The following is a 56,975-nucleotide window of genomic DNA, read 5'->3' as shown; positions in this document are numbered from 1 at the left end:
AGCGTGCCCTCGAAGATGTGGGTGTTGTGTGACGTCGGCCAGTAGTGGTAGGTCAGGTACCAGCCCTGACCCCAGAACAGCATCACGAAGTTGGGGAACAGCTGGAACGAATCCAGGCCCCACGGATCGCATTTCGCCGGATTGAGCCCGTCGGGCATGAGCCCGAGATCGGGTTTGTCCCACGGCCCGAACAGCCCGCTCTGGCAGATGTCCTCGATCGGCTTGCGCATCTCGTCGGCCATCTCCCAGGCGCGCACGCCCGAGGTGCTCACCAACCGGTGCGGACCCTCGATGCGATAGTGCGGCGCCTCGAAGCCGGCTTCCGCCGCAGCCTTGGAGTACGCCGTCGGCGACTGGTTCGCATGCAGGACGGGTGCGTGGTAGAACTCCTGGAACGCATCCATGTAGAGCTTCCAGTTGGCCTTCACCTCGGACCGGTAATGGAACCGCGAGGTCATCTTGTCGAAGGGATAGCCCTCCAGACCGGTGATCATCGGGCCGAGGAAATCGCGCAGCGTCTGCTCAGGTTCTTTCGCGAAGTTGACGAAGATGAAGCCCTCCCACACCTCGCAGTGCACCGGCACGAGTCCGTACCGGCTCTTGTCGAGGTCGAAGAACTCACCCTCCTGTTGCACGAAGGTCAGGTTGCCGTCCAGGTCGTAGCGCCACGCGTGGTACTTGCAGGTGAACTGACGGCACACGCCGCTGGTCTCCTCCAGCGGCATCTCGTTCCACACCAACTTGTTACCGCGGTGGCGGCAGATGTTGTGGTAGGCCTTGACCTCACCAGCGGTGGTGCGCACCACGATGATCGACGTGTTGACCACCTTGAGTTCCTTGGTGAAGTAACTGCCTTTTCGTGGAACCTGTTCCACCCGGCCCACATTCAGCCAGGCCCGCTTGAACACGGCGTTGCGCTCGACCTCATAGAACTGGGGGTCCACCGAATCCCGATAGGAGACCGGGCCCGTGCCCAGCTGCGGGTAGTGCTCGGTCCAGCTGCCTTCTGCCGGCTTCGGAAATCGGGCCATGTCGTCTCCTTGGGCTGCCGTCACTGCTTGCGTCGCCGCACGCGAACCGACCGGAGCAGTCCCGCAGGCGAACAACCAGGCACCGCAGCCTTTTCAGATCTCGCAGGAGACGACATGGCCGACGCTATATCCTCGGCCCATCAATCGCAAGTAGTTGATACTCACCGGTCCCCCTCCCGCCGCGAGCAGACACAAAGTCGCACGAAACAGGGTGAAATCGTGCGAGTTCATGTCTGCTCGCCGGGAAGCGACGACTCAGAACGTGATGTTGTGCTTCTCGAAATGCCGGGCCAGGGCCTGCATGTAGTCGTCTCCGCGGAACGGCCCGCGCGCCCCGATGGCCGCCTCCAGGAAGGGGCCGTACTCCTCGTCGTTGACGTAGGTGGACCAGTGCACGATCCGGCACTCCTCGTCGGTGTCGACGAAGCTGATCGAGTAGAAGCCCATCGTCTCGCCGGTGTTGACGTTGGTCCCTTCCCAGCGATAGCGCTGCACGAATCCGTTCTCGGCCGGCCAGACCTTGAAGTCGACGGGCTTCCAGTCGGGAAAGGTGATGCCGTAGGCCTTGGCCTCGATCGTCGCCGCCGTATCCCAGTGCGTCGCGACGTCCTTGAGCACGAGTTCCTGGTCCGCGACGAAGTACGGCGAGGTGTACACCGCGTTGTCGGCGAACTCCCACTCGTCGTAGCTCTCCCCCTCCTGCACCTTCTGGAGCACGTACTTGTCGCGGTAACTCTCGGCCATTCTCCGGTGCTTGGCGATGCGCTCAACGAGATCCATTACAGTGCAATTCCTTTCGCCTGCCATACGGCAGCGGGACGTCCACCGGCCGCCTTCGCGACTGAATATACATCTGTGTATCGGAGATACACGGGTGAACGACGAGACCGGCCCGAGATGGGCACCATGGTCGGCGAGCAGACGCAAAATCGCACGAAAAGGGCCCGAACAGTGCGATTTCGCGTCTGCTCGGCACCGGGACGGGGTCAGCTCGGCAGCTTGATCACCGAGGTGTACATCTCGATGACCGGTCGATAGAGGTCGACGTCGTCGAGCCGACTCCCCAAGATCACGGAGTCGCTGGTGGCCACCAACGTCTGGGCGAAGGTCAGCGCCGGGATCGTCAGCGTGGCACCCAACTTGTCCATGCTGTCGACGATGAATTCGGCAAGTTTCTCGACGACGTCGGAGCGCTTCTGCGCCACCCGCTCCCTGGCCTCGGGGTTGCGGAGCAGATACAGCGTGAACTCCAGTCCGAGCGCGGCGTGCTCGGCCCCGCGGTCGTTGCTGAGCTGGCGCCAGCGCTCGGCGATCGCGTCGAGTTCGTGTGCGCCGACCCTGCTCGCCGACGCCATCACCTCGGCGAAGCTGTCGAAATAGCGGCGCCAGTATCGGTCACTGACGGCCAGGAACAGGTCCTCTTTGGTGGCGAAGTGCTTGTAGATGGCACCTTTGGTGTAGCCGGCGGTATAGGCGATGTCGTCGAGAGTCGCGGCGGTAAAACCTTTTTCGCCGAACACGGTCTCGGCGGCATCCAGCAGCAGCGACCGGGTGTGTTCAAGTCGTCGCTCCCGGGTCCAGCGTTCCGCCATGACGAGAGTCTGCCACAGGATTCTTGGAAACCATTGAGTTCCGCAGATACCAGTCGGTATATTTCCCGGGATCGCGCGGTCGACGTGCGACGAGGAGGGGTACTAGTGAGCGAACTGTCGGACAAGAAACCCACGGCCACCGAATCCCTGAGCACGTTCGGGCGGCTGGACGCGCCCGCGGCGCCGTCGTCCCGGCGGGTGAAGATCTGGGCGACCGCCGGCGGCCTGATCCTGGTCTTCCAGATCTATGTCTGGATCCGCTGGATCACCGGCCCCTACTTCGAGCGGGTGGACCCCGGACCTACCGACCCGCCGACGTTCATGAAAGTGGCGTTGATGGTCTGGCAGATCGGCTCACCGGCACTGTTCCCGGTCGCGATCTGGTGGTTCATCATCCGGCCGTGGCGGCGGGAGCGCCGGATCACCCTGGACGGCATGATCATGGTGTCCACGGGATTGTTCTTCTTCCAGGACCCTCTGCTCAACTACATCAACACCTGGTGCACGTACAACGCCTGGGCGTTCAACATGGGGTCGTGGGCGCCCCATGTCCCCGGCTGGCTCTCCCCGGAGAAACCCGGCGCGCAGGTGGCCGAACCGTTGGGCATCAACGTCTCCGGCTACGCGTACGGCGTGCTGTTGTGCACCATCCTCGGCTGCTGGGTGATGCGCAAGGCCCAGCAGCGGTGGCCGAATCTCGGCACCGGGGGGCTGATCGGCGTGGCGTTCGCGTGGGCGTTCGTCTTCGACTTCGTGATGGAGGGCCTGATCCTCATGCCGTTGGGGATGTACACCTTCCCCGGCGCCATCCAGTCACTGTCGATCAACGCGGGCACCTACTACCAGTGGCCGATCTACGAGGGTCTGATGTGGGGTGGGGTGCAGGCCGCGCTGTGCTGCCTGCGGTTCTTCACCGACGATCGCGGCCGCACCGTGGTCGAGCGCGGACTGGACAACGTCCGGGGCGGCTTCGCCACCCAACAGCTGGTCCGCTTCCTGGCGATCTTCGCCGCCATCAGCGCGTCCTTCTTCACCTTCTACATCCTGCCTGCGCAGTTCATGGCGACGCACGCCGATCCGTGGCCCGAGGATGTGCAGAAGCGCTCGTACTTCACCTCAGGCCTGTGCGGCGACGGCACCGACCGGCCCTGCCCCGACCCGTCGTTACCCATCCCGACCAGGCATTCCGGGTACATCAACACCGACGGCGAGTTCGTGCTGCCCGACGGGGTGGACATGCCGGCCGTGGTGCCCCACGAACGGAGCGAATGAGGTGTCGCTCAACAGCGTCCACGCAGTCGAAACCCGCTCCGCGGCACCGTTCTACCGGCCGGTCGGCGACGAGGCGGAGGTGTTCCGCGCGGCGGCGCGCCGCGGATCTCCGGTGCTGCTGAAAGGCCCGACGGGGTGCGGTAAGACGAGGTTCGTCGAGGCGATGGCCCACGAGCTCGGCCGTGAGCTGATCACGGTCGCCGGGCACGAGGACATGACCTCGGCCGACCTGATCGGACGGTTCCTGCTCAAAGGCGGCGAGACGGTCTGGGTGGACGGACCGTTGACGCGGGCCGTGCGCTCGGGCGGGATCTGCTACCTCGACGAGATCGTCGAGGCGCGCCAGGACACCACCGTGGTGATCCACCCGCTTGCCGATCACCGCCGCGAGCTTCCGATCGACCGGCTCGGCACCACCCTGAAGGCCGCACCAGGTTTCCAGCTGGTCATCTCGTACAACCCCGGCTACCAAAGTGTGCTCAAGAGCATCAAGGAATCCACCCGCCAGCGGTTCATCGCCATCGAGCTGGGGTTCCCGCCGCCGGCGGTGGAGACCGAGATCGTCGCCTACGAAGCCGGTGTGGACGCCGACACCGCCCGCACACTCGTCACGATCGGTGACGCGATCCGCAACATCGACGGTTCACCGCTGCGGGAGGCGTCGTCCACCCGGATGCTCATCCTCGCCGGCGGGCTGGTCGCCGAGGGGTTGAGCCTGCGCAGAGCGGTGCAGTCCGCCGTCGTCGAGGCCCTCACCGACGACCACGACATCATCCGCGCGCTCGGCGAACTGGTCGACGCGCTCCTCCCCCGGCCGTGACCAAACCGGAACCCGCTGAGCCGCAGCATCTTCGACTGCTGGCCGGCTACCTCGCCGGATACGCGGTGGACATCGCCGAGGCCCCCGCCGGAGCGCCCGCGCACACCGACGGCCGCGTCGTCTACGTCTCGCGGGGCGGCACGCACGATGAGCAGCGGCGCGAAGTCCTGGTACAGAGCGCGCTGCTCGGCGCCGGCAGTCTCGATCCCGCGTTGATCCGCCCGCTGCGGGCCCGGGCATCGTGGTCGCGACGCTATCTGGCCGTCGAGGGCCGCCGGGTGCTCGCCGACCTGGCAGCCCGGCTCCCTCTCGCCGCCGCGGTGTCCACCTGGGGCGCACCGGAAACCGCGTCGTCCGCCGAGTCGCTCGAGCTGGCCCGCGGCCGCACGCGGGTGGCCGAGGCCCCGTCGTGGTTCGGTGCGCTCAAACCCGCTCGCGTGTCGATGATTCCGGACCGGCCCGGCACCCGCGCATCCGATGAGGACCTGCGCTTCCAGATCGTCACCACCGCCGGGGACGACGACGGCGATCCCGAGCAGGACGAGGAATCCGCGGGCGAGGACAGCAAGATCCTCAAACTTTTCGACAACCCGCTGTTCAACTCGCAGGCGGTGGGCGACTTCCTGCGCAAGCTGCTCGGCAGCTCCCCCGGATCGTCGGGAAACAGTTCGGGCGGAGCCGAGTTGCGGGTCGGGGGCGCCAGGCGCGCCCGAGCGGCCGGCCCGGATGCACGCCCGTTACCCACCCGCCTGGTGTTCGCCGACGAGGCCAACCCCGGTGCCGCCGTCGGTGTCGGCGGCGCACTGTATCCGGAATGGGACGTCTTCAACCACAGGTACCGGCCCGAATGGTGCCGGGTCATCGACTATCCGTTCACCGCCGCGGCCGACGTGTCGGCGGCGGCGGTGACGCCCGACGAAGTACTTCGCCGCCGGCTGTCCCGGGTAGGCCTGGGACCGAAAGTGTTGCGGCGCCGGGCCGACGGGGACGATCTGGACATCGAGGCGTTGGTCGACCTGACGATCGACCTGAGGTCGGGATTCTCGCCTCCGGAGCAGGTGTACACCGAGCACCGCAAGATCGCCCGCAACCTCGGTGTCCTGATCCTGCTCGACGCGTCCGGATCGGCGACCGACGCCGACCCGGAAGGTCTTGCCGTGCACGAACACCAGCGGCGCGCGGCGGCGACCGTCGCGGCGACGCTGGAGGACCTCGGGGACCGGGTCGCGGTGTACGCGTTCCGCTCCAAGGGCCGCAGGGCCGTACACCTGCCGGCGATCAAGACCTTCGAGCAGCGTTTCGGCGCGATCAGCCGGGCCCGGCTGACCCAGCTCCGGCCGGCGAACTACACCCGTCTCGGTGCGGCGGTACGGGGTGCCGGCGAAATCTTGAAGAGCCAGGCGGGCACCCCGAACCGGTTGCTGCTGGTCCTGTCCGACGGGCATCCCTACGACGACGGTTACGAAGGCCGCTACGCCGAGGCCGACGCACGCAAGGCACTGGAGGAACTACGCGCCGACGGTGTGGCCTGCCTGTGTCTGTCGATCGGTGCCGCCACCGACGCCGACGCACTCGGGCGCGTCTTCGGTTCGGCCAGCTACGCCGGTGCTGCCACCCTCGGCGACCTCAGTCCGCGGATGGACGAATTGTTCCTGGGCGCGTTGCGTGAACTCGCCGCTCCGCGAACGCCACCGGTATATGCTCGCGCAGCAATCACAAGTAGTTGATATAGCGCCTACCGGGGGTCAGAGAGTGCCCAACGATGTGGTGGCCACACCGAGCAACCCGAGCCGACACGAGCCGAACTTCGCGCAGCCGTGGGCACCGCACCGGTTGAAGATCTACACCTGGACCGGGATCTTCACGTTCGGGATGTTCCTGGCGGTGACCGTCGGGGTCAGCTTCGGGGTGATCCCACCCACGTTCACCACCGATGTCGTCGTGAACCTGATCTTCGGTATCCCGGTGATACTGCTGCCCTTCGTCATCTTCTGGAATGCGCCTGGAGAGCAGCGAACCCGGCTCGACAAAGCCGCGGAGCTGACGCTGTTCTACCTGCCCTACACCGCGGGCAGCCAGATCGGCTACGAGCTCATGTTCCTGATCGGCCATCCCCTCGGCTTGTGGGCACCGACGACCGATCCCGGCTGGAAGTGGCTGTGGTGGCAGTACGCACTGGCCGACACCCGTTACGTCAGCGGCAACCCGTGGATCTTCGCGCTGGAGATCGTCGGCGTGCTCACCGGCATCACCGTGTTCGCGATGTGGACCCGACTCATCCGTCCGACCCTGTCGGCAGAGTCGCGGATCCGGTGCCTGTGGATCACGTTCGCCGGCTGCGCGATCCTGATGAGCAGCACCGCCGTCTATTTTGTCGCCGAGGTCGGCGCGGGTTTCAGCAACATCGGGCAGGGCGGGTGGGGGCTCGGTTTCAAGTTCGTCGGCGAGAACATCCCGTTTATCGTGTTGCCGCCGCTGGTGCTCTACTCGATCCACCTGCAGATCGACTACCTGACCCGACGCGCAGGCCCGGTGGAACCGGGACTCTGAGGAGGCGACCCGCCGTGCTGCACGGTGAGAAGATCCTGATCACCGGGGTGACGGGCAAGATCGCGTTCCCCATCGCCCGTGCCCTGGCCGCCGACAACGAGGTCTGGGGCGCGGCGCGGCTGCGCGATCCCGCCGAGCGGGACAAGCTGGCAGCCATCGGTGTGCGGCCCGTGGCCCTGGATCTCAGTGGCGACGATTTCTCAGCTCTTGCCGACGATTTCACGTATGCGTTCCATGCCGCGGTCGACCCCGGGCAGGGCGACTGGACGCAGTGCGTCGAGACCAACGCGCTGCGCTCCGGCGACCTGCTCTATCACTGCCGCCGGGTCAAGGGTTTCGTGCTGTGCTCGACAGGGTCGATCTACGGCTATCAGGGCAGGCGCCCGCTCACCGAAGCCGACCCACCGGGAGTGCCGCTGCGCGCCAACTACTCCTTCTCCAAGGTCGCCGCCGAGGCGGTCTGCACATGGATCTCCCGACAGCACGGCATCCCGGTGACGATCATCCGGATCTGCTCGACCTACGGACCCGAGGGCGGTTCGGCCGCCGACCGTCTGGACGCGATACTGGCGCGCAAACCGATCCGCCTCCACCCCGACAAGCCCAACAACTACAACCCGATCTACGAAGACGACTACGTCGAACTCGGCATCCGCGCGATGGAGGTCGCGACATCGCCACCGCAGGTGGTGAACTGGGCGGGCAGCGAAACCGTCAGCGTCGAGGAGTACTGCAGGTATCTCGGCGAACTCGTCGGCGTGGAACCCGTCTTCGAGTACACCCCCGACGCGCACACTCCGCTGTGGCCGGACGTCACCCACATGCACGCCGTGCTGGGCAGGACGAAAGTGCCGTGGCGCGAAGGGTTCCGGAGGATGGCCGCCGCCCGCCACCCGGCGCTCGTACTCGACGGCCCGACTCGGTGAGGACATGATGCGGGAACTGCAAGGAACTCCGTCCGACGATGTCGCCGCGATCCTCGGCGCCGGCAGCGGTGACATCAGCACCCTGTTCGTGTCGATGGCCACCCGTCATCCCGACGGACTCGACGCCGAGTACCTGCGCTGGCACACCCTCGATCACCGTCCCGAACAGCACCGGCTGTCGGCGGTGCGGGCGTCACTGCGGCTGGTGTCGACGCCGGAGTGCCGCGCCGCGCGGCTGGCCGCGGACGCGAAGCTGGACGCCGTCGACCACATCATGACCTACTTCTTCAGCGACCGGTCCGGGCTGCGCGCGTTCAACGACCTGTCGACCGCGCTCGGAGATGCGGGCCGCAAGATCGCGTTGCTGCCACCGGTCGAGCGCGGTGTGTACGGGCTGGCCGGCAAGGTGGCCGCGCCGCGGGTCAAGGTCGGTGCCGACGTGCTGCCGTGGTGGCCCGTCCGGGGGGTGGTCCTGTGGGTGGAGCACGAACCCACCGATGTCACAGGGGTGCTCGACGTCGACGGGGTGATCGGCATCTGGTCGGCATCGGCGATCGGCGTCGACCGTGGGCCGGCCGGCGCGCATCCGGGTCAGCACCTCACTTACTGCTTCCTCGACGACGACCCCGTCGTCGTCGCCCGCCGGCTCGAACCGGTACTCGCACCGCGCTGGCAGGAGGCCGGGACGCGGCCGCTGCTTGCCGCACCGTTCTATCCCGTGGTCCCGCACGAATGGGACCGCCATGTCCCGTGACGAAGGGTGCACCATGCGCATCGGCATGATGGTCGGCTCGGACAAAGAACGCTCGCGCGCCGATCGGCTCGCCGGGGTGCTGGCCGACGGAAAAGCGGCTGAGTCCGCCGGGTTCCGATCGTTCTGGTTCCCGCAGGTGCCCGGCTATCTGGACGCGATGACGGCGATGGCGCTGCTCGGCGCGTCCACCACCGATATCGAGATCGGCACCGCGGTGGTCCCGATCCAGACCCGGCACCCGCTGATCCTCGCGCAGCAGGCGCTGACCACCAACACCGCGTGCGCCGGGCGTTTCAGCCTCGGCCTCGGCCTGTCTCACGAGTGGATCATCAACGGCCAGTTGGGTCTTGACTACCAGCGCCCGGTCCATGTGCTGCGCGACTACCTCGACGTGCTCGACGCGGCCTTCGCCGGCCCCGGCCAGGTCGACGTCGACAACGACAGCTTCCGGGTGCACAGCCCGGTGGATGTCGCCGACGCCGCGCCCGCGGTCCTGCTCGCCGCGCTGGGGCCGGCCATGCTGCGCCTCGCCGGCGAACGCGCCGACGGCACCGTGTTGTGGATGGCCGACGAACGCGCGATCGCCGAGCACGTCGCACCGAGGCTGTCGGATGCCGCGCACGCCGCCGGCCGTGCCCGGCCGCGCATCGTCGCGGGCGTGCCGGTGGCGCTGTGTCACCCGCGCGACGTCGACGCCGCACGCGGCTATGCCGGCGAGGTTCTCGGGCACGCCCACTTCTCACCGAACTATGTCGCGTTGCTCGAACACGGCGACGCCGAGGACGTCGGCGACACGATGGCCGCGGGCGACGAGTCCGCCGTGCTCGCCCGCCTGCGGTCCTATCGCGACGCCGGTGTCACCGATCTGGCTGCGCGCATCATCCCGCTGGGCGAGGACGCCGAACAGCGGCGCCGGTCCTGGCAGCGCACCGCAGAGTTCCTCGCCTCCGTCGTCCCCCAGTTCTGACGCGGGGACGGTTCAGCGCCGCGACCGCAGGATCGCCGCGATGGTGGCGGCCCCGACCGAGACGCCGACCACGCACGCGAACACCCCGACGATCAGATGCCGCAGCCAGCCGTTCGAGGCGTAGGCAGTGATCTGCAGAACCCCGGCGGTCAGCGCCAGCACGGCGAACGCGAGCGCCGCGACGCGAAGTGCAACCATGCCGACCATTGTGCCGAACAAAGACTTAGTTAGACCACGGTCAACTATTCCCTCGCGCGAATTGCTCTGTTACCGTCCCGAACGTGCCCACTACGGCCGAACAGCCTGCTGCTGACCGCGGTCAGCGCCGCGCCTCCTTCCAGCGCGCCCGTTCTCACGAGACCAAACGCATGCTGGTGCAGGCGGCGATGGCGCTGTGGCGGACCAAGGGCTACGCGGCCACCACCGTCGCCGACATCTGCACCGCCGCCGGTGTGTCGAAAGCCCTGTTCTACTTCTACTTTCCGCGCAAAGAGGATGTGCTCTTCGAAGTCGGCGTGCTGTCCACCCAAGCGGCACAACGACGGATCCATTCGCTGCTGCAGAAGCCGTACGAGATCGACGCCGTGGTCGCCGCCGCGTTGAGCGCCTTCGAACAATCGATGGCACGCAACCCCCGTGAGCTCGTGATCGAGACCATCCTCGAGGGTTACCGCCACGAACACCGGATACTCGCCGACGGCCGCTCGCCCGACACCGAGGCCGACATGTTCACCGAGTTGTTCACCCGCGCCCAGGCCGACGGCAAGCTACCCGCTGACGTCGACACCGCCCACGCCGCTTACCTCGCCCAGACGATGGTCAGCGAGGGCGCCCGGCACTGGGCCGCCGGCGCGTTCGGCACACGCTCGTTCGCGGAGGTGGTCACCTCCGACATCTGCACGCTGGTCCACGGATACAACGCACGCTGAAACGCCGGCAAGGAGGCCGTCATGTGGGACTTCGAAACCGACCCCGAGTACCAGAAGGTGCTCGACTGGGCCGACGAGTTCGTTCGGGAGGAGGTCGAGCCACTCGACCTGGCGTTTCCTCATCAGCAGTTCGTGCCGCTGGAGGGGAAGCGACGTGAGGCCATCGATCCGCTCAAGGAGGAGGTGCGCCGCCGCGGGCTGTGGGCCACCCACCTGGGGGCCGACCTCGGCGGGCAGGGGTACGGCCAGCTGAAGCTGGCCCTGCTCAACGAGATCCTCGGCCGCTCCCAGTGGGCGCCCATCATCTTCGGCTGTCAGGCACCCGATACCGGCAATGCCGAGATCATCGCCCACTACGGCACCGAGGAGCAGAAGCAGAGGTACCTACGCCCGCTGCTCGACGGCGAATTGTTCTCCTGCTATTCGATGACCGAACCGCACGCCGGCGCGGATCCGACGATGTTCACCACCCGCGCCGTGCGCGACGGCGACGATTGGGTCATCAATGGCTGGAAGTTCTTCTCCTCCAACGCCGCGACGGCCTCGTTCCTGATCGTCATGGTCGTCACCAACCCGGATGTCAGTGCCTATCAGGGCATGTCGATGTTCCTGGTGCCCACCGACACCCCCGGCGTCAAGATCGAACGCAACGTCGGCCTGTACGGCGAGCGCGCCGACCAGGGTTCGCACGCGCTGATCCACTACGACAACGTGCGGGTGCCCGCCGAGGCACTGCTCGGCGGTGAAGGCCAGGCGTTCGCCATCGCCCAGACCCGGCTCGGCGGCGGCCGGATCCACCACGCGATGCGCACCATCGGGCTCTCCCGCAAGGCGCTGGACATGATGTGCGAGCGGGCGCTGAGCCGGCAGACCCAGGGCAGCAGGCTGTCGGACAAGCAGTTCGTGCAGGGCTACATCGCCGACTCCTACGCGCAGCTGCTGCAGTTCCGGCTGATGGTGCTCTACACCGCGTGGGAGATCGACAAGTACAACGACTACAAGAAGGTCCGTAAGGACATCGCCGCGGTCAAGGTGGTGATGCCCACCGTGCTGCACGACATCGCCTGGCGGGCGATGCAGGTGCACGGCGCGCTCGGGGTGACCAACGAGGTGCCGTTCCTGGGCATGGTGACCGGCGCCGCGGTGATGGGGCTGGCCGACGGACCCACCGAGGTGCACAAGACGACCGTCGCCAAACAGGTGCTGCGCGATTACCGGCCCACCGACGGCATCTGGCCGTCGGAGTGGATTCCCGCCAAACGGGAAGCGGCACAGGCGAAGTACGCCGACTTCATCGAACATGAGGTGGGCAACCTGTGAGCGAGATCGACACCACGCGGCTCGCCGACTGGATGGATGCGGCTGCGCTGCCGGGCAAAGGCGAACCGCTGACCGCCCGGTTCCTGTCCGGCGGCACGCAGAACGTCATCTTCGAGATCACCCGCGGTGAGCACCGCTGCGTTCTGCGGATGCCACCACCGGGCGCCCCGCCCGACCGCGACAAGGGCATCCTGCGGGAGTGGCGGATCATCGAAGCCCTCGACGGCACCGACGTGCCCCACACCGCCGCTGTCGGTGTCTGCGACGACGCGTCGGTGTTGGGTCGCCCCTTCTATCTGATGGGCTTCGTCGACGGGTGGTCACCGATGGACACCCACGGCCGTTGGCCGGAGCCGTTCGACAGCGACGTGTCTGCCCGGCCCGGCCTGAGTTACCAACTGGCCGAGGGCATCGCGTTGCTGTCGAAGGTGGACTGGAAAGCCAAGGGCCTGCACGATCTGGGCCGACCGGACGGCTTCCACGAACGCCAGGTCGACCGCTGGATCGGCTTCCTGGACCGCATCAAGAGCCGCGAACTCCCGGGCCTGGAGGTTGCCACCGAATGGCTGAAGGGCCACAAGCCGCTCGACTTCATCCCGGGGTTGATGCACGGCGACTATCAGTTCGCCAACGTCATGTACCGCCACGGCGCGCCGGCGCAGATGGCCGCGATCGTCGACTGGGAGATGGGCACCGTCGGCGATCCGAAACTCGACCTGGGCTGGATGGTGCAGTCCTGGCCGTCCGGTGACGACGACGCGGCGGCGATGAGCTACGTCGACATGCGCGGGATGCCGTCGCGCGACGATGTCGTGGCGCACTACGCCGCCGTGTCCGGCCGCCAGGTCGACGATCTCGACTACTACCTGGTGCTGGCCAAGTGGAAGCTCGCGATCGTGCTGGAGCAGGGGTACCAACGCGCCGGTGACGATGAGAAGCTGCTGGCCTTCGGCCCGGTGGTCACCAGCCTGATGGCGTCGGCCGCAGAGCTCGCCGAGTCCACCGACTACCGGGGCTAACACGGCATGCACGCTGCGGTCTGCCCGGAGTACGGGCCGCCCGAGGTGGTCCGCGTCGAGGAGCGCGCCGCGCCCACGGCCGGACCCGGGCAGGTGGGGGTGCGCGTCGAGGCCGCCGCGGTCAACTATCCCGACGTGCTTCTGGTGGCCGGCACCTACCAGGTCAAGGTGGCGCCCCCGTTCGTGCCGGGCAGTGAGTTCGCCGGCGTGATCGACCAGATCGGTTTCGGTGTCTCGGACTTCGCGATCGGTGACCGGGTGAGCGGCACCGGCATGGTCGGCGCTTTCGCGCAGAACGTCGTGGTCGACCCGGCCTGCCTGGCGCTGGTGCCCGGCCGGATCGACGCGCGCACCGCGGCCGCGTTCGGCGTAGCCCACCGCACGGCCTACCATGCGCTGCGCTCGACGGCGCGGCTGCGCAGCGGCGAACGGTTGGTGGTGCTCGGCGCCGGGGGCGGTGTGGGACTGGCCGCGGTGCAACTGGGCGCTGCGCTCGGGGCCGACGTCACCGCCGTCGCGTCGTCCAACGAGAAGCTCGCTGCCGCAGCGCGATACGGGGCAACACAATTGGTCAATCACCGTGAGTGCGACGTGCGCGCCGCGCTGCGTGAGAGCGCACCCGGCGGGGCAGACGTCGTGATCGACCCCGTCGGCGGGAGCCTCAGCGAACCGGCCCTGCGGTCACTGGGCCGGGGTGGCCGCTTCGTGACCGTCGGGTTCGCCTCCGGAGAGATACCGCGCATCCCGCTGAATCTGGTGCTGATCAAGGGAGTTCACGTGCTGGGTTTCCAATTCCAGGACGTTCCGGTCGACGAGTTCGGCCGCAACGAGACCGAACTGCACGAACTGCTGGTCGCGGGCCGGGCCGCACCGCACATCGGCGCGGTCTACCGGCTCGACGAGGTCGCCGCGGCGTTGCACCACGTCGGCGACGGGCGTGCGATCGGCAAGGTCCTGATCGACCTGCGCTGAAATCAGCTGGCCGGGACCAGGTCCGCGGCCACCGAGACCATCATGCCGCTGCTGAACATCTCGGTCGGAGCGATCGCCTGACGTGCGCCGAACACCGCCGCGAGCGCCTGCGCCTTGAACGCCCGGGCGGCCGCGCTGAGCCGGTGCTCGACGGGGCCCACGCTGCTGTCCAGTTCGGCCGGAACCGGTGCACCCCACAGTGTCACCTCGGTCGCGCCCTGGTCGAGGGCGCCGAGCACGCCGAGGCGCACCCGGTCGTCGCGGCCGTAGAGGTCGGCGGCCACCGCGACGGTCTGCGGGTGCGGCCGATGCTCCCAGGAATCCAGCACCGACTCCAGGTCCAGGACCTCGGCCCCGAGGATCTCCAGGGGTCGCACGTCCTCATCGCAGCCCACCAGGACGGTGACGTCCCACCCGGCGGTCACCCGGTCGTAGATCCAGCCGCCGGCAAAGCACACCGCGTCGCACACCGTGGGAGACACGATGTCCAGTCGGTATCTCATGTCGGCGGTGCCGGTGCCGTCAGATCGCGCTCCAGCGACTCCGCGTACCCCTTGTACACCTCGGTCAGCGGGATTGAAGGATCGAGCAACCATTGGATCTCCATTCCGTTGATGAAGGCGAGAATCTCCGTGGCCTTGCTGGCCGCGTCGACGTCGGTGCGGTACAGCCCCTGCTGCTGACCACGGACGATGAGTTTCCTGATGATGTCCGCCGCGTCGCGGTACCGCTTGTGCAGGCGGTCGTGCAGCGGAGCGTCGGGGGCGATGTTCTCGGCGAGCAGCACCATGAACGTCCCCACCAGTTCCGGCGCGCGTTCGAAGCGCTTGGGCACCTGGCGCAGCGCGGCGATGAGATCCCCGGAGCGGTCGGCGTGTGCGTCGTCGTCGGTGTCACGCGCATCGAGCACGGCGTTGAGCAATTGCTCCTTGGACTCGAAGTGGTGCAGCAGCCCCGCCGGCGTGACCCCGGCCTCCCGGGCGATCTGAGCCAGCGACGTGGCGCGCCACCCGTTGCGGGCCAACAGACGTTCGGCCACCGCGAGGATCCGCTGTCTACGGTCCTCGCCCTTGGCGAACAACGTCGCGTACGGCCGCCTGGGCGATACCAGATCGGCCGCGGCGGACTCGGTGGCGGACAAACGTCTCCTTGGGGCTGAACCAACCTAGTGAACACACAGTAGGTAGGTTTCGCGGCTGTGACAAGGGTCTCACCATAATCAGGTTTAGGTGGCCGTCACAGCATAATCGGCGCCCCCGTCAATCCAACGGTAAAGCCTATGGTCAGACCGATTACCGCTACAGGCCGAGAGATTTGGCGATCATCACCTTCATGACTTCGCTCGTCCCCGCATAGATGCGGGCCACGCGCGCATCGGTGTAGAGACGCGCGATCGGATACTCCATCATGTAGCCGTAACCGCCGAAGAGCTGCAGGCAGCGGTCCACCACCCGCTGCTGCATCTCGGTGCAGAACAGCTTCGTCCTGGCCGCATCGGCTCCCGAGAGCTCTCCCTCGACGTGCAGCGACACGGCGCGATCCAGCATCGCCTGGGCGGCCTCCACCTCGGTCGAGCAGGCCGCCAGCTCGAACTTGGTGTTCTGGAACGACGCCACCGGCGTACCGAATGCCTTGCGGTTGCGGGTGTAGTCGATCGCCGCGGCGATCGCCGACCGCGCCTGTGCCACCGACCCCACCGCGACCGTCAGCCGCTCCTGGGCGAGGTTGTGGCCGAGATAGCCGAACGCCTCGTCCACCTCGCCGAGAACGTTCGCGGCCGGAACCCGGACGTCCACGAAGGACAGCTCCGCGGTGTCCTGGACCTTGCAGCCCATCTTCTCCAGCTCGCGGCCGCGGGTGAACCCCTCCATACCGTCCTCGACGACGAACAGGGTCAGCCCCTTGCGGCGGTTGTCCGGATCGGTGGATGTCCGCGCGACCACGATGACCAGGTCGGCCTGCATGCCGCCGGTGATGAACGTCTTGGCACCGTTGACGATGTAGTCGTCCCCGTCCCGGGCCGCGGTGGTGCGCATGCCCGCCAGATCCGAACCGGTGCCGGGTTCGGTCATCGCGATGGCCGTGAGCAGCCGGCCCGCCGCCAGCCCGGGGAACCAGCGCTGCCGTTGCTCGGCATTCGCGTAGTGCAGGAAGTAGGGCAGGATCACTTCGAGCTGGGTCCGCACCGTCGACAGGGTGACCAGCGCGCGGGCCGCCTCTTCCTGCAGGACCACGTTGTAGCGGTAGTCGGGTTGGCCGCCGCCGCCGAACTCCTCGGGGATCGCCACACCGAGGATCCCGAGCTCACCCATCTGCTCGAAGACCTCGCGCGGCATCCGGCCGCCCTTCTCCCATTGCGGATAGTGCGGCACGACCTCCTTCTCGACGAAGTCGCGAGCGAGCTCGCGGAAGGCCTCGTGGTCTTCGGTGAACAGATCTCTACGCACCCGGTGTCTCCTACTTGACGAGTTCGACGATCGTCGCGTTGGCGGTGCCGCCGCCTTCGCACATGGTCTGCAACCCGTAACGAATTCCGTTGTCCCGCATGTGGTGGATCATCCGCGTCATCAGCACCGCACCGGAGGCCCCGAGCGGATGGCCGAGCGCGATCGCGCCGCCGAGCGGGTTGAGCTTCGCCTCGTCGGCGCCGGTGTCGGCCAACCACGCCAGCGGCACCGGCGCGAACGCCTCGTTGACCTCGTACACGCCGATCTCGTCCAGCGTCAGGCCCGCCTTGTGCAACACCTTCTCGGTCGCGGGGATCGGGCCGGTCAGCATCAGTTTCGGGTCCGCGCCGGTGACCGCTCCGGCGCGGTAGCGCACCAGCGGGGTCAGTCCGAGGTTCACGGCGTTGTCCGCGGTGGTCACCAGCAGCGCCGCGGCGCCGTCGGAGATCTGCGACGAGTTACCGGCGTGGATGACGCCGTCCTCGGTGAACGCCGGCTTGAGACCGGCCAGCTTCTCCACCGTGGTCCCGCGACGGATGCCCTCGTCCTCGGTGACTATGCCGTCATCGGTGAAGACGGGCACGATCTGATCCTTGAACGCCCCGGCGTCCTGGGCCGCGGCCGCGAGTTCGTGGGACCGCGCGGAATACTCGTCGAGCCGGGTGCGGGAGAAACCCCACTGCTGCGAGATCAGCTCCGCCGAGATCCCCTGGTTGAACGCGAAATCGTCATAGCGGGCAAAGACTTTCGGCCCGTAGGGGGTGCCGGTGGCGCGCGCGGCTCCCAGCGGAACCCGGCTCATCACCTCCACTCCCCCGGCCACCACGATGTCTTGCTGTCCCGACATCACGGCCTGCACCGCGAAGTCCAGGGCCTGCTGACTCGATCCGCAGGCCCGGTTCACCGTGGTGCCCGGGATGTGTTCGGGCCAGCCGGCGGCGAGCACCGCGTAGCGCCCGATGTTGCTCGACTGATCCCCCACCTGCGACACGCAGCCCCAGATGACGTCGTCGATCAGCTCGGTGTCCACTCCGGTGCGCTGCACGAGTTCGTTGAGCACCTCCGCCGACAGGTCGGCGGCGTGTTGCCCGGACAGCCCGCCGTTGCGCTTGCCGACCGGAGTGCGCACCGCACCCACGATGACCGTCTCCCGCATTACCTTTGCTCCTCAGTTCGCTCGTTCAAAGTCCATGCCCCGGTGAACTCCGGGTCCCGCTTCGCAGCGAACGCAGCGTAGGCCTCGGCCGAGTCCGCGGTCGCGAAATTGCCGGGTTGGGCACGGGCCTCGTTGGCCAGCGCCTCCCGCAAGGTCACGTTGGCGCCGTCGTTGAGCAGCGCCTTGCTCTGGGCCAGCGCGAACGGCGGCCCGTCCGCCAACCGGCGGGCCAGCTCGTCGACGAACGCGTCGATGTCCTCGGCGGGCCTGACCCAGGTGACCAGACCGAGGGCATGAGCTTCGTCGGCGCCGATCATGTCGGCCAGCAGCACAAGCCGTTTGGCCTGTTGCAGGCCGACGATCTTGGGTAACAGCCAGGAGCCGCCGAGGTCGACCGACAAACCGCGCTTGGAGAAGATCTGGCAGAACCGGGATTGCGGGGTGGCGACCACCAGGTCGCAGCCGAGGGCGAGGTTCCAGCCCGCCCCGACCGCAACGCCGTCGACCTTCGCGATCGTCGGTATCGCGAGTTCGTGCAGGGCCAGGGCGACGTCGGTGAGCCGGTCCAGCTTGTAGCGCGGATGGATCTGCTCACCGGTGCCGATGTCGGCGCCGGAGCAGAACGCACCGCCGGCGCCGGTCAGCACCAGAGCCCGGATCCCGGTGTCGCGTTTGAGTCGGCGCAGCGCGTCGGCGAGTTCCATCCACAGCCGCGCGTCGAGCGCGTTGCGCCGCTCGGGACGGTTCAGGGTCAGGGTTCGCACACCGTCGCGGTCCGCTGACAGCAGTGTCTGTTCCTCAGCCCCCATAGGCCGGTCCGATCGCGCCGTCAGTCCGCAGCTGCGCCAGATCGCCTGCGGTGAAACCTAATTCGGTGAGCACGGCGTCGGTATGCTCACCGAGACCGGGGATCGCGCCCATCGGCTGCTCGAAATCACTGATCACCGGTGGCGGGCGCAGCGCCTGGATGTCGCCCTTGGGGGTTGCGACGGTGCGCCACCGGTCGCGGGCCGACAGATGCGGATGCACCACGACCTCGCTGGGTTTGTTGTAGCGCGAGTTGCCGATCCCGGCGTCGTCGGCCTTCTTCTGAATCTCGGCGAGGTCGTGTTGAGCACACCAGCTGCCGATCGCCTCCTCGAGGACTTCGCGGTGCGCGCACCGGCCGGGGTTGGTCGCGAACCGCAGGTCCTCGGCCAGGTCGGGCCGGTCGATGATCTCGCGGGCGACCCGTTGCCATTCCCGGTCGTTGGTGGTGCCGAGCACCACGGTCTGCCCGTCCCGCGTCGGGAACGCCCCGTAGGGCGCCACCGCCGGGGAGCCGACACCGAGGGGTTCCTGGTCGATCCCCGAGTGCTGGGTGTAGGTCAGCGCGTAGCCCATCACGTCGGTCATCACGTCGAACAGGCTCAACTCCACCGACGGCGCGGGATCGCTCGCGGGCCGCCCGGCCCGGCCGTACAGCACGGCCAGGATCGAGATGGCCGCGTACAGCCCCGAGGTGAAGTCGGCCACCGCGGGACCGGGTTTGGCGGGCATGCCTGGGTAACCGGTGACCGCGCAGGACCCGGATTCGGCCTGCACCAGCAGGTCGTAGGCCCGCTTGTGCGAGATCGGTCCACCCGGGCCGTAGCCGTCGATCTCCACCGGGATCACCTGGGGGTGCCGCTGGGCGAGGTCGGCCGCGGACAGGCCCAGCCGCGCCGTCGCACCCGGCGCCAGATTGGACACGAAGGCATCCGCGCGGTCCAGTAATCGGTGCAGGATATCCAGGCCCGCAGCGGTTTTCGTGTTCAGCGTGACCGATTCCTTGCCGCGGTTGGCCCACACGAAGTGCGCGGCCAGGCCACCCGGCCCGTTGACGACGTCATCGTAGGCCCGGGCGAAGTCTCCGCCCTGGGGGTTCTCCACCTTGATCACGCGGGCGCCGAAATCAGCCAGCACCCGGGTGCACATCGGGGCGGCCACGGCCTGTTCCATCGCGACGACGGTGACGCCGGCCAGTGGGCCGGCACCGGTCTGAGAACTGCTCACGCGTTCACATAACCATGCCGCCGTCGACCGGCAGCACCTGCCCGGTGACGTAGGACGCCGCATCGGAGGCCATGAAGACGAAGGCGCCGGCGATCTCCGAAGGTTCGGCCCACCGCTTCATCGGGATGCGGTTCATCATGTTGGCCGCGAACTTCTCGTTGCTGCGGATGGTTTCGGTCATCGGCGTCGCCGCGAGCGGAGCCAGCGCGTTGACGGTGATGCCCTTGGTCGCCAGTTCGCGGGCAAGAGATTTGGTGAAGCCGATGATGCCTGCCTTGGCCGCCGAGTAGTTGACCTGGCCGAGGGTGCCGGTCAGCCCGGCCGCCGAAGTCACGTTCACGATCCGGCCCGTGCCGTCGGTCGGGATGTACGGCAGCGTGGACTGCGTGACGTTGAACGCACCCATCACATGGATGTCGAACAGCAGCCGGAACGACTCCTGCGTGGTCTTCTCGAACATCGCGGGCTTGGTGACTCCCGCGTTGTTGACGACGATGTGCAGGGCTCCGTCGGTCAGCGCTGCGGCTTGTGCGGCGGCCGCGTCGGCGGAGTCGCGGTCGGACACGTCCAGCGCAGCGGCTTCGGCCCGGCCGCCGGTAGCCGAGATGCGTTCGGCCACCGCAGCGGCCGCGCCCTTGTCGAGGTCGGTCACCAGGACCGCGGCGCCGGCCTCGGCCAGTGCTGCCGCGACGGCCGACCCGATGCCGCCTGCGGCTCCGGTCACCAGTGCCGAGCGACCGGTCAGATCGAAGTACCGCCGGGGCTTGAGCGCAGCGACCTGAGAGGAGGATTCGGTCACCGTCAGTAGCTCCTGGGCAGTCCGAGCACGTGCTCGCCGAGGAAGTTGAGGATCATCTCCTGGCTCACCGGGGCGATCTTCATCAGCCGTGACTCCCGGAAGTAGCGCGACACGTGGTACTCCTCGGAGTAGCCCATTCCGCCGTGCAGTTGCAGTGCCCGGTCGGCGGCGCCGAAGCCGGCGTCGGCGCACAGGTACTTGGCCGTATTGGCCTCCCGCCCACAGGGTTTGCCGTTGTCGTAGAGCCAGGTGGCTTTGCGCAGCACCAGTTCCGCCGCGTCGAGGCGGGCCAGCGAGTCCGCCAGCGGGAACTGCAGGCCCTGGTTCATGCCGATGGGACGGTTGAACACCACGCGTTCGTTGCCGTACTTGACGGCCTTCTCCAGCGCGACCCGACCGATGCCCAGCGCTTCGGCCGCGATCAGCATGCGTTCCGGGTTGAGGCCATCGAGGATGTACCGGAAACCGTGCCCCTCCTCGCCCACCCGGTCCTCGACGGGCACCATCAGGTCGTCGATGAAGAGCTCGTTGGAGCTCACCGCGTTGCGGCCCATCTTGTTGATCGGCCGGATGTCGACGTGGTCGCGGTCCAGATCGGTCAGGAACAGCGTCATGCCGTCGGTCTTCTTGGTGACCTGGTCGTACGGCGTGGTACGGGTCAGCAGCAGGATCTTCTCGGATTCCAGGGCCTTGGAGATCCAGACCTTGCGGCCGTTGACCCGGTAGTGGTCACCCTCGCGCTTGGCCGTCGTGGTGATGCGCGAGGTGTCCAGTCCCGCACCGGGTTCGGTGACCCCGAAGCACACGTGCAGGCCGCCGTTGACGATCCTGGGCAGCGTGCGGGCCTTGAGTTCGTCGGAGCCGTGCTTGACCACGGGCTGCATGCCGAAGATCGACAGGTGGATGGCGCTGGCGCCGTTCATCGCCGCGCCCGAGCGCGACACCTCTTCCAGGAGCAGGGTGGCCTCGGTGATGCCCAAGCCGTGGCCGCCGTACTCCTCGGGGATGGTCATGCCGAGCCAGCCGCCTTTGGCGATGGCGTCGTAGAACTCCTGGGGGAACTCGTGGGCCTGGTCCTTCTCCATCCAGTAGTGGTCGTCGAACTTGCCCGCCAGTTCCGCCACCGATTTGCGGATGAGTTCCTGGTCTTCGGTCAGCTCGAAGCTCATACCACCTGGCATAGCTGTCTCTCCTCGATCCGTGGTCGCCGAACCTGCATTCCACGCGGCCGATGCCCGGCTTTTCCCGCGTGGAATGCAATTTCGGCGGAAGGGTTTTCGCTCAGTCGGTGTTGCCGCTCATCTCCTTGGCGCGAGCGGCAAAGTCGGCGAACGTGGCACCCGTCTTCTCTTTGTTCGACAGCGCCTGGATGGAGACGTCGTGACCTTCGGCGGCCTTGCGCAGCGCACCGACGGTGGCCTGCTCCTTGGCGATGTGGGTGAACGGGTCCCAGTGATACCAGCGCATCGCGTTCTCGAAGGTCATCTTGTTGATCTCGTCGTCGGGCACATTGTTGGCCTTGAGCACCTCGTCAAGCTGCTCGGGGGCCCCGGGCCACATCGAATCGCTGTGCGGGTAGTCGGCTTCCCAGCAGATGTTGTCGACCCCGATCTGATGCCGGGTGGCCACCCCGACCGGGTCGGCGATGAAACAGGTCAGGAAGTGCTCCCGGAACACCTCGCTGGGCAGCTTGCCCTTGAAGTCCTGTCCGGTCCACGTCGAGTGCATCTCATAGGTGCGATCGACGCGCTCGAGGAAGTACGGGATCCACCCGGTGCCGCCCTCAGACAGGGCGATCTTCAGATCCGGGTACTCCTTGATCGGGCGCGACCACAACAGATCCGCCGCGGCCTGCACGATGTTCATCGGCTGCAGCGTGATCATCACGTCCATCGGCGCATCCGGTGCGGTGATCGCCAGCCGGCCCGAGGACCCGATGTGCACGTTGAGGACCGTGTCGGTGTCGACCAACGCATCCCACATCGGCTTCCAATGCTCGAAATCATGGAAACTCGGATAACCCATCGCCGACGGGTTCTCCGAGAAGGTCAGCGAGTGCACCCCGCGCGCGGCGTTGCGCCGAATCTCGTCCGCACACGCCTGCGGGTCCCAGATCACCGGCAACGTCATCGGAATGAACCGCGCCGGATAGGCCCCGCACCACTCCTCGACATGCCAGTCGTTGTAAGCCTGTACCAGCGCCAACGAGAAGTCGGGATCCTCCGTCGCGAACAACCGTCCCGCAAAACCCGGGAACGACGGAAAGCACATCGAACCGAGGATGCCGCCGGCGTTCATGTCCTTGACCCGCTCGTCGACCTTCCAGCACCCGGGCCGGATCTCGTCCAGACCCTGGGGCTCCAGGCCGTACTCCTCCTTGGGGCGACCCGCCACCGCGTTGAGCGCGACGTTGGGGATCACCACGTCACGGAACTGCCAGGTGTCCGAACCGTCCGGGTTGTGCACCAACCGGGGCGCCTCGTCCAGATACTTCTTCGGCAGATGATTCTTGAACATATCCGGCGGCTCAACGATGTGATCGTCCACGCTGATCAGAATCATGTCGTCTTTGTGCACGACGGCGCTCCTTCCGTCCGGGGCTCCCGCCCGCGGACATACGGTCTCGGCCTTTTGTTCTCCTTCCAAGGAAACTAGCTTCTCCGTCAGCGAGAATCAACGTCCCGAGGCCACATCGGCGCTGGCAGGCGGCGACCCCGCCGTCCGCCTGCGGCCCTGCCGACCAGCGGTTCCGACCTCGATCGTTGACGCCGTACGGCAAAAGTGGAAATCTACTGTCGAATTATGAGAACCTGATTCTCATGCGCGAGAGGAGTCTGCCGGTGCGAGTGTCCCCGCTGCCCGCCGACCAGTGGGACGATGTCGCCGAGGAGGCCCTTGCCGGCATCATTCCGGCGACGCTGCGCGCTCCGGATTCGGCGGGCAACCTGGTCGGCACGCTGTTGCGCCACCCCAAGCTCGCCCGGTCGTTCCTGCGCTACAACTTCTACCTGCTCTACGGCGCGACACTGCCCGAGCGTTTGCGGGAGCTCGTCGTCCTGCGCGTCGCCTGCCTCACCAACTGCGAGTACGAGTGGCGCCATCACGTGGTCATGGGGCGCGAGGCCGGACTGTCCGACGAGGTGATCGCGGGCATCGAACGCGGAGAAGCCGTCGACGATTTCGATCGCGCCGCGCTCACCGCCGTCGACGAACTGCACCACGATGCCGTCGTCTCCGAAGCCACGTGGACCGCACTGTCGGCACACCTTGACGAGCGTCAGCTGATGGACCTCGTCTTCACGATCGGCTGCTATGGCTCTTTGGCCATGGCCATCAACACCTTTGGCGTACAACCCGACCAGGAGAGGTAACAATTCCATGGCACATTTCCCGAAGCCGTCCGCCGGCAGCTGGACAGAGAACTGGCCGGAGCTAGGCACCGCGCCGGTCGACTACACCGACTCGATCGATCCCGAGCAGTGGAAACTGGAGCAGCAAGCCATCTTCCGCAAGCTGTGGCTGCACGTCGGGCGGGTGGAAAGACTCCCCAAGGCTGGTAGCTACTTCACCCGGGAGATGCCGTCGGTCGGCCCCGGCACGTCGATCATCATCAACAAGGACAAAGACGGCGTCGTCCGCGCGTTCTACAACCTGTGCCGGCACCGCGGCAACAAGCTGGTCTGGAACGACTATCCGGGCGAGGAGGTTTCGGGGTCGTGCCGCCAGTTCACCTGCAAGTACCACGCCTGGCGCTACGCGCTGAACGGCGATCTGACGTTCATCCAGCAGGAGGACGAGTTCTTCGACGTCGACAAGGCCGACTACCCGCTCAAGCCCGTGCGGTGCGAGGTTTGGGAAGGCTTCATCTTCGTCAACTTCGATGACGACGCCGAGCCGCTGGAGGACTACCTCGGCGAATTCGGGCAGGGCCTCAAGGGTTATCCGTTCCACGAGATGACCGAGGTGTACAGCTACCGCTCTGAGATCAAGGCCAACTGGAAGCTGTTCATCGACGCGTTCGTGGAGTTCTACCACGCACCGATCCTGCACATGAAGCAGGCGACGGCCGAAGAAGCCGCCAAGCTCGCGAAGATCGGGTTCGAGGCGCTGCACTACGACATCAAGGACCAGCACTCGATGATCTCGTCCTGGGGCGGCATGAGCCCGCCCAAGGACCTCAACATGGTCAAGCCGATCGAGCGCATTCTGCACAGCGGCCTGTTCGGCCCGTGGGACCGTCCCGACATCAAGGGCATCCTGCCCGACGAGCTGCCGCCGGCCGTGAACCCGGCCCGGCAGAAGACCTGGGGCCAGGACTCTTTCGAGTTTTTCCCGAACTTCACGCTGCTGCTGTGGGTTCCGGGCTGGTACCTGACCTACAACTACTGGCCCACCGGTGTGGACACCCACATCTTCGAAGCCAATCTGTACTTCGTGCCGCCGAAGAACACCCGGCAGCGCCTCTCCCAGGAGCTGGCCGCGGTGACGTTCAAGGAGTACGCACTGCAGGACGCGAACACCCTGGAAGCCACCCAGACTCAGATCGGCACCCGCGCGGTGACCGAGTTCCCGCTGTGCGACCAGGAGATCCTGCTGCGTCACCTGCACCACACCGCCCACAAGTACGTCGACAAGTACAAACTGGAGCAGGCGGCCAAGGCCGCCACCAACGGATCGGCCGTCGAGAACCAGAAGGAGGGGGCGCATGTCTGAGCACAACGGGGCCACCGAACGGCTGCTGCCGGAGGAGTTCGCCGATCTGGAGCGGTTCGCCGACTGGATCCTGGCGACCGAGCCGGAGCGCTATGCGAAACGGTTGGCCTCCACGATGGAGGAGATGCAGGATCTCTACGACGTCGGGATGACGCGCCTGGAGGACGTGATGGTCTACCTCGACGCCCGGTTCCCGCTGAACGGCATGCCCGATGACGCCAAGCGGCTCATGCACCTGATGCAGTCGGTCGTGATGGTCTCATTCCCCGTCGAGGTGTGGAAGCAGCCGCGCGTGCTCGACAGCGGCGCGGCCTGGGTCGAGATCATCAGGGAGCCGGTGGTTTAACTCGTGGCGCTGATCCTCAAAGCCGCGGGTTTGCTCGACGTCGACGCCGGGGAGATCATCCGCCCCGGCGTCGTCACGATTGAGGGTGACCGGATTGTCGCCGTCGGCGGAGCCGACAGTCCCCCGCCCGACGCCGACGTCATCGACCTCGGCGATGCGATCCTGCTGCCCGGCCTGATGGACATGGAGGTCAATCTTCTGATGGGCGGGCGCGGGGAGACCCCGGGCCTGTCCCAGGTGCAGGACGACCCCCCGACCCGGGTGCTGCGCGCGGTGGGCAACGCCCGCCGCACCCTGCGCGCGGGGTTCACCACCGTGCGCAACCTCGGACTGTTCGTCAAGACGGGTGGATATCTGCTCGACGTCGCACTCAGCAGGGCGATCGACGCCGGCCTGATCGACGGCCCGCGGGTGATACCGGCCGGGCACGCGATCACGCCGACGGGCGGTCACCTGGACCCGACCATGTTCGCGGCCTTCATGCCCGGCGTGCTCGAGCTGACCATTGAGGAGGGCATCGCCAACGGGGTCGACGAGATCCGCAAGGCGGTGCGCTACCAGATCAAGCACGGCGCCCAGCTGATCAAGGTGTGCTGTTCCGGCGGCGTGATGTCGCTGACCGGAGAGGCCGGCGCGCAACACTATTCGGATGAGGAGCTGCGCGTCATCGTCGACGAGGCGCACCGGCGTGGGCTGCGGGTCGCCGCCCACACCCACGGCGCCGAGGCCGTCAAGCATGCGATCGACTGCGGTATCGACTGCATCGAGCACGGCTTCCTGATGGACGACGAGGCCATCAAGATGCTGGTCGACAACGACCGGTTTCTGGTGAGCACCCGGCGGCTGGCCGAGTACATGGACGTCTCGAAGGCTCCGCCAGAGTTGCAGGCCAAGGCCGCCGAGATGTTCCCCAAGGCGCGGACGTCGATCAAGGCCGCCTACGAGGCGGGCGCGAAGATCGCCGTCGGCACCGACGCACCGGCGATTCCGCACGGCAAGAACGCCGACGAACTCGTCACGCTCGTCGACTGGGGCCTGCCGCCGGCGGCGGTGCTGCGGGCTGCGACCGTTGTGGCCGCCGAGCTGATCAACCGGCAGGACTCCCTGGGCCGCATCGCCAACGGCTACCTCGCCGACATCATCGCGGTGCCCGGTGATCCACTGGCAGACATCAGCGTTACAAAGAATGTCACTTTTGTAATGAAGGGCGGTAAGGTCTACAAGAATGAGCACGCAACCGATACGAACTGAGGATCTGCTCGAGATCCAGCAGCTGCTCGCCAAGTACGCCGTCACCATTACCCAGGGCGACATCGACGGGCTGGTCAGTGTTTTCACTCCTGACGGCACGTACAGCGCATTCGGCGAGACCTACACCCTGAACCGGTTCCCGGTGCTCGTCGACGCCGCACCCAAAGGCCTGTTCATGACCGGGACGGCCCTGGTGGAGTTCGACGACGGCAGCCTCGACTCCGCGACGGGCACCCAGCCGCTGTGCTTCATCGAGCATTCCCAGCACGACATGCGCATCGGCTACTACCGCGACTCCTATGTCCGCACCGAGGACGGCTGGCGGCTGAAAACCCGTGCGATGACGTTCATCCGGCGTTCCGGGGAGCACGACTCCGGGCGCCCGCACGCGATCGGGAGGCCGGAAGCCGGATGACCGTTTCCGCCGACACCACCAGCGTCACCGAGTTCCGGTCGCAGTTGCAGGCCTGGCTCGACGCGCACGACCTGACCCCGCCCGACGACCATTCCCTGCAGGGCCACATGCGCCAGTTCGCCCGGGTGCAGCGTGCGCTGTACGACGCCGGGTGGAGCCGGTACGGCTGGCCCGAGCACGCCGGCGGTCTCGGCGGTCCTGCCCTGCTGCGGGCCGTCGTCGGCGAAGAGGTGGTGGGCCGACGACTGGCCGAGCCGGGGCCGTACTCGATGCTCGAGGTGCTGGCGCCGACGATGATCGACTACGCCCCCGCCGAACTGGCCGCCGAGATGGTACCCAAACTCCTCAGCGGCGAAGAGCAGTGGTGCCAGGGCTTTTCCGAGCCCGGCTCCGGCAGCGACCTGGCGTCGCTGACCACCCGCGCCGTGCTGAAGCCTGATTCCGGGGGCAGCACCTACGTCATCAACGGACAGAAGGTGTGGACGAGTTTCGCCCAGTACAGCCACCGGTGCATCCTGCTCGCCCGCACCGGTGACGCGGACACCCCGAACCACCAGGCCATCTCCGCGTTCTTCGTCGACGTCGACACGCCGGGCATCACCGTGCGCCCGCTGCGCACCATGCACGACGTCGACGAGTTCTGCGAGGTGTACTTCGACGACGTGGAAGTGGACGCCGGCCGCATGCTCGGCCGACCCGGTGACGGCTGGCAGCTGGCGATGGATCTGCTGCCCTATGAACGCTCCACGTGTTTCTGGCAGCGCATCGCCTATTTGTACTCGCGGTTCGACACGCTGGTGGACGCGGTGAAGCGCCAGGGTCAGGCGGTGGACCAGGACATGGGTGAGGCGTATCTGGCGCTGCACACGCTGCGGTGCCGCTCCCGCGCCACTCAGCACCGGCTGGCCGACGGGAACAAGCTCGGCCCGGACACGTCCATCGACAAGGTTCTGCTGGCCGGCGCGGAACAGCGGCTCTACGACACCGCACGTGATCTGCTGCCCGGCGCCGTCGAACTGGACGACACCGAGTGGCGCACCGAGTACCTGTACTCCCGCGCGGCGACGATCTACGGCGGCACCGCCGAGGTGCAGCGCAACATCATCGCCCGCCGCCTGTTGGATCTCGGTAAGGAGTGACGATGGCCCCCCAGATGGACGACGCCGCACTGGACATGCTCGAGGCGTCCCTTCGCAAGACGATGCTCGCGGTGTCCGGCCCGGACCTCGACGCTGCGCTGACCGAGATGGGCTGGGCCGAGATGCTGTCGGACGCGGCCGAGTCGGCCGTGCCGCTGGTGTTCCGACTGCTGGGCGAAACCGGTTCACACGCTTCGGTTCTGGTCGACGTGGTACTGCACGCCACCGGCAACACGATCGGCGACACCGTCGAGCTTCCGCTGCCGTACGCCGGCAACGCCTGGGTCGTGTGGGACCGGATCAGCCCGCAGAGCGTCGATCCCACCCTCGGCGGGCTGCCGCTGCGCCGGGAGGAGGAGGGTTATCCGATCCGGCTGGCCGAGGCCCGGGTGGCTGTCGGCTGGTGGCTGGTCGGCTCGGCCAGGGCGATGCTGAACCTGGCCCGCCGGCACGCGCTGGACCGTGTGCAGTTCGGCAAGCCGATCGCGTCGTTCCAGGCCGTCCGGCACCGGTTGGCCGAGACCCTGGTGGCCATCGAAGGCGCCGAGGCGACGCTGAGCCTGCCGGGGGTCGACAATCCTGACCTGACCGCGTTGCTGGCCAAGGCCGCGGCGGGCAAGGCCGCGTTGACGGCGGCCAGGAACTGCCAGCAGGTGCTCGGCGGTATCGGCTTCACCGAGGAGCACGATCTGCAGTTGCACGTGAAGCGCGCCCTGGTGCTCGACGGATTGCTCGGCAGCTCCAGGGAACTCACGCGCAGAGCGGGCGCCGGGCTACGCGCCCGCGGCTCGGCTCCGCGACTGGCGCACCTGTAGGTTTCCTGCCGCGAGCGTGCGTGAACTTCGCCCTGCCACCGGTGTGTCGGCCGCCGACACGCACGCTCGCCGGGGGTGCGTGGGGGGACCGGGACCGGACTACTTGATGTTGGCTTTCATCTCTTCGAGGTTCACCAGCACCGGCCAGCCACCGACGCTGAGCGCGTTGCCGTGCCCGGTCTGGTGCACGTCGAAGACCGACTGGATCGCCGCGTAGAAGCCCTGCACGTCCAACGTCTGGTTGACCGCCCGCTTGGCCTGCCGCAGCGCGAAGGGCGGCATCTTGGCGATCTGTTCGGCCAGCGCCCTGGTCTCGGTGTCGAGTTGGTCGCGCGGCACCACGCGGTTGACCATCCCGGTGGCCGCCACCTCGTCGGCGGTCATCGCGCGGCCGGTGAACAGGATCTCCTTGGCCTTCCGCGGCCCCAGTTCCCAGGTGTGGCCGTGGTATTCGACGCCTCCGATGCCCATCAACACGACCGGGTCGGAGAACTGTGCGTCGTCGGCGGCGACGATGAGATCGCACGGCCAGCACAGCAGCAGCCCACCCGAGATGCACCGGCCCTGGACCGCGGCGATGGACGGCTTGGGCACGTTGCGCCAGCGCAGCGTGTATTCGAGATAGCGCTTGGCTTCGTGCTGGATGATGAACTCCAGCGTGATCTTGTCCGGCACAGGACCTCCGCCGCGCAGATCGTGCCCGGCGGAGAAGTGCTTGCCGTTCGCCCGCAACACGATGACCGACACGTCGTTGTCCTCGGCCGCCCGCGTCCACGCCGCGTCGAGCTCGTCGAGCAGCTCCGGATTCTGCGCGTTGGCCGCCTCGGGGCGGTTCAGCGTGATCGTCGCGATCCGGTCACTGACGTCGTAGTCGATGTACACGAGACTCCTCCGGGTTGCGGGAGCGGAAGAAATTCCGGGGTATCCGGGTTCGAAGAACTGGGACTTCTGTTATCCCCGGAACGAGAATACTATTCTCGTGGTGAGAAAGTTACAATCTCGGGCACGGGCGCCGAGGGAGGGTCGAGGACCGCTATGCCAAGGCGTTCTCCGGTACAGTCAGTGCATGCTTTTCCCACTCGACCTGCATCTGAGCCTCCGGTGACGAGCCCCAGCGAAGAGCCTGCATGGAAGCAGCGCGCCGTCGAACGGTCGATCAAGACCGCCAAGCTGCGCGCCGCCCAGCGGGTGCAGCGGTTCCTCGACGCCGCTCAGGCGATCATCATCGAGAAGGGCAGCACCGACTTCACCGTGCAGGAAGTCGTCGACCGCTCCCGCCAGTCGCTGCGCAGCTTCTATCTGCAGTTCGACGGTAAACACGAGCTCCTTCTGGCCCTGTTCGAGGACGCGTTGAGCCGGTCGGCCGACCAGATCCGCGCCGCGACCGCCGGCCACGAGGACCCGATGGAGCGCCTCAAGGTCGCCGTCCAGTTGCTGTTCGAGTCCTCGCGGCCCGACCCCGCGGCCCAGCGTCCGCTGTTCACCGATTTCGCGCCACGGTTGCTCGTGTCGCACCCGTCCGAGGTCAAGATCGCACACGCCCCCCTGCTCGCGTTGCTCACCGAGCTGATGGAAGATGCCAGCGCCGCCGGAGAGCTCCGCGCCGGGATCAACCCGAAGCGGATGGCCGCGATGACCATGCAGACCGTGATGTTCGTGGCCCAGTCCAGCGGCGAGGTCGATGAGAACGCCGCCAACCCGCTCACCGCAGACGAGGTCTGGGATTTCTGCGCCCACGGGTTCGCCGCCCTCTAGACCCGAACCGCCCTCCGGTCGGCTCACGCTCACTTCCTGCTGCCCGCAGCTCTGTTCGTCGCACCCATCTTGACGCTGACTGGTTCACGAGAGCGTAGTTCTTCTCTGTAGAGAGGACTACTTGCGTTCAGCGAGTTCGCCATTGACACTCGCGTGTCCGCGATGCCAAAGTTGTGAGACAAATTGCAGCCCGATGTCTTACTGACTTTATCGGCGAGAGGGACACGGTGACGATCAGCGCTGACAACTCCGATGTGCAGGACGCCCAGACCGGGGAGGAGTTGTACTACGACCCGTACAGCGTCGAACTCAACATGGACCCCTACGCGGTGTTCGCCCGGCTCCGCGAAGAGGCACCGCTGTACTACAACGCCACGCACGACTTCTACGCGCTGAGCCGCTTCGACGACGTCAACAAGGGCGTCATCAACCACGAGACCTTCATCTCCGGTCGCGGGGCGCTGCTGGAGATCATCAAGTCCGGCATGGAGATCCCGCCGGGCACACTGATCTTCGAAGATCCGCCGATCCACAACATCCACCGCAATCTGCTGTCCCGGGTGTTCACCCCCCGCAAGGTGCTGGCGCTGGAACCGCAGATCCGGGAGTTCACGGCCCGCTGCCTGGATCCGCTGACCGGTTCGGACACGTTCGACTTCGTCAACGACCTCGGGGAACAGATGCCGATGCGCGTCATCGGCATGCTGCTGGGCATCCCCGAGGAGGATCAGCGCCGGGTGACCGACCACGGTGAGGCCACCCTGCAGAGCGACTCGGTCGACATGATGGCGACCGGCGAGGTGTTCGCCGAGTTCATCGACTACCGCGCCAAGCATCCGTCCGACGACATCATGACCGACCTTCTCAACGCCGAGTTCGAGGACGAGACCGGAACCCGACGAAAACTGCACCGCGACGAGCTGCTGATGTACCTGACGGTCATCTCGACGGCGGGCAGCGAGACCACGACACGTCTGATCGGTTGGGCGGGAAAGACACTCGCCGATTACCCGGATCAACGAGCCCAGCTGGTGGCCGACCCGACGCTGATCCCCCAGGCCGTCGAAGAGATCCTGCGCTGGGAGCCGCCGGCCCTGCAGATCGCCCGCTACGTGACCCGCGACGTCGAGTATTACGGTCAGGTCGTGCCCGAGGGGTCGGCGATGCTGATGCTCGTCGGCGCCGCGAACCGGGACCACCGGCGCTTCCCGCCCAACGGTGACGTCTTCGACATCCATCGGGAGCTGCGGTCGCACATGACATTCGGCGCGGGCACGCATTTCTGCATGGGCAACGCACTCGCGCGGCTCGAGGGCCGCATCGCGCTGGAGGAGATCCTGAAGCGCTTCCCGACCTGGGAGGTCGACTGGGCCAATGCCCGGCCGTCGCACACCACCGCGGTGCGCGGCTGGGAATCGATGCCCACCTTCGTCTCCTGAAACCGTCGTCTACAAACCCCAACACCCCACCACCGAGAAGGACTGAACAGACATGGCAGGACGTGTAGAAGGCAAGGTCGCTTTCATCACCGGCGCGGCGCGCGGGCAGGGACGCGCGCATGCCGTGCGGCTAGCCCAGGAGGGCGCCGACATCATCGCCGTCGACATCTGCAAGAAGATCGAAACGGTCGACAAAATCGCCGCATCCACCCCCGAGGACCTGGCCGAGACCGCCGACCTGGTCAAGAACGCCGGTGGGCGCATCCACACCGCCGAGGTCGACGTCCGTGACTACGACGCGCTCAAAGCCGCCGTCGACGCCGGCGTCGAGGAGTTCGGCCGGCTCGACATCATCATCGCCAACGCCGGCATCGGCAACGGCGGCCAGACCCTGGACAAGACCAGCGAGGCCGACTGGACCGCGATGATCGACGTCAACCTGAGCGGGGTGTGGAAGACGGTGAAAGCCGGTGTCCCGCATATCCTCGCCGGTGGCAACGGAGGGTCGATCATCCTGACCAGCTCGGTCGGTGGGCTGAAGGCCTACCCGCACACCGGCCACTACATCGCCGCCAAACACGGCGTGGTCGGCCTGATGCGGACGTTCGCCGTCGAACTCGGCGCACAGAACATCCGGGTCAACTCCGTGCACCCGACGAACGTGAACACTCCGCTGTACATGAACGAGGGCACGATGAAGCTGTTCCGCCCGGACCTGGAGAACCCGACAGCCGAGGACATGAAAGTCGTCGCGCAGTTCATGCACACCCTGCCCATCGGATGGGTGGAGCCCGAGGACATTGCCAACGCGGTGCTGTTCCTGGCTTCCGACGAGGCGCGCTACATCACCGGCGTCACGCTGCCGGTCGATGGCGGCAGCTGCCTGAAGTAGCGGGAGTGGACACACGGGAACTGTCGATCCCGCAGGGATGGGACGCGATCACCCCGGACTGGATGACGTCGGCGCTCTCACAACGCTTTCCGGGCGCCGAGGTCAGCGAGGTGCGGGTGGCGCTGCGGGACGACGGCACCAACCGCCGCGCCCGGTTGGCGCTGGAGTATTCGGCGGGCTCGGGCCCTGCGACGGTCTTCGCCAAGGCGGTCGATCCCGAGCACGCCGCCCTGGTGGAGCTGACCAGCGGGCTCTACCACGAGCCGAGACTGTTCGCCTCCGGGGTGGCGTTGCCTCTCGATCATCCGCAGGTCTACCTCGCGGTGATCGACGAACAGCGCCGCGACTTCCTGATGATCATGGAAGATGTCGCGGCACGAGGCGCCGACCCGCGCGACTCCACCCGTCCGATGACCGTGGAACAGGCCGCCGCCGGTGTGCGCGGGCTGGCCCGACTGCACAGCGAGTACTGGGGTGAGCGGCTCACCGGCCACCGCGCGCTGAGTTGGGTGGAGCCGTTCGTCGCGTTCCAGGGCCTGGAGTACGCCCCGCTGCACATTGCCCACGAGCGGCTCGGCGACACCGCGCCGGCCGAGGTCGTCGCTCTCAGCGGCACCGAACTGTTCGTCGACATCTGGGCGCGCTACATCGGTACGCTGACGGCCTCGGCACCGACTCTGCTCCACGGGGATCCGCATATCGGCAACACCTATGTGCTGCCCGACGAGACCGTCGGATTCCTGGACTGGCAGATGGTGCGCAGAGGCAGCTTCTCACTGGACCTCGGATACTTCCTGCAAGGGGCGCTGACCATCGAGGACCGGCGGGCGGCCGAACGAGATCTACTCGACGAGTACCGCGGCGCGCTGCGGCTACCTGCCGAGGAACTGCCCTCAGCAGAGGACATCTGGGTGCGGTACCGGGCGTCGGTCGCGCACGGTCTGGCCATCTGGATGGCCACGCTGTCCGGCGGTGACGCCTGGCAGCGCGCCGACATCTGCCTGGCCTTCGCGCAGCGCTACGCCGCGGCGTTCGTCGATCTGCAGACCGGGGACGCACTCGACACCGTGTGCGGCTGACACATTCGGCGAAACCACCGTGATCATGAAACGCGGATGGTTGCATATCCGTCCATGAGGCGGCTCAACGGCATGGACGCCATGCTGCTGTACAGCGAAACGCCGAACCTGCACACCCACACCCTCAAGGTCGCGGTGATCGACGCGTCCGACTATGCCGGGGACTTCGGCTTCGACGCGTTCTGGCGTACCGTCGCGCGGCGGCTGCACCTGCTCGACCCGCTGCGCTTCCGGCTGGTCGACATCCCGTGGCGGCTGCATCATCCGATGTGGCTGGAGGACTGCCCGGTCGACCTGGACTATCACCTGCGCCGTGTGCCGGTGCCCGCACCCGGCCGGCGGCGCGAACTCGACCGCGTCATCGGGGAGATCGCCAGCACCCCACTGGATCGCAGCAAGCCGCTCTGGGAGTTCCATTTCGCCGAGGGCATGGCCGACGACCGCTTCGCACTCATCGGCAAGGTGCACCACACACTCGCCGACGGGGTCGCCTCGGCGAATCTGCTTGCCCGGCTGATGGATCTGGCCGGCACCGAGCAGGACGAGCGCGACGAACAGCCGACGTCGTGCGAGGCGCCCTCGAATCGGGAGCTGCTGCGTGCCGCTCAGCTCGACCACGTGCGCAACATCGCGGGACTTCCCGGTCTCGTCGCCGACGCGGCCCGCGGGGCCGTCCGGCTGCGTCGCCGCGACAAGCAGCGTCGAGCCGTGCCGGATCTGGCCAAGCCGTTCAACGCGCCGCCCACCTTCCTCAACCACGTCGTCTCCCCGGTCCGGACGTTCGCGACCGCGACGCTGTCGCTGGCCGAGGTCAAGGAGACGACCCGGCACCTGGGCGTGACGTTCAACGACGTGGTGCTCGCCGTGGCCGCGGGCGGTCTGCGGGAGCTGCTGCTGCGTTATGACGGGCGGGCCGACCGTCCGATCATGGCGACGGTGCCGGTGAGCACCGACAAGTCCCCCGACCGCGTCACCGGCAACGAGATCGGCGGGATGATGGTGTCGCTGCCGGTGCACATCGACGACCCGCTGGAGCGGGTCCGGCTCACCTCGCTGGCCACCACCCGCGCCAAGGAGAACAACGATCTGCTGGGCCCGACGCTGCAGGGCCGGATGCTGGAGTACCTGCCGCCGCCGCTGGCTCCGGCGCTGTTCCGGGCGCAGGCCAAGCGGGCCGACCACAACCGGCTGATGAACGTCGCGATCTCCAATGTGCCGGGGCCGAGACAACGCGGGCACATCGGCGGGGCGCCGGTGAGCGAAATCTATTCGGTCGGTGTGCTTTCCGCGGGCAGCGCGTTCAACATGACCGTATGGAGCTACGTCGACCAGCTCGACATCGCGGTGTTGTCCGACGACCGCACATTCGACGACCCGCATGAGGCCACCGATGCGGTCGTACACGCCTTCGACGTACTACGCCGGGCGTGCGGCCTGCCGCCCGCCGGTCACGTCGACTCGGCGATGGCGCCGGTCGGCGGCTGACCCCGACTCAGCGGCCGCGCAACTCGTTGCGCAGGATCTTGCCGGTGCTGCTGCGCGGAAGCTCGTCCATGATCGAGATGTCGCGGGGCACCTTGTAGTTCGCGAGGTTCTCGCGCACGTGCTGCTTGAGATCGTCCACGGTGACGGTGTGGCCGGCCGCCGGGACGACGAACGCCGCCAGTCGCTGACCGTACTGCTCGTCCTCGACGCCGAGCACAGCCGCCTCGGCCACCGCGGGGTGGGCGACGAGCGTCTTCTCGACCTCGATGGGGTAGACGTTCTCGCCGCCGGAGACGATCATCTCGTCGTCGCGTCCGACGACGAACAACTGCCCCGCCTCGTCGAGGTAACCCATGTCCCCCGACGCCATGAAGCCGTCGTGGAAGTCCTTGGTGGCACCGGAGGTGTACCCGTCGAACAGCGTGGAACTGCGGACGAAGATCTGCCCGACCTCACCGGCGGGCAGGACGCGGTGGTCGGCGTCGAGGATTCGCAGTTCGGTGCCGTCGGCGGGCCGGCCCGCGGTGTCAGGCGCCGCGCGCAGATCCTCCGGTGTCGCGGTGGCGATCATCCCGGCCTCAGTGGCGTTGTAGTTGTTGTAGATGACATCGCCGAACTCGTCCATGAACGCAGTGACGATGTCGGGCCGCATCCGCGAGCCGGACGCGGTGGCAAAGCGTAAAGACCTGCCGCTGTAGCGTTTTCGGACCTCGTCGGGAAGTTCCATGATCCGGTCGAACATCACCGGTACGACGGCGAGGCCGGTGGCCCGGTGCCGGTCGATCAACGCCAGCGTCGCCTCGGGGTCGAACTTGCGGCGGGTGACGATGGGACACGCCAGCAGCGCGGCGAACAGCAGTTGCGAGAAGCCCCACGCGTGGAACATCGGGGCGGCGATCACGATCGGTTCCTCAGCGCGCCACGGCGTACGGTCCAGGACGGCCTTGAGGTCGCCCGATCCGCCGCTGCCCGCGGAACGCTTGGCCCCCTTGGGGGTTCCGGTGGTGCCCGAGGTGAGCAGGATGACGTCGCTCTTGCGGTCGGCCGGCTGCGGGCGCTGCCCCAGATGCGCGTCGATGAGCGTCTCCAGAGTGGGGGTGCCCGAGCCCGCTCCGTTCGTTGCGCTCGCATCGGCGGTGTCGACCCAGCCCAGGATCCGCTGCGCCCCCGGCCGGTTCTGCAGCGCGCGGTCGACGGTCTCAGTGAACTCCTGATCGTAGATCACCACATCGGCGCCCTCGCGGTCGATGACCTCGGCCATCGCCGGGCCGGCGAACGACGTGTTGAGCAACAGCACGTCAGCGCCGATGCGGTTGGCCCCGACGAGCGCCTCGATGAAACCCCGGTGATTGCGGCACATCACCGCGACCGTGCCCGGCCTGCTTTCCTGCAGTGCCGCGCCGAGCGCGTCGCAACGGTCGTCGAGCTGTTTCCATGTCAGCGTGCCGATCTCGTCGATCACACCTGGACGGTCGGGGCACCGCTGGGCCGCCGCGGCGAACCCCACCGTGGCGGTCAGTCCCGCCCGGCGCATGGCCAGGCCCATCCGCAGGTAGCGATCCGGGCGCATCGGCGCGATCAGCCGCGCGCGCCAGAGAGTGGACAGCAGTCCGAACTGATCGGCCATCAGCCCAGCACCGGGAAGCGACGTTTGCGGGCCAGTTCGTCGAGCGCGGTCTGCATCACCGACCGCACGTGGTGGTCGACCTCGTCGACGTCGGGATCGTCGCCGAACCGCTCGGTGATGTCGATGGGATCGAGCACCCGGGTGACGATCTTCGACGGCAGCGGAATATTGGGCGGGAAGATCACCGAGAGGCCGAACGGAAACCCGACGCTGACGGGAAGGATCTCCATCCGGGCGCGGGTGAGGCCGATCCGGCGGGCGATCGAATCGCCCCGGGCAAGGAACATCTGGGTCTCCTGCGCACCGATGGACACCACCGGCACGATCGGGACGCCGGTCTCCAGCGCCGTCCGGACATACCCGGTGCGCCCGGCGAAGTCCACCTTGTTCGCGGTCATGGTCGGCCGGTACGAGTCGTAGTCGCCGCCCGGGAACACCAGCACGACCGCACCCGAGCGCAGCGCGTCGGCGGCGTTCTCCCGGCTGGCCTCGATCACCCCGGCCTTGCGCAGCAGGTCGCCGAGCGGCCCCATCAACACGCCGTAGTGGGCCAGCGTGTACAGCGGGCGGTCGAATCCGAAGTACTCGTAGAACGCCGGCGCCAACACCATGACGTCCGGGGTCAGCATTCCGCCGGAGTGATTGGACACCACCAGGGCGCCACCCTCGGCCGGTACCGAAGCGATGCCGCGCACCTCGGCCCGGAAGTACCGTCTGATCAACGGACCCACCCAATTGGTGATCTGCCGGGTGAATCCGGGGTCCCACTCGGCGGTTTCGGCACGCTCGTCGGACATGATCCCGGTTATGCTACTCTCCAATACGGAGAATGTCATATCCGCAGCTAGGAGCTTGTGATGCCCGGTGCCGTCCTCGTCACCGGCGGCTTCGGCCTCGTCGGCTCCGCCACCGTCCGGCGACTGGTCGAACTCGGCCGCCCGGTCGTCGTCGCCGATCTCGGTACCCCGGCCAACCGCACCGCCGCCGAACGCCTCCCCGCCGGGGTGACGGTGCATTGGACCGATCTCACCGACGCCGAACAGACCGCGCGCCTCGTCGCCGAGGTGGCGCCCGAGGTGATCATCCACCTTGCGGCGGTCATCCCGCCGGCGATCTACAAGAATCGCGCGCTGGCGCGGCGTGTGAACGTCGACGCGACTGCCACGCTGGTGGGCGTCGCCGAAGCCCAGCCCACTCCCCCTCGTTTCGTCCAGGCGTCCAGTAATGCGGTGTACGGCGCGCGCAACCCGTACAGGTCCGCCGATCCCGTCACTGCCGACACACCGGTGAAGCACTCCGATCTGTACAGCGCCCACAAGGCCGAGGCTGAGGCGATCGTGCGGGCGTCCTCGCTGGAATGGGTGGTGCTGCGACTGGGCGGGGTGCTCAGCGTGGATCCCAAGGCCATTCCGTTCAATGCCGATGCGCTGTACTTCGAGAGCCTGCTGCCCATCGACGGCCGGATGCACAGTGTCGACGTCCGCGATGTCGCATGGGCTTTCGCCGCGGCGACCACGGCCGACGTCGCGAGGGAGATCCTGCTGATCGCCGGCGACGACTCCCACAGGCTGCTGTACGAAGACATCACTCCTGCGCTCGCCGAAGCGCGCGGACTCAGGGGCGGCCTCGAACCGGGCCGCAAGGGAGACCCCGACGATGACGACGCCTGGTTCGTCACCGACTGGATGGACACCACTCGGGCACAGGAAGCGCTGCAGTTCCAACACCATTCGTGGCAGGACATGATCGACGAGTCCCGCCGTAACGCCGGGGTGTCGAAATACGTGCTGCCGATCGTCGCGCCACTCATCCGCGCGGTCCTCAAACGGCGCTCGGCGTACTGGAAGCAGCCCGGCCGGTACGCCGACCCGTGGGGCGCGATCAAACGCAAGTTCGGCGACCCGGCACCGGATTCGTAGGCTTGCCGGTCCGGCCCGCCGATGCTCAGGAGGGACCGAGTGTCGGCGCGCCGGTCTCCGGGTGGAAGTACCAGCCGCCGGCCGCCTCGGTGCCGCCGTCGACGTGCAGGGTCTGGCCGGTGATGTAGGTGGCCATGTCCGAGGCGAGGAACACTGCCGCCGAGGCCATCTCGTCGACGTGGCCGGCGCGTCCCATCGGCACCATGGCGCCCAGCGTCTCGGACAGGTCGCCGAACGCGAGATTCTGCAGGCCTTCGGTGACGGTGAGATCCGGCGCCAGAGCGTTGACGCGGATCCGGTGTGGCGCCAGCTCGAAGGACGCGGTCTTGGTGTAGTTGACCACCCCGGCCTTGGCTGCGGCGTAGGCGGCGTAACCGGGTGCGGCTCGGCCGCCCTCGATCGAGGTGATGTTGATGACGCTTCCGGGCCGGCGAACCTGCACCAGCCGGCGCGCCACCCGCTGCGTGCAGAGCAGCACGTGCCGAAGGTTGCTGCGATACAACGCATCCCAGCCGTTCTCCGAGGTCTCCAGCAGCGGCGAGTTGAACGTCCCGCCGGCGTTGTTGACCAGGATCGACACGGTACCCAGCTCACGCTCGGTGCGTTCCAGCGCCGCCTCGACGGCCGCACCGTCGCGGACGTCGGTGGGCAGTCCGAGCGCACCGGCGGACGCCGCCGCCTCGGCGCAGCTGTCAGGGTCGCGTTCCCAGATCGCCACCGACGCACCGAATGCAGCCAGTCCCTGCGCGATTCCCTTGCCGATCCCGGCGCCGCCGCCGGTGACGACCGCGACGCGACCGGTGAGCAGAATGTCCGACGGGGCGATGGCCATGGGCGACGGTATCAGTGCGCCAAGGCGGTGCCGATGACGCCGTCGGCCTCCAGGACCGCGATGTCGTCGTCGGAGAGCCCGAGTTCCCGCAGCACCTGATGGTTGTGCTCGCCGAGCAGCGGCGCCGGTGTGACGTGCACCCGGTCCGGGCCTCGTGAGCTGCGGAACGGCAGCGTGCTGTGCGGGGTCGGCGGATTGACCGGATGCTCGACCCGCTCGAAGAACCCGCGCTCGGCCAGCTGCGGTATCTGGGTCTGCCGGTGCGGTTGCAGGACCTTGGCGACCGGCACCCCGCCGTCCCACAGCGCGGTGACGATCTCGTCGCCGGTGCGCTCGGCACACCAGGCCGACAGATGCCGGTCGATCAGGTCGTGCCGGGCGTGCCGTCCCGCCGCGGTGGCCAGTTCGGCGGCGTCCGTCCAGGCGGGGCGGCCCAGCGCGTCGCACAGCCCGTCCCATTGCACGTCGGTGCTCACGGCGACCGCCACCCAGCTGTCGGGGCGGCCGAACTCGTCGATCTCGTTGGTGCGGTACAGATTCTGCGGTGCGGCCGTGGGACCGCGATTGCCGGCCCGCTGCAGCAGTGCGCCGTAGGCGGAGTATTCGATCACCTGCTCGGCGGCCACGTTCAGGGCCGCATCGACCATCGCGGCCTCGACCAGCACGCCCTCCCCGGTGCGGCGGCGATGCTCCAGCGCCAGCAGGATCGCGTTGAGCGCGTGGATCCCGGCGTTCGGGTCGCCCACCGAATACGGTTCGAACGGGTTGAGGTCCGGATAGCCGGTGAGCCAGCTGATCCCGGCCGCGGCCTCGATGACGTACGCGAACGCCGGGTTGTCCCGCCATGGCCCGTCGAGGCCGAACCCCGGCATCCGGACCATGACCACGTCCGGCTTGGCCGCCTTCACCGCGTCGTAGGTCAGGCCCATGCTCTCCAGCACCCGCGGGGTGAAGTTCTCGACGACGACGTCGCTGGTCGCGATCAACTTGAGCAGAAGCTCTCTGCCCGCGTCGCTCTGCAGGTTCAGGGTGATGCCGCGCTTGTTGGTGTTCAGGCCTGAGAAAATGGGCGACCGCTCCCACCACTGCTCCTCGGTGACCGGGACGCCGGCGATCAGGCGCGTGCCGTCGGGGTGGCGGGTGGATTCGACGTGGATCACGTCCGCGCCCAGCATCGCCAGCAGATGGGTGCAGCTCGGCCCGGCCCAGAAGGTCGTCATGTCGACGACCCGCAGCCCGTCGAACGGCTTCCCCTCCCCCCGCGGAATAGCGTTCCGGGCTGCTTCCAGGCTGGAATCGCGACCAGGAACGCTATTCCGCGCAAGGGTGCGGTAGTGCTCGGTGTGTTCGCCGAGGCGCGGGGCGGGCTCGGGATGGCGCAGCGTGGCCGGTGCCATCCGATACGGAAGCGCGGGCTGGGTGAAGCCGTCGCGGGGGTTCACCACGAACGAGCTGCGCGCCTGGAAATGGTCGAGTTGTTCGACATTGGCGCCGTTGGCGACCGGCGCGTTGGGAATTCGGAACGCGGTGGCCAGGTCCCGGATCTCGTCGACGGTCTGGTCGGCGACCCACGCGTAGAGCTCCTCGGCCTTCTCGTTGGCCTGCTGGGTGATCGACAACGGCGAGTCCTCGTCGATCCACTCCACGTGCCCGGTCATCGCGCACAGGTCGAACCACTGCTGGGCGGTGCCGCAGCCGATGTCGACCAGTCCGTCCTTGGCCCGGGCGATGCCCGGCACGGTCAGGCGGCGGGCGTCCCGCCACGGCCGGCCGAGCATTTCGTAGTAGCTCACCGGGTAATAGGTGAGTCCGAGGATCGCAGACTCCAGCATCGACAGGTCGACGAGCTCGCCGCCGCCACGCATTCGCGAGGCGAGGGTGGCCGCGCTGGCGTACGCACCGGAGAGGTACTCCCCGACCTGCCCGCCGACGTACACCGGCGCCCGGTCCGGGGCGCCCCGGCCGAGACCGACGATCCCGCCCGACCATGCCTGCAGGGTGAATTCGGTCGCCGGACGGCCACTCCACGGACCGTGCAGACCGAACGGGGTGATCGCGGTGACGCTCAGGTGCGGGTGCCGGTCCCGGATCGCGTCCGGTCCGAACGCGGCATCCTCTGCCACCCCGGGCCCTGGCGACCAGATGACCGCGTGCGCGGCGGCCAGCAGGTCGTCGACGAACGCGGAGTCGACACCGGGTTCGGCGATCACCGAGTGCTTCGAGCAGGCCAGGTAGGAGAACAGCGCACCGTCGGTGCCGTCGATGATGTCCGCACCGGAGGCCGTCCACGCCCTCAGCGGATCACCTTGCGGCGGCTCGACTTTGACGACCTCGGCGCCGCCGTCGGCGAGCAGTTTCGTGCAGTAGGCGCCGGCGATCCCACTGGACAGGTCGACGACGACGTAGCCGGAGAGCGGTGGGTCAGGCACTGCGGGCACCGGCCCCCTAGTCTTTCGCCCGGTTGCGCTTGCTCAACCGGAACTCGGGCGGGAACTTGCTGTCGTTGTCGTTGACCGCCGCCGACAGACCCGTGTCGATGGACTCGAACATGTCGAGGTCCTCGTCGCTGTCGTTGGCGACCCCGTTGCCCATCGACTCGAAGAATGCGCTGAGCAGGCTGCCCATGTACTCACCCTGCTGCTGTTTGAAGATCTCGAAGAACATCTTCTGCTGGAACACGGTGTCCACCGGGCGGTTCCGCGCGCAGGCCATCGCGTACTTCTCGGTTTCGGCCTCCAACTGTTCGCGCGCCACCACCTTGTTCAGGAAGTTGCAGTCATACATCTCGGCGGCGGTGAACGGGCGGCCGGTGAAGACCATCTCCTGGAACTTGCGCAGCCCCATCATCTGCACCCAGGTCCACATCCGCGGGCCCCAGCCGTGGTAGCGGAACGACGGGTGACCGAACAGCGCGTCGTCGGAGGAGATCACCAGGTCGGCGTCCGCGCACTGGTAGAAGTGCCAGCCGTAGCAGTACCCCTTGGCCTCGACGATGCTGATCTTCTTGAAGTCCTGCAGCGCCCGGTTGCCGGCCTGCGAGTTCGCATACCAGGAGCTGATGGTGGCGCCGTTGCGGAACGTCCCCTTCGGCGGATAGGTGACCTCCCCCACGCCGTCATCCTCAAGCCGCAGTTCAGCCAGTCGCACCGCGGGATTGTCGTTGCCCTCCATGAACTCCGGCAGGTCCGCGCCGCTGCCCAGGTTGTCCCCCACACCGCGGATGATCACCACTTTGACGTCGTTGTCGGCGTTGGCCGCGCGAAGCACGTCGGCGTACCGCAGCCGCGCCATCGACGTCGGCGCGTTCAGGAACTCGGGACGGTTGAACGTGATGGTCGCGATCTTGGTCTTCGGGTTCTTCTCGTAGAGGATGATCTCCTCCGGCGACGGCCGCTCCGCGGCGGAAGGCGACGGCCGCTCAGCCATGAACGACCTCACCGTAGGCCGGCACGTTCGAGAGGATCTCGGCGCCGCCGGCGGTGATCAGCACCGCGTCGCGGGTGAACACCGCGCCGACGCCTTGTTCCCACACATAGGCGGTGACTGCGAGCACCATTCCCTCCTCGAGGGTTTCGGAGTCCGCGGTCGCCCGCAGACTCGGGGACACCACCGGCGGGTCGAAACCCAGTCCGAGTCCGTGGGCCACCGGCATCGCCGGCAGCGGTTCGCCGGCCTGCTGGTAGGCGTCGAGCAACCCGCTCGTGAGTCTACCCGGACGGCACGCCTCGATCAGGCTGTCCCACAAGTCGTCCCGGCGCCGGTACAGCGCGCGTACGGCGTCGGTCGGTTCGCCGACGTAGAGCGTGCGCGCCACTTCGGCGACGTATCCGTCGGCCAGCACCCCGGCCGACAACGCCACCAGGTCACCGTCACGCACCGGACCGTCACCCTCGACGCGGCGCCACGGATGCTCCTTCGACGTCACCCACGCGGCGTCCTGGGTCGCGGGCGTACTCACCCCGCCTGCGGCCTCGGCCTTCAGCACGGCCCCGGCCAGGGCGGCAACGGTGGTCCCCGCACCGAGCGCGGCGACACCGGCCGCCAAGGCCTTGTCGGCCACGGCCAGCGCGTGGCGCAATGCCTGCACCTCCTCGGGCGTCTTGATCCGCCGGGCCGCCTGCATGGCCTGCTCGGCGTCGACCAGCTCCGCGTTCGGGAAGGCCATCGGCAACAGTGCGGCGAACATCGGTGTCAGCGCGTCGGTTCCAACCCGCCGGAAGGTGTCGGCGCCCTGGATGTTCTGCAGGATGCCGACCAGCGTCATCGGGTTCCACGCGAACCCGTACAGGTTCTCGTGCGGGATCTCCTCGGGGATGCCCTCGTCCCACGTGCTGTTGAGGTGGATCTCACCGGTGGCACGCACGAACTCGCAGATCGGCCCGAACGGGCGGGTGCCGACCACCCACAACTGCGGGGCCCCGGAGATGTAGCGCACGTTGGCCTGACGCCCGAGTACCAGGATGTCGAGGTCGTGGGCCTCCATCTGCGCGAGCGCGCGCTCGCGTCGGCTCAGGCGCAGCGCGCGGCCGTCGGCTTCGATCTCAACGCCCATTGGACACCTCATACGGGTCGTACGGATACGAGGTCAGCGGCATCCAGCCGCCCTCGGTGACCACCACGATCTCCTCGCCGCGATAGCCGCCGGTCCCGTCCGCCCAGACGATCGGCTCGAACACCAGCAGCATGCCGTCCGGGAAGACGAACTCGTCGTCCCACTTCTGGCCGAGATCGGTTCCGATCATCGGCATTTCGGCGGCACTTGTTCCGATGCCGTGGCCCAGGTAGAAGTGCGGGAGCCACGGCTTCTCGCCGCCGGCCGCCGCGGTGGCCGCGCGCCCGAGGTCCCCGCAGGTGGCACCGGCCTTGGTCACCGACAGCACCGCGTCGACGATCTGGGCCCATTTGTCGAACTGGGTCTGCTGGGCCGCCGTCGGATCCTGACCGACGATCCAGGTGCGACCGTGATCGGAGCAGTAGCCGTGATAGGCGATGGACACGTCGGTCCACAACACGTCGCCCTGCGCCAGCTCACGCTCGGTGGTCAGCAGGGGCAGCGCGAGATCACCGGTGGTGGTCCAGGCGCCCTCGGCCTTCGACGCGGGCATGACCTGCCAGATCGAGTCGAACATGTTGGTGGTGGCGCCCAGTTCGAAAGCCCGGCGGACGAACTCGGCGGACAGGTCGATCTGACGCGCACCGGGCACCAGCGACCGCTGGATCTCGGCGACGGCCTGCTCGGTGATCTGACAGGCCCGCCGGACACACGCGATCTGGTCGATCGTCTTGACCAGTTTCGCCGCGCCGACGACCGGGGCCGCATCAACGGGCGGGCTCGGGAACAGCGCACTGCCGGCCCGCCGCATCGCACCGGTCAGCTCATCGGTCGCCAGCTTCGCTCCGGCCGGGACCAGGCTCGCCAGGATCCGCGCGAATTCCGCTACGCCCTCGTCGAATTCGAGATAGACCGGCCCGTGCAGATGGTCGTCGGGCAGATCGGACTCCATCGCCGCGCCCTCGCGGAACGGCAGGAACAGATGCGGGTGCTCGTCACCTGCCAGCACCACTGCGACCGGCCGTTCGACATGGGACAGTCCCGCATCGGCCAGGGGCCAGCTGATGCCGGTGGCGTACATGACGTTGCCGTTGCCCAGCAGGACCAGTGCGTCCACGCCCTGTTCGGTCATCGCGGCATGCAACCGTGCTCCGACCTCCCGGCGCATCCGGGCGAAGTCCGGCTCGGCCGGAATGTCCAGCCACGTGTAGCCGGTCCGGGCGATCCGGGTGACGCCCGTGTCGGTGGACGCCGTCATGAGATGCCGAGGAATTTCTGCACGTTGGTGGACACGATCTTGACGGCGGCCTCCGCACCCACCGCGTCCACGACGGTGGCCAGCGATTTCTCCGAGTACCCGAAGGTGCTCTCGTTGTGCGGGTAGTCGCTCGACCACATCACGTTGTCGACCCCGATGCGGTCGATCAGCGCCAGCCCCAGCGGGTCGACCATGAACGACGCACTCATGTGGTTGGCCCAGTAGTGGTTCACGTCGTGCTGCAGTTCGTGGTTGAACATGTGCCGGTAGGACGCCAGCATGTGCTCGGCGTCCTGCAATGCGGTCGGCACCCAGGCGATACCGCCCTCGAACCAGCCGATCTTCAGTGACGGGTGCCGGTCCAGGATGCCGGAGAACACGTATTTGGCGAACTGCTCGCGGAACGAGTCGACGTTGACCATCATGCCGACGACCACGCTGTTGTTCTGGCACGGGGTTTTCGGCGGCGTCTCCCCGATGTGGTGGCTGACCGGGATGCCTGCGGCTTCGATCTCGTCCCACACGGCGTCCATGCTGGTACTGCCGTAGTCGTAGATGTTGCCGTCGTCGTCCTTGCCGGGGTTCAGTGGCAGCAGGAAAGTCTTGAGTCCCAGCGCCTTCAGCTCTTCGAGAGTGCTGCGGGTCCCCTTGGGGTCCCACCAGTTGATCAGCCCGACACCGTAGAAGTGGCCGTCGGAGCGCTCCTGCAGATCGGCGATGTGCTCGTTGTAGATCCGGAACACCCGCTCGCGCAGCCCCTTGTCCGGGTAGTGGAACAACGCCAGCACCGCGTTCGGGAACGCGAGCTCCTTGTCGATGCCGTCCTCCTTGAGCTCCCGGATCCGGGCCTCGATGTTGTTCGAGGCGGCGCCGGCGAGGTCGTCGTACTGCATCAGCACCCGCCCGAAATCGCCTCCGGTCCAGGCCTTCCCCTTCATGCCGACCATGTAGGCGCCGTCCTCGTACCAGATGCGCGGCGCGGCGCCCTTGAGCTCCTCGGGGAACCGTTCGTAGAAGATGTCGTCGGCCACCGAGATGTGGTTGTCGGCGGAGAAGATGACGGTGTCTTCGGGCAACCCGGTGACGGCGCCGGCCGAGTGGCCGTGCCGGTGCTTGGGGGCGCCGAATCCCTCAGGAGGATAGAGGGAGGTCGGGGGGTGGGTGGGTGACGGAACGGTCGGGGTGGACATCGTTGGTGCTCCAATCGGGCTGCGGGAGAAGGCTGTTACCAGGTCACCGGTAGTTCGTAGACGCCGTAGGCGAGTCGGTCGTGTTTGAACGGCACCTCATCGAGCGGGATGGCCAGCTTCATCGTCGGGATGCGGCGCAACAGCGTGTGGAACACGATCTGCAGCTCGGCGCGCGCCAGCTGCTGACCGACGCACTGGTGCCGCCCGTAGCCGAAGCCGAGTTGCTGGTTCGCGTCGCGGGTGAGGTCGAGCCTGTCGGGTTCGGGGTAGGCATGGGCGTCCCAGTTGGCCGGGGCCAGGTCGAGGATGATGCCCTCCCCCGCACGGATGGTCTCGCCGGCGATCTCGATGTCGTCGGTGGCCACCCGCCGCTGCCCGTTCTGGATGATCGACAGATAGCGCATCAGCTCTTCGACCGCGTTCGCGATGAACTTCGGGTCCTCGGAATCCCGCAGCAGTGCAGCCTGTTCAGGGTTCTCCAGCAGTGCGCAGATGCCGATGCCGATCATGTTGGCCGTCGTCTCGTGGCCGGCGATCAGCAGGCCGGTGCCGAGCTGGGCGGCTTCCTTGACGCTGATCTCGCCGGCGGTGACCCGCTCGGCCAGGTCGGACACCGCGTCCTCGGCCGGGTTGGCCTGCTTCTCCTCGACCAGGTTGATCAGGTACTGGTGCAGGCTCATCGCGCCCTTCTGCATGGCGTCGGCCGCTGCGTAGCGGGCCAGGCCGGCATTGGCGTGTTCCTGGAAGAACTCGTGGTCCTCGTACGGCACGCCGAGCATGTCGCTGATCACCCGGGTCGGCACGGGCAGTGCAAGCTTGGCGACCATGTCGGCCGGCTGCGGGCCTGCCAGGATCTCGTCGATGCACTCGTCGGTGACCTCCTGGATCACCGGCCGCAACGCCTCCACCCGACGGAAGGTGAAGGGCTTGGACAACATCCGGCGAAACCGCGTGTGCTCCTCGGCATCGGAGGTGAAGACCGACCGCGGCCGTTTGTTCACCGTGGCGAGCATGTGCTCGTTCCAGTGCGGGAAGCCCTCGATCCGGTCGTCGACGCTCACCCGGGAGTCGGCGAACAGGGTGCGCGCGGCCTCGTGGCCGGTGACGAGCCAGGGCGTGGTGCCGTTCCAGATCCGCACCCGCGACAGCGGTTTGGTCTCGGTCATCTCGAGCATCTGGCGCGGCGGCGCGAACGGGCAGTCCGCGGCACGCTCCATCGGGTACTCGGGGATCGACACCGCTTCCTGGGCCAGAGTCTCTGTCACTGTCACTCCTCGATCTCGATAGCCAGCGCCGGGCATGCGGCGGCGGCCTTGCGGGTGTCTTCTGCGTACTCGGGTCCGGGCTGGGGAATCAGCAACTCGACGACCCCGTCGTCGTCGCGCTGGTCGAACACCGCGCCGGCGTTGAGCACGCACTGACCGGACGAGACACACTTGTCCTGATCGACGGTGACCTTCATGTCAGGGCAGCTCCGTGACCGGGGCGTGCCAGAGGCCGATGATCGCGTCGATCAGCCCGGACGCCGCGGCCTGCCACGACGTCCGCGGCACGGGTGATCCCTGCGCCAGCAGTCGCTCCCGGTCCGCGCAGGTGTGCATCAACAGGTTGCGGCCCATGATGTTTCGCTCGACCCGAACATCGACGGGCAGATCGGGCAGACACTCGTTGATCCCGTCGAGCACCCGTACCAGCGACGCTGAGGACAACGCGTCCTTGACGACCATGTTGTGGTAGGCGGGATCGGTCATCACCTGCGCGGCGAAGCGGGCGTACCAGGTTGGATTGCCCAGCGCGGCCAGGTGATCGGTCAGCGGGCAGACCAGCGCGGCCACCCAGTCCCGCATGTCGGTCGAGTCCCCGATCTCCGCGATCCGCCGCTCGCGCAGCTCCTCGATCGGGCCGCGATGCTTGTGCTCGATGGCGCGCACCAGGTCCGCCTTGGTGCCGAAGTGGTAGCCGACCGCGGCGTTGTTGCCTTGGCCCGCGGCCTCGCTCACCTGCCGGTTCGACACCGCGAAGACCCCGTGCTCGGCGTAGAGCCGTTCGGCCGCTTTCAGGATCGCCTCTTGGGTGCTGCTCGCGCGGTCGGCGCGCACAGTCCTCGCACTCGTCACCCCCACAGTGAACCCGGTCACACTCGCTAAGTCAAGCGACTGCTTTAAAAGCTGCATGACGGCCTAGTCGGCCGCCGGCTTGCGCACGATCACCTTGCCGGCGACCGTGCCGCCGTCCACCGGCAACACCGTGCCGGTGACATACCTGGACCGGTCGGTCGCCAGGTACAGCGCCGCTTCGGCCACGTCGCCGGCGGTGCCCTCCCGCTTCAGCGGCCGGTCGTCACGCATCTGCTGCCGGATCCTGGCCTCGAAGCGCTCCAGCCGTTCCCGGTCCTCGTCGGTGGCCGACGACGCCAGGATCGGAGTCGGGATATTGCCGGGGGCAAGGCAGTTGACACGCACCTCGTAGTGGGCCAGTTCGATGGCCGCGCATTTGGTGAAGTGGATGATGGCCGCCTTGGACGCGCGGTACGTCGAGACCCCGCCACCCGCCTGGATGCCGCCGATCGACCCCAGGTTGATGATCGATCCGCCGCCGTGTTCGGCCATGTGCCGGGCGGCGTCGCGGGTGCCGGCCATGACGCCGAGGAGGTTCACGCGCATGACCCGGTCGAACTCCTCCAGGTCCTCGTGGAACAGGCCCTTGCGCAGCGGACTGGAGATGCCGGCGTTGTTCACCATCACGTCGAGTCCACCGAGGGTGTCGACCGTCGAGGCCACCAGGCCGGCGACCTGCGCCTGGTCCGCCACGTCGGTGTGGCGGTAGACGGCCTTGGCGCCGCGCGAGTTCAGTTCGGCGGCCAGCGATTCCCCGAGATCGTCACGCACGTCGGCGATCACGACCCCGGCGCCTTCGGCGGCGAAGCGCTCGGCGATGCCCCGGCCGATTCCCGACGCGCCGCCGGTGACGACGGCGACCTTGCCCACGAGTTCGTTCATGTCTGCTCCTCGAAGAAGTCCAGCAACTGCTGGTTGACCACGGCGGGCTGCTCGATCTGCGGGCAGTGGCCTGCGCCGTCGATCACCGCGGACCGGCCGTGGGTGATCTGCCCGGCGATCTCGGCCGCCCACCCCGCGGGCAGTAGTTTGTCGTCACGGCCCTCCAGCACCAGTGTCGGGGCGCTGATGCGGTCGTAGGGCCGCGCGCTGCTCGGGGTGGCCGGCGGCTCGAGGCCGGGCCGCCGGAATCGCGCCGCGGCCAACGACTCCCACGCTCCCGGGGCGATGCTGGATTCATACCGGCGCCGGACATAGTCCTCGTCGGCCGAGTAGGCCGGGTCGGCGAACAGCGAGGCGACGATGCGGCGCATGCCCTCGAACGTCGCGTCGTAGTCGTAGAGCGCGGTGACGTGCTCGTTGCGCTGGATCTCGCCGCCGCCACAGATGGTGACCAGGCTGCGAACCGGCAGCACGGGTGCCTCCGAGGTGGCGTCGACGAGCAGGTTGATCGCGCCCATCGAGTTGCCCACGAAATGGGCGGACCCCACGCCCAGCACCTCGCAGAAGCGGGCGATGTGCCTGATCCGCATCCCACGGCCGTCGGTGAAGTCGACGACCTTGGCCGAGTCGCCGAAGCCGAGCATGTCCGGGGCCAGCACCCGGTGCCGCTGCGCCAGGGCACCGATCGTGTGCTCCCAGCCGATCCGAGCGTTGGCGCCGAACTCGCCGCCGTGCAGCAGCACCACCGGATCGCCCTGTCCGGCCTCCAGATAACTCGTGCGCAGGCCGTCGACCAGCACGGTGTGCTGATCGATCACATTCTCTCCCTGTTGGTCTGCGCGAACGCGAGGACCTGGGTGGCCAGCAGATCGAGTTGGTTGGCCACCGCCCGGCCCTGCTCAGTCTCGGCCAGCTCGCCGGACTCATCCCAGATGGGCTCGGCGGAGTTGATGGCCACCCCCAGCGGTGTCGGCCAGGCCCGCAGCGCGTGTCCGATGCCGCGGAGCTGGGTCAGGGTCCCGACTGCCGCCTGCCAGCCGTAGGCGCAGCTGATGCACCCCCACGGGGTGTTGTCGAGGTAGACGCGGGGATCTTCGCGCAGGTCCTCGATGTAGTCGAGCGCGTTCTTGACCAGACCGGACACCGCGCCGTGGTATCCGGGCGAACCGACGACGACGGCGTCGGCATCGCGCAGGTTCTTGACCAGCTCGAGGGCGCGGGGTGTGCGCTCCAGTTCGTGCGGCGCGTACATCGGCAGATCGAGGTCCTCGGCGCTGAACAACCGGGTACGTCCGCCCTGGCGCTCCACCGATGCCAGGCAGTAGCGCAGTGCCCGCTCGGTCGACGAATTCGCCCGCAGTGTTCCGCCGAGACCGACGATGAACGGTTGGCTGGTGCTTGTCACTTCTCCACTCACTTGATCGCGATCGGACTGACGGGTGCCCCGACCGCACCGACCACCTTCAACGGCGGTGCGACGAGCTGGAACTCGTAGATGCCGTCGGCGGCGCAGTCGGCGGCCAGCGGCCCGAGGTCCCAGTACTCGCCGAGCATCAGGCCCATGTCGCGCAGACACAGCATGTGCATCGGCAGGAAGGTGCCCTCCACACCCTTGCCGGGATCGGGGTCCTCGACCATCAGGTTGTCGGCGGCCACCGCGGCCACCTCGTGGTGGTGCAACCACGACGCGCAGGTCCAGTGCAGCCCCGAACCTGCTTCACCTCCGTCACCGGTGGCCAGGAAGCGCGTCCACCACCCGGTGTGCACGACCACGATGTCGCCGGAGCGGATCTCGATGTTCTGCCGGGCCACGATCTCGTCGAGTTCGTCCGGTGTGATGGGCGCGCCCGGTTCGCAGAACATGTCGGCGCCTCGGTGGGCGACGACGTCGAGAAGCACTCCGCGCGAGGTGATGCCCTTGCTGTCGACCTTCTCGATCCCGAGGTGGAATGCGCCGAAGCTCGTCACCGAGTCGGCGGGAAAACCGTTGTACAGCTTGTCCTCGTAGTACACGTGAGACATCGCGTCCCACTGCGTGGCCGCTTGCAGCGGCATCACGATGATGTCGTCGTTGAAGCGGAACGGGTTGTCGGCGAAGAAGGCGCTCATGTCCGCGGCCACCGCGTTGCGCAGCCACTGCGGACCGTACTCGACCAGCGTGGAGGCGTCGCCGCCGTCCACGGTCATCACGTGCACCGGGTTCTGCCGGAACTTGAAGGCGCCCTGTGGTCCGCCCGCGCTGAAGTCACCGCCCAGCGAGATCACCTTGCCCTGCTTGACCAGCCCGGCCGCCTCGGCGACCTTCGCGGGTGTGATGAAGTTGAGCGTGCCGACCTCGTCGTCGTCGCCCCACCGTCCCCAGTTACGGACCTCGTCGGCCGTCCTGCGGAAATCCTTCATCGTGCCGGTCATCTCAACTCCCCTGTGCCACTTCGTTGTCGCGGATCTGTGTGGCGATCCGCCGAGCCAGGATGCCTCCGTCGGTCCACACCACCTGCCCGGTCAGGTAGCCGGCCGCCGGGCTGCCGAGGAACACCAGCGTCGCGGCCTGCTCCTCGGGCGTGGAGACACGGCCCAGCGGTGCGGTGAACGAGTCGAGGTACTGCTGCCCGTAGGCGGCACGCAACTGGTCCAGAATCGGGGTCTCGGTGACTCCCGGTGCGGTGCAATTGATCCTGATACCCCGGGCGCCGAGATCGGCGGTCCGGTCCATACCGTAGAGGATGATCGCCTCCTTGGACTGGCGGTACCCGCCGTCGGCCAGCGCGTCGGGGTGGTCGGCGCACCATTGCAGCCCTTCGGCCACCGACGCGGTGGCCAGCAGACCCGCGGTGGTGGCCGCGTTCTCCAGGTACCCCGACGCCGCGAGCGACGACACGTTGGTGATCGCCGCGCCTGCGGGCATCCGGTCCAGCAGCGCCTCGGTGAACTGGCGCATGCCGAGGAAGTTGATCCGCACCACCAGCAGCGGATCCCCGATGCCCGAGGACACCCCGGCGACGTTGAACAGCGCGTCGACGTCCCCCGGCACGGCGGCGGCGGCGGCCTCGACGGAATCGGGATCGGCGAGGTCGACCGGGACGAACTCGGCCAGGGCCGAGCGGTCTTGCGGTTCCCGCAGATCCAGTCCGGTCACCCGTGCGCCGAGCGAAGCGAGCTGGTGCGCCGCCTGCGCGCCGATCCCGGATGCGCATCCGGTGACCACGGCGTGCCTGCCGTCAAAGCGCACCAGCTCATCCAATGCGCTCACGTTAGCCCGAGGCCTCCTTGACGGCCTTGGCCTGCTTCTCCTGCTGCGCGGCCTTGACCCGCCCCTCGTTGATCTCGGCCATCGCCTCGGGGATCTCACCGGCGGTGAACTTTCCGCCGCGGCCGGTCGGCAACCCGCCGAACGCGTAGTCCTCGTCGAACAGCGGTGCGTCCCAGTGCTGTCGGCGCGCCTCGACCTTCTCGATCACCGGCTCGAGACGCTTGGCCTTGTCCTTGACCGCCTTCTCGTCGCGCTCGATGAACTCGGGCAGGATGTCGCGGCCCATGATCTCGATGGACTCCATCGTGCCCTCGTGGCTGCGCGGGTTGAGCAGCAGGATGATCTCGTCGACCCCGCTGGCCTCATAGCCGCGCAGGAACTCCCGGACGGTGTCGGGTGACCCGATCGCGCCGCGGCCGGGCCCGTAGGCCAGGGTCGGATCGTCCTTGACCGCCTTCTCGTAGAGCTCCCACACCCCGGTCCGGCCGGGGGTGTGCATGCCGGTCAGGTAGTAGTGCATGATCCCGAACGAGAAGAAGCCACCACCGATGCCGAGCCGCTTGAGTGCCTCCTCGTCGGTCTTGGCCACCATCATCGACAGGTCACCGCCGATGGCGAGCAGGTTCGGGTTGATCGCCGGGGTGATCGGCGTGCCCTTCTCCTCGAACTCCTGGTAGTAGCCGTCCACCCGTTCCTTGAGCGCCTCGGGCCCGGTGTAGGCGAAACTCAGTGCGCCGATGGCCTTCTGAGCCGCCATCTGCACCGAGGAGGGTCGGGTGCACGCCACCCAGACGGGCGGGTGAGGCTGCTGCAGGGGTTTGGGGATCACGTTGCGGGCCGGCATCTCGACGTGCTCGCCCTTGAACCCGGTGAACGGCGCCTCGGTCATGCACCGGATCGAGACCTCCAGGGCCTCCTCCCACATGGTGCGCTTGTCGGCCGGGTCGATGTTGAACCCGCCGAGCTCGGCGACCGAAGATCCCTCGCCGGTGCCGAACTCCACGCGTCCGTTGGACAGGTGGTCCAGCGTGGCCACGCGTTCGGCGATGCGCGCCGGATGGTTGATCGGGGGCGGCAGGTGCATGACGCCGAACCCGAGCCGGATGTTCTTGGTGCGCTGGCTGGCCGCGGCCAGAAACATCTCGGGTGCGGTCGAGTGGCAGTACTCCTCCAGGAAGTGATGCTCGGTGAGCCACACGGTGGAGAAGCCCGCCTTGTCGGCGAGTTCCACCTCGTCGAGGCCGTGCTGGAACAGCTGGTGCTCGTCGTCGTCCGACCACGGTCGGGGCAACGGGAATTCGTAGAACAGAGAGATCTTCACTGCTGCTTACCTCCTAGGAGATTCGGGGCTCGGGGTGGTTCGTGTTCGCTGGTGGCCGATTCCGCCATGTGCCGGGCTGCGACGAAACCGAAGGTCATCGCGGGTCCGATCGTCGCGCCGGCGCCGGCGTAGCTGCGGCCCATGACGGCCGCCGACGCATTGCCGACCGCGTAGAGGCCGTCGATCACGGAATCGTCGGCGCGCAGCACCCGTGCGTGTTCGTCGGTGCACAGCCCGCCGGAGGTGCCGAGGTCGCCGAGGATGATCTGGAACGCGTAGTACGGCGGTTTGCCGATCGGATGCAGGTTCGGGTTGGGCAGCGTCGGGTCGCCGTAGTAGTTGTCGTAGGCGCTGTCGCCGCGGTGGAAGTCGTCGTCGCGTCCCTGCGCGGCAAGGGTGTTGAACCGTTCCGCGGTCCGGCGCAGTCGATCGGGAGGCACCCCGATCTGGGTGGCGAGTTCCTCCCACGTCGACCCGGTCTTGACGATGCCGGACTCCAGCCACGCCGCCGGCACCTTCCGGCCCGTCGGGACGGGCGCGAACGGCACCTTCGGGATCGGCAGGTGACCGGCGACCACATATCGGTGGAACGACCGGATGTCGGTGATCAGCCAGCACGGGATGTGCGTGACGCCCGAGCGCTCGCCCTCGATCATCGCGTGCGCGAAGTCCATGTAGGGCGCGGCCTCGTTGATGAACCGCTCACCTCGGCCGTTGACCACGAACTGGGACGGCATCATGCGCTCGTTGAGCATGAACTGCAGCCGGCCGTCGGGCCAGCAGATCGCCGGGAACCACCAGGCCTCATCGAGCAGTTCGGTGGCCGCGCCGACCTTCTCACCAGCCCGGATCCCGTCACCGGTGGCGGCCGGATTGCCGAAGCTCCAGTCCTTCCCGGGTCCGGCGAGCTCACCGACCCGGTTCAGCTCGGGCAGGTGCTGCAGACGCCACTGCATGTCGTGGTCGAACCCGCCGCTGGCCAGGATCACCCCGCGCCGGGCCTGCACCCGCAATGTGCGGCCGTCCTTCTCGATCACCGCGCCGACCACCCGCGCACCGGGTCCGTCGGTGTCGGTGATCAGCTCGGTCATCGGGGCGTCGAGCCACAGCGGGATCTCCTGCTGCTTCATCGCCAGCCGCAGCCGCGCCGACAGCGACTGGCCGATGGCGGCCATCCGGTCGCCGAAGACCCGAGCCCGGAACATCCGCCAGATCAGCTTCACCAGTACGGCTTTGCCCCGCCAGTTCTGCCGGACCTGGTAGAACAGCCGCAGATCCTTGGGGGCGAACCAGATTCCCTTGGGCGCCAACGCCAGCGGGGTCAGCAGGTTCTGCTCCTCGTCACCGAGCACCCGCAGGTCGATCTCGGGGACGTTGATGGTGCTGCCCAGTGCCGAGCCGCCCGGAAGCTCCGGGTAGTAGTCGGCGTAGCCGGGCTTCCAGACGAATTCCAGCCAGGGACTGAGCTTCTCCAGGAACTCCATCATCTGTGGTGCGGCGTCGACGTAGGTGCGCAGGCGCGCGTCGCTGACCAGGCCGCCGGTGATCTCCTTGAGGTAGGTGAACACCTCCTCGGGATCGGGCCGGTAGCCCTCCCGGCGTTGCGACGGCGCACCCGGCACCCAGATGCCGCCGCCCGACAGCGCCGTCGAACCGCCGAATCGCGGTGACTTCTCCACCACCAGGGTGTCCAGGCCCGCGGATCCGGCGGTCAGCGCGGCGGTCATCCCGCCGCCCCCGGAGCCGATCACCAGCACATCGGTGACGTGGTCGAAGGGCTGGCCCGCAGCAGAACTCATGACGTACACACCGCCGTTCGGATTGCGAAACCGGCGATGAGTTCCGGTGCGGCCCGGTAGAACCGGTTGCCGGTTTCGTAGTTGCCCTGCGCGGCCAGCGCCGCGAAGGCGGCCACCCAGGTTCGGACCTCGTGCGCCGAGTTGCCGGCCTGCGCGGCGATCCAGCCGTTGTCCCAGCCGTCCACCTCGGTGAGCCGTCCGGTGTCGAGAAGATCGAGGAACGCGCCGTCCCAGTCCGGGTTCAGCGGGGCGAGCGCGCCGCGGCCTGCGGCGAACTCGCGGGCCGCTTCGATCACCGCGGCCTGCCGCGC

The 56,975-nt window shown here is 67.5% G+C and carries 57 protein-coding genes (1 of these 57 running past the window's edge); 24 read left to right on the top strand and 33 right to left on the bottom strand.

What is annotated here, in order from left to right:
- The 3 genes from MVA01S_RS02395 to MVA01S_RS02385 form a co-directional block, all read right to left on the bottom strand.
- A protein-coding gene (locus MVA01S_RS02395) for an aromatic ring-hydroxylating oxygenase subunit alpha (protein WP_003928224.1) crosses the window boundary here: on the bottom strand, positions 1-1,031 show its 5' portion. Its footprint begins 247 nt before the window's first position; only the first 1,031 of its 1,278 coding nucleotides appear in the window; the start codon lies at positions 1,029-1,031; its stop codon lies off the left edge, out of view.
- Between the two features lie 255 nt (positions 1,032-1,286).
- Positions 1,287-1,811 carry a hypothetical protein gene (locus MVA01S_RS02390; protein WP_003928223.1) on the bottom strand — a complete coding sequence of 175 codons (525 nt, stop codon included), beginning with the start codon at positions 1,809-1,811 and terminating at the stop codon, positions 1,287-1,289.
- Between the two features lie 206 nt (positions 1,812-2,017).
- Positions 2,018-2,623, bottom strand: coding sequence for a TetR/AcrR family transcriptional regulator (locus tag MVA01S_RS02385; RefSeq protein WP_003928222.1), 606 nt, complete (start codon positions 2,621-2,623; stop codon positions 2,018-2,020).
- A 105-nt stretch (positions 2,624-2,728) separates the two neighbouring features.
- On the opposite strand from MVA01S_RS02385, the gene MVA01S_RS02380 reads away from it, so the two are divergent.
- Genes MVA01S_RS02380 through MVA01S_RS02350 form a run of 7 tightly spaced genes read left to right on the top strand, consistent with a single transcriptional unit; the run spans position 2,729 to position 9,912 of the window.
- Positions 2,729-3,895 (top strand): spirocyclase AveC family protein, encoded by a 1,167-nt coding sequence (locus tag MVA01S_RS02380; RefSeq protein WP_003928221.1) that lies wholly within the window; start codon positions 2,729-2,731, stop codon positions 3,893-3,895.
- A gap of 1 nt (position 3,896) precedes the next feature.
- On the top strand, positions 3,897-4,715 hold the full coding sequence (locus MVA01S_RS02375; protein WP_003928220.1) for a CbbQ/NirQ/NorQ/GpvN family protein: 819 nt from the start codon (positions 3,897-3,899) through the stop codon (positions 4,713-4,715).
- Entirely contained in the window at positions 4,712-6,442 is a 1,731-nt protein-coding gene (locus MVA01S_RS02370; protein ID WP_003928219.1) for a nitric oxide reductase activation protein NorD, read from the top strand. The genes MVA01S_RS02375 and MVA01S_RS02370 overlap by 4 nt, the downstream gene beginning before the upstream one ends.
- Positions 6,443-6,467: 25 nt before the next feature.
- Complete coding sequence (locus tag MVA01S_RS02365; protein WP_003928218.1) at positions 6,468-7,265, top strand: hypothetical protein; 798 nt, start codon at positions 6,468-6,470, stop codon at positions 7,263-7,265.
- A 14-nt stretch (positions 7,266-7,279) separates the two neighbouring features.
- Positions 7,280-8,191 (top strand): NAD-dependent epimerase/dehydratase family protein, encoded by a 912-nt coding sequence (locus MVA01S_RS02360; RefSeq protein ID WP_003928217.1) that lies wholly within the window; start codon positions 7,280-7,282, stop codon positions 8,189-8,191.
- A gap of 7 nt (positions 8,192-8,198) precedes the next feature.
- Positions 8,199-8,945, top strand: a complete 747-nt coding sequence (locus MVA01S_RS02355) for a hypothetical protein (RefSeq protein WP_003928216.1) — start codon at positions 8,199-8,201, stop codon at positions 8,943-8,945.
- A 13-nt stretch (positions 8,946-8,958) separates the two neighbouring features.
- A complete protein-coding gene (locus MVA01S_RS02350; protein ID WP_003928215.1) occupies positions 8,959-9,912 on the top strand; it encodes a TIGR03564 family F420-dependent LLM class oxidoreductase in 954 nt (317 codons plus the stop codon).
- 12 nt (positions 9,913-9,924) lie between these two features.
- Here MVA01S_RS02350 and MVA01S_RS02345 read toward each other — a convergent pair whose 3' ends face one another.
- Complete coding sequence (locus tag MVA01S_RS02345) at positions 9,925-10,110, bottom strand: hypothetical protein (protein WP_040539827.1); 186 nt, start codon at positions 10,108-10,110, stop codon at positions 9,925-9,927.
- Positions 10,111-10,193: 83 nt separating this feature from the next.
- Here MVA01S_RS02345 and MVA01S_RS02340 point away from each other — a divergent pair, with 83 nt between their 5' ends.
- Genes MVA01S_RS02340 through MVA01S_RS02325 form a run of 4 tightly spaced genes read left to right on the top strand, consistent with a single transcriptional unit; the run spans position 10,194 to position 14,152 of the window.
- Positions 10,194-10,841, top strand: a complete 648-nt coding sequence (locus MVA01S_RS02340) for a TetR/AcrR family transcriptional regulator (RefSeq protein WP_064635149.1) — start codon at positions 10,194-10,196, stop codon at positions 10,839-10,841.
- A 21-nt stretch (positions 10,842-10,862) separates the two neighbouring features.
- A complete protein-coding gene (locus tag MVA01S_RS02335; RefSeq protein WP_003928212.1) occupies positions 10,863-12,161 on the top strand; it encodes an acyl-CoA dehydrogenase family protein in 1,299 nt (432 codons plus the stop codon).
- A gap of 32 nt (positions 12,162-12,193) precedes the next feature.
- Positions 12,194-13,180 carry a phosphotransferase family protein gene (locus MVA01S_RS02330; RefSeq protein ID WP_051015193.1) on the top strand — a complete coding sequence of 329 codons (987 nt, stop codon included), beginning with the start codon at positions 12,194-12,196 and terminating at the stop codon, positions 13,178-13,180.
- A gap of 6 nt (positions 13,181-13,186) precedes the next feature.
- Positions 13,187-14,152 carry an NADPH:quinone oxidoreductase family protein gene (locus MVA01S_RS02325; RefSeq protein ID WP_003928210.1) on the top strand — a complete coding sequence of 322 codons (966 nt, stop codon included), beginning with the start codon at positions 13,187-13,189 and terminating at the stop codon, positions 14,150-14,152.
- Positions 14,153-14,154: 2 nt separating this feature from the next.
- Here the strand turns inward: MVA01S_RS02325 and MVA01S_RS02320 are convergent, their stop codons facing one another.
- From MVA01S_RS02320 to MVA01S_RS02280, 9 genes are all read right to left on the bottom strand, one after another.
- Positions 14,155-14,655: a hypothetical protein gene (locus tag MVA01S_RS02320; protein ID WP_003928209.1), complete on the bottom strand. Its 501-nt coding sequence runs from the start codon at positions 14,653-14,655 to the stop codon at positions 14,155-14,157.
- Positions 14,652-15,293, bottom strand: coding sequence for a TetR/AcrR family transcriptional regulator (locus tag MVA01S_RS02315; RefSeq protein WP_003928208.1), 642 nt, complete (start codon positions 15,291-15,293; stop codon positions 14,652-14,654). The genes MVA01S_RS02320 and MVA01S_RS02315 overlap by 4 nt, the downstream gene beginning before the upstream one ends.
- Positions 15,294-15,450: 157 nt before the next feature.
- Positions 15,451-16,599, bottom strand: a complete 1,149-nt coding sequence (locus MVA01S_RS02310) for an acyl-CoA dehydrogenase family protein (protein WP_003928207.1) — start codon at positions 16,597-16,599, stop codon at positions 15,451-15,453.
- Between the two features lie 10 nt (positions 16,600-16,609).
- Positions 16,610-17,755, bottom strand: a complete 1,146-nt coding sequence (locus tag MVA01S_RS02305; RefSeq protein ID WP_003928206.1) for a thiolase family protein — start codon at positions 17,753-17,755, stop codon at positions 16,610-16,612.
- Positions 17,755-18,564 (bottom strand): enoyl-CoA hydratase/isomerase family protein, encoded by an 810-nt coding sequence (locus tag MVA01S_RS02300; RefSeq protein WP_003928205.1) that lies wholly within the window; start codon positions 18,562-18,564, stop codon positions 17,755-17,757. The genes MVA01S_RS02305 and MVA01S_RS02300 overlap by 1 nt, the downstream gene beginning before the upstream one ends.
- Positions 18,554-19,789: a CaiB/BaiF CoA transferase family protein gene (locus MVA01S_RS02295; protein ID WP_003928204.1), complete on the bottom strand. Its 1,236-nt coding sequence runs from the start codon at positions 19,787-19,789 to the stop codon at positions 18,554-18,556. The genes MVA01S_RS02300 and MVA01S_RS02295 overlap by 11 nt, the downstream gene beginning before the upstream one ends.
- A gap of 4 nt (positions 19,790-19,793) precedes the next feature.
- Positions 19,794-20,588 (bottom strand): SDR family NAD(P)-dependent oxidoreductase, encoded by a 795-nt coding sequence (locus MVA01S_RS02290; protein ID WP_003928203.1) that lies wholly within the window; start codon positions 20,586-20,588, stop codon positions 19,794-19,796.
- Positions 20,589-20,590: 2 nt separating this feature from the next.
- Positions 20,591-21,757 (bottom strand): acyl-CoA dehydrogenase family protein, encoded by a 1,167-nt coding sequence (locus MVA01S_RS02285; protein ID WP_003928202.1) that lies wholly within the window; start codon positions 21,755-21,757, stop codon positions 20,591-20,593.
- 112 nt (positions 21,758-21,869) lie between these two features.
- A complete protein-coding gene (locus MVA01S_RS02280) occupies positions 21,870-23,165 on the bottom strand; it encodes an amidohydrolase family protein (protein ID WP_003928201.1) in 1,296 nt (431 codons plus the stop codon).
- Between the two features lie 263 nt (positions 23,166-23,428).
- Between MVA01S_RS02280 and MVA01S_RS02275 the strand changes: the two genes are divergently transcribed.
- Genes MVA01S_RS02275 through MVA01S_RS02245 form a run of 7 tightly spaced genes read left to right on the top strand, consistent with a single transcriptional unit; the run spans position 23,429 to position 29,267 of the window.
- On the top strand, positions 23,429-23,959 hold the full coding sequence (locus tag MVA01S_RS02275) for a carboxymuconolactone decarboxylase family protein (protein WP_003928200.1): 531 nt from the start codon (positions 23,429-23,431) through the stop codon (positions 23,957-23,959).
- A 7-nt stretch (positions 23,960-23,966) separates the two neighbouring features.
- Positions 23,967-25,301 carry an SRPBCC family protein gene (locus MVA01S_RS02270; RefSeq protein WP_003928199.1) on the top strand — a complete coding sequence of 445 codons (1,335 nt, stop codon included), beginning with the start codon at positions 23,967-23,969 and terminating at the stop codon, positions 25,299-25,301.
- Positions 25,294-25,647 carry a hypothetical protein gene (locus tag MVA01S_RS02265; protein ID WP_003928198.1) on the top strand — a complete coding sequence of 118 codons (354 nt, stop codon included), beginning with the start codon at positions 25,294-25,296 and terminating at the stop codon, positions 25,645-25,647. Before MVA01S_RS02270 ends, MVA01S_RS02265 begins: the two co-directional genes overlap by 8 nt.
- Before the next feature lie 3 nt (positions 25,648-25,650).
- Positions 25,651-26,898 carry a metal-dependent hydrolase family protein gene (locus tag MVA01S_RS02260; RefSeq protein ID WP_003928197.1) on the top strand — a complete coding sequence of 416 codons (1,248 nt, stop codon included), beginning with the start codon at positions 25,651-25,653 and terminating at the stop codon, positions 26,896-26,898.
- Positions 26,873-27,313 carry a nuclear transport factor 2 family protein gene (locus MVA01S_RS02255; protein WP_003928196.1) on the top strand — a complete coding sequence of 147 codons (441 nt, stop codon included), beginning with the start codon at positions 26,873-26,875 and terminating at the stop codon, positions 27,311-27,313. Before MVA01S_RS02260 ends, MVA01S_RS02255 begins: the two co-directional genes overlap by 26 nt.
- Entirely contained in the window at positions 27,310-28,452 is a 1,143-nt protein-coding gene (locus MVA01S_RS02250; protein ID WP_003928195.1) for an acyl-CoA dehydrogenase family protein, read from the top strand. Before MVA01S_RS02255 ends, MVA01S_RS02250 begins: the two co-directional genes overlap by 4 nt.
- A 14-nt stretch (positions 28,453-28,466) precedes the next feature.
- On the top strand, positions 28,467-29,267 hold the full coding sequence (locus tag MVA01S_RS02245; RefSeq protein ID WP_003928194.1) for an acyl-CoA dehydrogenase family protein: 801 nt from the start codon (positions 28,467-28,469) through the stop codon (positions 29,265-29,267).
- Between the two features lie 99 nt (positions 29,268-29,366).
- Here the strand turns inward: MVA01S_RS02245 and MVA01S_RS02240 are convergent, their stop codons facing one another.
- A complete protein-coding gene (locus MVA01S_RS02240; RefSeq protein ID WP_003928193.1) occupies positions 29,367-30,149 on the bottom strand; it encodes an enoyl-CoA hydratase in 783 nt (260 codons plus the stop codon).
- A 153-nt stretch (positions 30,150-30,302) separates the two neighbouring features.
- Between MVA01S_RS02240 and MVA01S_RS02235 the strand changes: the two genes are divergently transcribed.
- From MVA01S_RS02235 to MVA01S_RS02215, 5 genes are all read left to right on the top strand, one after another.
- A complete protein-coding gene (locus MVA01S_RS02235) occupies positions 30,303-31,022 on the top strand; it encodes a TetR/AcrR family transcriptional regulator (protein ID WP_081528941.1) in 720 nt (239 codons plus the stop codon).
- 227 nt (positions 31,023-31,249) lie between these two features.
- Positions 31,250-32,461: a cytochrome P450 gene (locus tag MVA01S_RS02230; protein ID WP_003928191.1), complete on the top strand. Its 1,212-nt coding sequence runs from the start codon at positions 31,250-31,252 to the stop codon at positions 32,459-32,461.
- Positions 32,462-32,513: 52 nt separating this feature from the next.
- A complete protein-coding gene (locus tag MVA01S_RS02225) occupies positions 32,514-33,353 on the top strand; it encodes a mycofactocin-coupled SDR family oxidoreductase (protein WP_003928190.1) in 840 nt (279 codons plus the stop codon).
- 5 nt (positions 33,354-33,358) lie between these two features.
- Positions 33,359-34,432, top strand: a complete 1,074-nt coding sequence (locus MVA01S_RS02220; RefSeq protein ID WP_003928189.1) for a phosphotransferase — start codon at positions 33,359-33,361, stop codon at positions 34,430-34,432.
- A 54-nt stretch (positions 34,433-34,486) separates the two neighbouring features.
- Positions 34,487-35,917 (top strand): WS/DGAT/MGAT family O-acyltransferase, encoded by a 1,431-nt coding sequence (locus tag MVA01S_RS02215; protein ID WP_003928188.1) that lies wholly within the window; start codon positions 34,487-34,489, stop codon positions 35,915-35,917.
- Between the two features lie 7 nt (positions 35,918-35,924).
- On the opposite strand, the gene fadD12 is transcribed toward MVA01S_RS02215, so the two are convergent.
- Together fadD12 and MVA01S_RS02205 are read right to left on the bottom strand one after the other, a co-directional pair.
- A complete protein-coding gene (gene fadD12 / locus MVA01S_RS02210) occupies positions 35,925-37,544 on the bottom strand; it encodes an acyl-CoA ligase FadD12 (protein ID WP_003928187.1) in 1,620 nt (539 codons plus the stop codon).
- On the bottom strand, positions 37,544-38,380 hold the full coding sequence (locus tag MVA01S_RS02205) for a lysophospholipid acyltransferase family protein (protein WP_040539670.1): 837 nt from the start codon (positions 38,378-38,380) through the stop codon (positions 37,544-37,546). The genes fadD12 and MVA01S_RS02205 overlap by 1 nt, the downstream gene beginning before the upstream one ends.
- Before the next feature lie 21 nt (positions 38,381-38,401).
- On the opposite strand from MVA01S_RS02205, the gene MVA01S_RS02200 reads away from it, so the two are divergent.
- Positions 38,402-39,463, top strand: a complete 1,062-nt coding sequence (locus MVA01S_RS02200; RefSeq protein WP_003928185.1) for an NAD-dependent epimerase/dehydratase family protein — start codon at positions 38,402-38,404, stop codon at positions 39,461-39,463.
- A 25-nt stretch (positions 39,464-39,488) separates the two neighbouring features.
- Here the strand turns inward: MVA01S_RS02200 and MVA01S_RS02195 are convergent, their stop codons facing one another.
- The 17 genes from MVA01S_RS02195 to MVA01S_RS02115 all read right to left on the bottom strand — a co-directional run.
- A complete protein-coding gene (locus MVA01S_RS02195) occupies positions 39,489-40,295 on the bottom strand; it encodes an SDR family NAD(P)-dependent oxidoreductase (protein ID WP_003928184.1) in 807 nt (268 codons plus the stop codon).
- An 11-nt stretch (positions 40,296-40,306) separates the two neighbouring features.
- Positions 40,307-42,733 (bottom strand): CaiB/BaiF CoA-transferase family protein, encoded by a 2,427-nt coding sequence (locus tag MVA01S_RS02190; protein WP_040539669.1) that lies wholly within the window; start codon positions 42,731-42,733, stop codon positions 40,307-40,309.
- Between the two features lie 7 nt (positions 42,734-42,740).
- Positions 42,741-43,721, bottom strand: coding sequence for an enoyl-CoA hydratase/isomerase family protein (locus tag MVA01S_RS02185; protein ID WP_003928182.1), 981 nt, complete (start codon positions 43,719-43,721; stop codon positions 42,741-42,743).
- Positions 43,714-44,847: a M24 family metallopeptidase gene (locus MVA01S_RS02180; RefSeq protein WP_003928181.1), complete on the bottom strand. Its 1,134-nt coding sequence runs from the start codon at positions 44,845-44,847 to the stop codon at positions 43,714-43,716. The genes MVA01S_RS02185 and MVA01S_RS02180 overlap by 8 nt, the downstream gene beginning before the upstream one ends.
- On the bottom strand, positions 44,837-46,105 hold the full coding sequence (locus MVA01S_RS02175) for a M24 family metallopeptidase (RefSeq protein WP_003928180.1): 1,269 nt from the start codon (positions 46,103-46,105) through the stop codon (positions 44,837-44,839). The genes MVA01S_RS02180 and MVA01S_RS02175 overlap by 11 nt, the downstream gene beginning before the upstream one ends.
- Complete coding sequence (locus MVA01S_RS02170; protein WP_003928179.1) at positions 46,102-47,295, bottom strand: amidohydrolase family protein; 1,194 nt, start codon at positions 47,293-47,295, stop codon at positions 46,102-46,104. The genes MVA01S_RS02175 and MVA01S_RS02170 overlap by 4 nt, the downstream gene beginning before the upstream one ends.
- Before the next feature lie 35 nt (positions 47,296-47,330).
- Entirely contained in the window at positions 47,331-48,560 is a 1,230-nt protein-coding gene (locus tag MVA01S_RS02165; RefSeq protein ID WP_003928178.1) for a cytochrome P450, read from the bottom strand.
- A 2-nt stretch (positions 48,561-48,562) separates the two neighbouring features.
- Entirely contained in the window at positions 48,563-48,757 is a 195-nt protein-coding gene (locus MVA01S_RS02160) for a ferredoxin (protein ID WP_003928177.1), read from the bottom strand.
- 1 nt (position 48,758) lies between these two features.
- The gene (locus tag MVA01S_RS02155) at positions 48,759-49,469 is read right to left on the bottom strand and encodes a TetR/AcrR family transcriptional regulator (RefSeq protein WP_040539666.1); all 711 of its coding nucleotides are present in this window, start codon (positions 49,467-49,469) and stop codon (positions 48,759-48,761) included.
- Positions 49,470-49,475: 6 nt separating this feature from the next.
- Positions 49,476-50,294: an SDR family NAD(P)-dependent oxidoreductase gene (locus MVA01S_RS02150; protein ID WP_003928175.1), complete on the bottom strand. Its 819-nt coding sequence runs from the start codon at positions 50,292-50,294 to the stop codon at positions 49,476-49,478.
- The gene (locus MVA01S_RS02145) at positions 50,291-51,112 is read right to left on the bottom strand and encodes an alpha/beta fold hydrolase (protein WP_003928174.1); all 822 of its coding nucleotides are present in this window, start codon (positions 51,110-51,112) and stop codon (positions 50,291-50,293) included. Before MVA01S_RS02145 ends, MVA01S_RS02150 begins: the two co-directional genes overlap by 4 nt.
- The gene (locus MVA01S_RS02140) at positions 51,109-51,699 is read right to left on the bottom strand and encodes an NADPH-dependent FMN reductase (protein WP_003928173.1); all 591 of its coding nucleotides are present in this window, start codon (positions 51,697-51,699) and stop codon (positions 51,109-51,111) included. The genes MVA01S_RS02145 and MVA01S_RS02140 overlap by 4 nt, the downstream gene beginning before the upstream one ends.
- Before the next feature lie 8 nt (positions 51,700-51,707).
- Positions 51,708-52,706, bottom strand: a complete 999-nt coding sequence (locus tag MVA01S_RS02135) for a cyclase family protein (protein ID WP_003928172.1) — start codon at positions 52,704-52,706, stop codon at positions 51,708-51,710.
- 1 nt (position 52,707) lies between these two features.
- Positions 52,708-53,544: a coniferyl-alcohol dehydrogenase gene (locus MVA01S_RS02130; protein ID WP_003928171.1), complete on the bottom strand. Its 837-nt coding sequence runs from the start codon at positions 53,542-53,544 to the stop codon at positions 52,708-52,710.
- Between the two features lies 1 nt (position 53,545).
- On the bottom strand, positions 53,546-54,865 hold the full coding sequence (locus MVA01S_RS02125; protein WP_003928170.1) for an LLM class flavin-dependent oxidoreductase: 1,320 nt from the start codon (positions 54,863-54,865) through the stop codon (positions 53,546-53,548).
- Positions 54,862-56,664 (bottom strand): FAD-binding protein, encoded by a 1,803-nt coding sequence (locus tag MVA01S_RS02120; protein WP_003928169.1) that lies wholly within the window; start codon positions 56,662-56,664, stop codon positions 54,862-54,864. The genes MVA01S_RS02125 and MVA01S_RS02120 overlap by 4 nt, the downstream gene beginning before the upstream one ends.
- Positions 56,661-56,975: DODA-type extradiol aromatic ring-opening family dioxygenase (locus MVA01S_RS02115; RefSeq protein ID WP_494337723.1), on the bottom strand; the 315-nt coding region annotated here is incomplete at its 5' end. The genes MVA01S_RS02115 and MVA01S_RS02120, both read right to left, overlap by 4 nt.

The sequence above is a fragment of the Mycolicibacterium vaccae NBRC 14118 = CIP 105934 genome (genome assembly GCF_001552715.1).
Classification (GTDB): Bacteria; Actinomycetota; Actinomycetes; order Mycobacteriales; family Mycobacteriaceae; genus Mycobacterium; species Mycobacterium vaccae.
Note: the sequence above shows the minus strand (reverse complement) of the source record. Positions and strands in the feature narration are given on the sequence as shown.

What these genes read in the sequence shown, in the direction of transcription:
- MVA01S_RS02390 (WP_003928223.1), bottom strand. Translation starts at nt 1,811, where the DNA reads ATGGATCTCGTTGAGCGCATCGCCAAGCACCGGAGAATGGCCGAGAGT.
- MVA01S_RS02385 (WP_003928222.1), bottom strand. Translation starts at nt 2,623, where the DNA reads ATGGCGGAACGCTGGACCCGGGAGCGACGACTTGAACACACCCGGTCG.
- MVA01S_RS02355 (WP_003928216.1), top strand. Translation starts at nt 8,199, where the DNA reads ATGCGGGAACTGCAAGGAACTCCGTCCGACGATGTCGCCGCGATCCTC.
- MVA01S_RS02350 (WP_003928215.1), top strand. Translation starts at nt 8,959, where the DNA reads ATGCGCATCGGCATGATGGTCGGCTCGGACAAAGAACGCTCGCGCGCC.
- MVA01S_RS02345 (WP_040539827.1), bottom strand. Translation starts at nt 10,110, where the DNA reads ATGGTTGCACTTCGCGTCGCGGCGCTCGCGTTCGCCGTGCTGGCGCTG.
- MVA01S_RS02335 (WP_003928212.1), top strand. Translation starts at nt 10,863, where the DNA reads ATGTGGGACTTCGAAACCGACCCCGAGTACCAGAAGGTGCTCGACTGG.
- MVA01S_RS02330 (WP_051015193.1), top strand. Translation starts at nt 12,194, where the DNA reads ATGGATGCGGCTGCGCTGCCGGGCAAAGGCGAACCGCTGACCGCCCGG.
- MVA01S_RS02325 (WP_003928210.1), top strand. Translation starts at nt 13,187, where the DNA reads ATGCACGCTGCGGTCTGCCCGGAGTACGGGCCGCCCGAGGTGGTCCGC.
- MVA01S_RS02320 (WP_003928209.1), bottom strand. Translation starts at nt 14,655, where the DNA reads ATGAGATACCGACTGGACATCGTGTCTCCCACGGTGTGCGACGCGGTG.
- MVA01S_RS02305 (WP_003928206.1), bottom strand. Translation starts at nt 17,755, where the DNA reads ATGCGGGAGACGGTCATCGTGGGTGCGGTGCGCACTCCGGTCGGCAAG.
- MVA01S_RS02300 (WP_003928205.1), bottom strand. Translation starts at nt 18,564, where the DNA reads ATGGGGGCTGAGGAACAGACACTGCTGTCAGCGGACCGCGACGGTGTG.
- MVA01S_RS02285 (WP_003928202.1), bottom strand. Translation starts at nt 21,757, where the DNA reads ATGAGCTTCGAGCTGACCGAAGACCAGGAACTCATCCGCAAATCGGTG.
- MVA01S_RS02270 (WP_003928199.1), top strand. Translation starts at nt 23,967, where the DNA reads ATGGCACATTTCCCGAAGCCGTCCGCCGGCAGCTGGACAGAGAACTGG.
- MVA01S_RS02265 (WP_003928198.1), top strand. Translation starts at nt 25,294, where the DNA reads ATGTCTGAGCACAACGGGGCCACCGAACGGCTGCTGCCGGAGGAGTTC.
- MVA01S_RS02255 (WP_003928196.1), top strand. Translation starts at nt 26,873, where the DNA reads ATGAGCACGCAACCGATACGAACTGAGGATCTGCTCGAGATCCAGCAG.
- MVA01S_RS02250 (WP_003928195.1), top strand. Translation starts at nt 27,310, where the DNA reads ATGACCGTTTCCGCCGACACCACCAGCGTCACCGAGTTCCGGTCGCAG.
- MVA01S_RS02245 (WP_003928194.1), top strand. Translation starts at nt 28,467, where the DNA reads ATGGACGACGCCGCACTGGACATGCTCGAGGCGTCCCTTCGCAAGACG.
- MVA01S_RS02235 (WP_081528941.1), top strand. Translation starts at nt 30,303, where the DNA reads ATGCCAAGGCGTTCTCCGGTACAGTCAGTGCATGCTTTTCCCACTCGA.
- MVA01S_RS02225 (WP_003928190.1), top strand. Translation starts at nt 32,514, where the DNA reads ATGGCAGGACGTGTAGAAGGCAAGGTCGCTTTCATCACCGGCGCGGCG.
- MVA01S_RS02215 (WP_003928188.1), top strand. Translation starts at nt 34,487, where the DNA reads ATGAGGCGGCTCAACGGCATGGACGCCATGCTGCTGTACAGCGAAACG.
- fadD12 (WP_003928187.1), bottom strand. Translation starts at nt 37,544, where the DNA reads ATGGCCGATCAGTTCGGACTGCTGTCCACTCTCTGGCGCGCGCGGCTG.
- MVA01S_RS02205 (WP_040539670.1), bottom strand. Translation starts at nt 38,380, where the DNA reads ATGACATTCTCCGTATTGGAGAGTAGCATAACCGGGATCATGTCCGAC.
- MVA01S_RS02200 (WP_003928185.1), top strand. Translation starts at nt 38,402, where the DNA reads ATGCCCGGTGCCGTCCTCGTCACCGGCGGCTTCGGCCTCGTCGGCTCC.
- MVA01S_RS02195 (WP_003928184.1), bottom strand. Translation starts at nt 40,295, where the DNA reads ATGGCCATCGCCCCGTCGGACATTCTGCTCACCGGTCGCGTCGCGGTC.
- MVA01S_RS02185 (WP_003928182.1), bottom strand. Translation starts at nt 43,721, where the DNA reads ATGGCTGAGCGGCCGTCGCCTTCCGCCGCGGAGCGGCCGTCGCCGGAG.
- MVA01S_RS02180 (WP_003928181.1), bottom strand. Translation starts at nt 44,847, where the DNA reads ATGGGCGTTGAGATCGAAGCCGACGGCCGCGCGCTGCGCCTGAGCCGA.
- MVA01S_RS02175 (WP_003928180.1), bottom strand. Translation starts at nt 46,105, where the DNA reads ATGACGGCGTCCACCGACACGGGCGTCACCCGGATCGCCCGGACCGGC.
- MVA01S_RS02170 (WP_003928179.1), bottom strand. Translation starts at nt 47,295, where the DNA reads ATGTCCACCCCGACCGTTCCGTCACCCACCCACCCCCCGACCTCCCTC.
- MVA01S_RS02160 (WP_003928177.1), bottom strand. Translation starts at nt 48,757, where the DNA reads ATGAAGGTCACCGTCGATCAGGACAAGTGTGTCTCGTCCGGTCAGTGC.
- MVA01S_RS02155 (WP_040539666.1), bottom strand. Translation starts at nt 49,469, where the DNA reads ATGCAGCTTTTAAAGCAGTCGCTTGACTTAGCGAGTGTGACCGGGTTC.
- MVA01S_RS02150 (WP_003928175.1), bottom strand. Translation starts at nt 50,294, where the DNA reads ATGAACGAACTCGTGGGCAAGGTCGCCGTCGTCACCGGCGGCGCGTCG.
- MVA01S_RS02135 (WP_003928172.1), bottom strand. Translation starts at nt 52,706, where the DNA reads ATGACCGGCACGATGAAGGATTTCCGCAGGACGGCCGACGAGGTCCGT.
- MVA01S_RS02120 (WP_003928169.1), bottom strand. Translation starts at nt 56,664, where the DNA reads ATGAGTTCTGCTGCGGGCCAGCCCTTCGACCACGTCACCGATGTGCTG.